47 protein-coding genes and 1 pseudogene are annotated in these 51611 nt (G+C 45.0%); 36 read left to right on the top strand and 12 right to left on the bottom strand.

Features of this window, described 5'->3' with window-relative positions; genetic code table 11:
• From R7O13_RS22130 to R7O13_RS22115, 4 genes and pseudogenes are all read left to right on the top strand, one after another.
• A pseudogene (locus tag R7O13_RS22130) lies at positions 1-96 on the top strand (elongation factor Tu); the annotation flags it as partial.
• Positions 97-427: 331 nt separating this feature from the next.
• Positions 428-616: a (2Fe-2S)-binding protein gene (locus R7O13_RS22125; protein ID WP_005381360.1), complete on the top strand. Its 189-nt coding sequence runs from the start codon at positions 428-430 to the stop codon at positions 614-616.
• A gap of 93 nt (positions 617-709) precedes the next feature.
• Positions 710-1186 (top strand): bacterioferritin, encoded by a 477-nt coding sequence (bfr, locus tag R7O13_RS22120; protein WP_318304714.1) that lies wholly within the window; start codon positions 710-712, stop codon positions 1184-1186.
• Positions 1187-1392: 206 nt separating this feature from the next.
• Entirely contained in the window at positions 1393-2670 is a 1278-nt protein-coding gene (locus R7O13_RS22115; protein WP_017633521.1) for a malic enzyme-like NAD(P)-binding protein, read from the top strand.
• A 113-nt stretch (positions 2671-2783) separates the two neighbouring features.
• Here R7O13_RS22115 and metJ read toward each other — a convergent pair whose 3' ends face one another.
• Positions 2784-3104, bottom strand: coding sequence for a met regulon transcriptional regulator MetJ (metJ, locus tag R7O13_RS22110; protein ID WP_005381353.1), 321 nt, complete (start codon positions 3102-3104; stop codon positions 2784-2786).
• Between the two features lie 225 nt (positions 3105-3329).
• Here metJ and R7O13_RS22105 point away from each other — a divergent pair, with 225 nt between their 5' ends.
• From R7O13_RS22105 to metF, 3 genes are all read left to right on the top strand, one after another.
• A complete protein-coding gene (locus R7O13_RS22105) occupies positions 3330-4490 on the top strand; it encodes an O-succinylhomoserine (thiol)-lyase (protein ID WP_318304713.1) in 1161 nt (386 codons plus the stop codon).
• 15 nt (positions 4491-4505) lie between these two features.
• Positions 4506-6914: a bifunctional aspartate kinase/homoserine dehydrogenase II gene (locus R7O13_RS22100; RefSeq protein WP_017821740.1), complete on the top strand. Its 2409-nt coding sequence runs from the start codon at positions 4506-4508 to the stop codon at positions 6912-6914.
• A gap of 262 nt (positions 6915-7176) precedes the next feature.
• Positions 7177-8079 (top strand): methylenetetrahydrofolate reductase, encoded by a 903-nt coding sequence (gene metF / locus R7O13_RS22095; protein ID WP_005381345.1) that lies wholly within the window; start codon positions 7177-7179, stop codon positions 8077-8079.
• Positions 8080-8149: 70 nt separating this feature from the next.
• On the opposite strand, the gene R7O13_RS22090 is transcribed toward metF, so the two are convergent.
• The 3 genes from R7O13_RS22090 to argE form a co-directional block, all read right to left on the bottom strand.
• Positions 8150-8689 carry a PadR family transcriptional regulator gene (locus tag R7O13_RS22090; RefSeq protein WP_005382791.1) on the bottom strand — a complete coding sequence of 180 codons (540 nt, stop codon included), beginning with the start codon at positions 8687-8689 and terminating at the stop codon, positions 8150-8152.
• Between the two features lie 425 nt (positions 8690-9114).
• Entirely contained in the window at positions 9115-11748 is a 2634-nt protein-coding gene (gene ppc, locus R7O13_RS22085) for a phosphoenolpyruvate carboxylase (RefSeq protein WP_005381336.1), read from the bottom strand.
• A gap of 272 nt (positions 11749-12020) precedes the next feature.
• Complete coding sequence (argE, locus tag R7O13_RS22080; protein ID WP_005381335.1) at positions 12021-13157, bottom strand: acetylornithine deacetylase; 1137 nt, start codon at positions 13155-13157, stop codon at positions 12021-12023.
• A gap of 144 nt (positions 13158-13301) precedes the next feature.
• Between argE and argC the strand changes: the two genes are divergently transcribed.
• The 4 genes from argC (at position 13302) to argH (ending at position 18535) form a co-directional block, all read left to right on the top strand.
• A complete protein-coding gene (gene argC / locus R7O13_RS22075; protein WP_017633525.1) occupies positions 13302-14306 on the top strand; it encodes an N-acetyl-gamma-glutamyl-phosphate reductase in 1005 nt (334 codons plus the stop codon).
• 21 nt (positions 14307-14327) lie between these two features.
• Positions 14328-15119: an acetylglutamate kinase gene (argB, locus tag R7O13_RS22070; protein ID WP_005381333.1), complete on the top strand. Its 792-nt coding sequence runs from the start codon at positions 14328-14330 to the stop codon at positions 15117-15119.
• Between the two features lie 84 nt (positions 15120-15203).
• The gene (locus R7O13_RS22065) at positions 15204-16418 is read left to right on the top strand and encodes an argininosuccinate synthase (protein WP_005381332.1); all 1215 of its coding nucleotides are present in this window, start codon (positions 15204-15206) and stop codon (positions 16416-16418) included.
• Between the two features lie 242 nt (positions 16419-16660).
• Complete coding sequence (gene argH / locus R7O13_RS22060) at positions 16661-18535, top strand: argininosuccinate lyase (RefSeq protein WP_005381331.1); 1875 nt, start codon at positions 16661-16663, stop codon at positions 18533-18535.
• 194 nt (positions 18536-18729) lie between these two features.
• On the opposite strand, the gene R7O13_RS22055 is transcribed toward argH, so the two are convergent.
• The 3 genes from R7O13_RS22055 to R7O13_RS22045 form a co-directional block, all read right to left on the bottom strand.
• Positions 18730-19011 carry a DUF3624 domain-containing protein gene (locus R7O13_RS22055; protein ID WP_017821737.1) on the bottom strand — a complete coding sequence of 94 codons (282 nt, stop codon included), beginning with the start codon at positions 19009-19011 and terminating at the stop codon, positions 18730-18732.
• Positions 19012-19384: 373 nt separating this feature from the next.
• Positions 19385-20857: a dihydrolipoyl dehydrogenase gene (locus R7O13_RS22050; RefSeq protein WP_318304709.1), complete on the bottom strand. Its 1473-nt coding sequence runs from the start codon at positions 20855-20857 to the stop codon at positions 19385-19387.
• 191 nt (positions 20858-21048) lie between these two features.
• Positions 21049-21777, bottom strand: coding sequence for a redoxin family protein (locus R7O13_RS22045; RefSeq protein WP_005382781.1), 729 nt, complete (start codon positions 21775-21777; stop codon positions 21049-21051).
• Between the two features lie 169 nt (positions 21778-21946).
• On the opposite strand from R7O13_RS22045, the gene oxyR reads away from it, so the two are divergent.
• Positions 21947-22858, top strand: coding sequence for a DNA-binding transcriptional regulator OxyR (gene oxyR / locus R7O13_RS22040; RefSeq protein WP_005381326.1), 912 nt, complete (start codon positions 21947-21949; stop codon positions 22856-22858).
• Positions 22859-22910: 52 nt separating this feature from the next.
• Here the strand turns inward: oxyR and R7O13_RS22035 are convergent, their stop codons facing one another.
• Positions 22911-25472 carry a penicillin-binding protein 1A gene (locus R7O13_RS22035; protein WP_005381325.1) on the bottom strand — a complete coding sequence of 854 codons (2562 nt, stop codon included), beginning with the start codon at positions 25470-25472 and terminating at the stop codon, positions 22911-22913.
• A gap of 144 nt (positions 25473-25616) precedes the next feature.
• On the opposite strand from R7O13_RS22035, the gene pilM reads away from it, so the two are divergent.
• The 14 genes from pilM to rplI all read left to right on the top strand — a co-directional run bounded on the left by pilM (position 25617) and on the right by rplI (position 36805).
• Entirely contained in the window at positions 25617-26633 is a 1017-nt protein-coding gene (gene pilM / locus R7O13_RS22030; RefSeq protein WP_017821733.1) for a type IV pilus biogenesis protein PilM, read from the top strand.
• On the top strand, positions 26617-27192 hold the full coding sequence (locus R7O13_RS22025; protein ID WP_005381323.1) for a PilN domain-containing protein: 576 nt from the start codon (positions 26617-26619) through the stop codon (positions 27190-27192). Before pilM ends, R7O13_RS22025 begins: the two co-directional genes overlap by 17 nt.
• The gene (locus R7O13_RS22020) at positions 27185-27778 is read left to right on the top strand and encodes a type 4a pilus biogenesis protein PilO (RefSeq protein ID WP_064354357.1); all 594 of its coding nucleotides are present in this window, start codon (positions 27185-27187) and stop codon (positions 27776-27778) included. Before R7O13_RS22025 ends, R7O13_RS22020 begins: the two co-directional genes overlap by 8 nt.
• Complete coding sequence (locus R7O13_RS22015) at positions 27768-28283, top strand: pilus assembly protein PilP (RefSeq protein WP_005382766.1); 516 nt, start codon at positions 27768-27770, stop codon at positions 28281-28283. Before R7O13_RS22020 ends, R7O13_RS22015 begins: the two co-directional genes overlap by 11 nt.
• Positions 28284-28308: 25 nt before the next feature.
• A complete protein-coding gene (locus tag R7O13_RS22010) occupies positions 28309-30054 on the top strand; it encodes a type IV pilus secretin PilQ (protein WP_005382765.1) in 1746 nt (581 codons plus the stop codon).
• 187 nt (positions 30055-30241) lie between these two features.
• On the top strand, positions 30242-30760 hold the full coding sequence (aroK, locus tag R7O13_RS22005; RefSeq protein WP_005381319.1) for a shikimate kinase AroK: 519 nt from the start codon (positions 30242-30244) through the stop codon (positions 30758-30760).
• 32 nt (positions 30761-30792) lie between these two features.
• Positions 30793-31893 carry a 3-dehydroquinate synthase gene (gene aroB, locus R7O13_RS22000; RefSeq protein WP_005382764.1) on the top strand — a complete coding sequence of 367 codons (1101 nt, stop codon included), beginning with the start codon at positions 30793-30795 and terminating at the stop codon, positions 31891-31893.
• 52 nt (positions 31894-31945) lie between these two features.
• Entirely contained in the window at positions 31946-33457 is a 1512-nt protein-coding gene (locus R7O13_RS21995) for an SPOR domain-containing protein (RefSeq protein WP_213973551.1), read from the top strand.
• A gap of 69 nt (positions 33458-33526) precedes the next feature.
• Positions 33527-34366 (top strand): Dam family site-specific DNA-(adenine-N6)-methyltransferase, encoded by an 840-nt coding sequence (locus tag R7O13_RS21990; protein ID WP_005382762.1) that lies wholly within the window; start codon positions 33527-33529, stop codon positions 34364-34366.
• 92 nt (positions 34367-34458) lie between these two features.
• Positions 34459-35130, top strand: coding sequence for a ribulose-phosphate 3-epimerase (gene rpe, locus R7O13_RS21985; RefSeq protein ID WP_005381300.1), 672 nt, complete (start codon positions 34459-34461; stop codon positions 35128-35130).
• A gap of 244 nt (positions 35131-35374) precedes the next feature.
• The gene (gene rpsF, locus R7O13_RS21980) at positions 35375-35764 is read left to right on the top strand and encodes a 30S ribosomal protein S6 (protein WP_005381299.1); all 390 of its coding nucleotides are present in this window, start codon (positions 35375-35377) and stop codon (positions 35762-35764) included.
• 8 nt (positions 35765-35772) lie between these two features.
• Complete coding sequence (priB, locus tag R7O13_RS21975; protein ID WP_005381298.1) at positions 35773-36075, top strand: primosomal replication protein N; 303 nt, start codon at positions 35773-35775, stop codon at positions 36073-36075.
• Between the two features lie 16 nt (positions 36076-36091).
• The gene (rpsR, locus tag R7O13_RS21970) at positions 36092-36319 is read left to right on the top strand and encodes a 30S ribosomal protein S18 (protein WP_000090472.1); all 228 of its coding nucleotides are present in this window, start codon (positions 36092-36094) and stop codon (positions 36317-36319) included.
• A gap of 33 nt (positions 36320-36352) precedes the next feature.
• A complete protein-coding gene (rplI, locus tag R7O13_RS21965) occupies positions 36353-36805 on the top strand; it encodes a 50S ribosomal protein L9 (protein WP_005381278.1) in 453 nt (150 codons plus the stop codon).
• A gap of 77 nt (positions 36806-36882) precedes the next feature.
• Here rplI and R7O13_RS21960 read toward each other — a convergent pair whose 3' ends face one another.
• Complete coding sequence (locus R7O13_RS21960; RefSeq protein WP_005381276.1) at positions 36883-37647, bottom strand: DUF481 domain-containing protein; 765 nt, start codon at positions 37645-37647, stop codon at positions 36883-36885.
• Positions 37648-37868: 221 nt separating this feature from the next.
• On the opposite strand from R7O13_RS21960, the gene R7O13_RS21955 reads away from it, so the two are divergent.
• Positions 37869-39269, top strand: a complete 1401-nt coding sequence (locus R7O13_RS21955; protein WP_318304707.1) for a replicative DNA helicase — start codon at positions 37869-37871, stop codon at positions 39267-39269.
• A 13-nt stretch (positions 39270-39282) separates the two neighbouring features.
• Complete coding sequence (gene alr / locus R7O13_RS21950) at positions 39283-40359, top strand: alanine racemase (protein ID WP_031777284.1); 1077 nt, start codon at positions 39283-39285, stop codon at positions 40357-40359.
• A gap of 38 nt (positions 40360-40397) precedes the next feature.
• On the opposite strand, the gene R7O13_RS21945 is transcribed toward alr, so the two are convergent.
• The gene (locus tag R7O13_RS21945; RefSeq protein ID WP_042523680.1) at positions 40398-40817 is read right to left on the bottom strand and encodes a secondary thiamine-phosphate synthase enzyme YjbQ; all 420 of its coding nucleotides are present in this window, start codon (positions 40815-40817) and stop codon (positions 40398-40400) included.
• 306 nt (positions 40818-41123) lie between these two features.
• Here R7O13_RS21945 and pgi point away from each other — a divergent pair, with 306 nt between their 5' ends.
• Positions 41124-42776 carry a glucose-6-phosphate isomerase gene (pgi, locus tag R7O13_RS21940; protein ID WP_005381270.1) on the top strand — a complete coding sequence of 551 codons (1653 nt, stop codon included), beginning with the start codon at positions 41124-41126 and terminating at the stop codon, positions 42774-42776.
• 98 nt (positions 42777-42874) lie between these two features.
• Here the strand turns inward: pgi and R7O13_RS21935 are convergent, their stop codons facing one another.
• Positions 42875-43336, bottom strand: coding sequence for a chemotaxis protein CheX (locus R7O13_RS21935; RefSeq protein ID WP_005381269.1), 462 nt, complete (start codon positions 43334-43336; stop codon positions 42875-42877).
• A gap of 9 nt (positions 43337-43345) precedes the next feature.
• A complete protein-coding gene (gene zur / locus R7O13_RS21930; RefSeq protein ID WP_005381268.1) occupies positions 43346-43810 on the bottom strand; it encodes a zinc uptake transcriptional repressor Zur in 465 nt (154 codons plus the stop codon).
• A gap of 321 nt (positions 43811-44131) precedes the next feature.
• Between zur and dusA the strand changes: the two genes are divergently transcribed.
• The 7 genes from dusA to R7O13_RS21895 all read left to right on the top strand — a co-directional run bounded on the left by dusA (position 44132) and on the right by R7O13_RS21895 (position 51134).
• A complete protein-coding gene (dusA, locus tag R7O13_RS21925) occupies positions 44132-45112 on the top strand; it encodes a tRNA dihydrouridine(20/20a) synthase DusA (protein ID WP_318304706.1) in 981 nt (326 codons plus the stop codon).
• Between the two features lie 163 nt (positions 45113-45275).
• Positions 45276-45491: an envelope stress response protein PspG gene (gene pspG, locus R7O13_RS21920; protein WP_005381266.1), complete on the top strand. Its 216-nt coding sequence runs from the start codon at positions 45276-45278 to the stop codon at positions 45489-45491.
• A 98-nt stretch (positions 45492-45589) separates the two neighbouring features.
• On the top strand, positions 45590-46249 hold the full coding sequence (locus R7O13_RS21915; protein ID WP_170892558.1) for a TIGR04219 family outer membrane beta-barrel protein: 660 nt from the start codon (positions 45590-45592) through the stop codon (positions 46247-46249).
• Positions 46250-46406: 157 nt separating this feature from the next.
• A complete protein-coding gene (locus R7O13_RS21910; protein WP_005381264.1) occupies positions 46407-46637 on the top strand; it encodes a hypothetical protein in 231 nt (76 codons plus the stop codon).
• 117 nt (positions 46638-46754) lie between these two features.
• The gene (locus R7O13_RS21905) at positions 46755-48626 is read left to right on the top strand and encodes an assimilatory sulfite reductase (NADPH) flavoprotein subunit (RefSeq protein ID WP_042523682.1); all 1872 of its coding nucleotides are present in this window, start codon (positions 46755-46757) and stop codon (positions 48624-48626) included.
• Complete coding sequence (cysI, locus tag R7O13_RS21900; protein ID WP_318304701.1) at positions 48626-50362, top strand: assimilatory sulfite reductase (NADPH) hemoprotein subunit; 1737 nt, start codon at positions 48626-48628, stop codon at positions 50360-50362. The genes R7O13_RS21905 and cysI overlap by 1 nt, the downstream gene beginning before the upstream one ends.
• A complete protein-coding gene (locus tag R7O13_RS21895) occupies positions 50355-51134 on the top strand; it encodes a phosphoadenylyl-sulfate reductase (RefSeq protein ID WP_005382748.1) in 780 nt (259 codons plus the stop codon). Before cysI ends, R7O13_RS21895 begins: the two co-directional genes overlap by 8 nt.
• The last annotated feature ends 477 nt before the right edge of the window (positions 51135-51611 follow it).

Below are 51611 nucleotides of genomic sequence, written 5' to 3'. Positions count from 1 at the left end.
ATCGCACCAATCGCAATGGACGAAGGTCTACGTTTCGCGATCCGTGAAGGTGGCCGTACAGTAGGTGCTGGTGTTGTAGCTAAGATCTTCGACTAATTCATAACGAATTAAACGAAATCTTGCACTGTTCTTCTTTTTGAAGAAAGCGCATCGAAAAGGGAAGCTTAGGCTTCCCTTTTTCATTTCTAGATTACATTTAGTTATAAGTGTTGAAATAAAAGACGTCACTTTTTCGATTTAAAAACAGAGTTTTACCGGCTTTGTTTCTTAACGCTTTTACTCACCCCTCTTAACCCTTTGATCTTTTCCTGCAGCGGTAAAATCGTTATAACCAAATATTCTGAGCGGACACCATAATGCGACTGGTAACAAGAACTATTCTTGTTTATATTGTTTGTCACAGATTAGTTTTATAGGTTTTTTGAGTATGTACGTTTGTCTTTGCCATGGTGTCTCCGACAAAAAAATTAGGAAGTTGGCGATAGATGAAGGCGTAACAGATATTAAAGGAATCAAAAAGTGCACGGCATTGGGCAGCCAATGTGGTAAGTGCATCAGACAGGCCAAGGAAATTTTAGCGGAAACTAGTTACACGGAATTTAAACAAGCCAGCTAATTGCTGTAAGTATGCAGTAATTATTTGCCTTACATTTTGACACCTTCTCATTTGCTTCTACATTTAAATGAAGCCAAAGAGGAGGGTTTTGTCATGAAAGGCGATCCAATCATCATTCAACATCTCAATAAAGTGCTCGGTAACGAGCTCGTCGCTATTAATCAGTATTTTCTTCACGCCCGAATGTATAAAGACTGGGGCTTAAAGCACCTAGCAGACAAGGAATATCACGAATCTATCGATGAGATGAAACATGCCGATCATCTAATTGAGCGTATTTTGTTCCTTGAAGGCCTACCGAACCTACAAGATTTAGGTAAGTTGATGATTGGTGAAGATACCAAGGAAATGCTCGAGTGTGATTTAAAGCTTGAAGTGGCGGCTATTCCAGATTTAAAAGATGCGATTGCCTACGCTGAAGACATTCGAGATTATGTGTCTCGAGATCTCTTCCAAGATATTCTTGAAGATGAAGAAGAACATGTTGATTGGCTAGAGACGCAACTTGGCTTGATTGAAATGTCTGGTATTGAGAATTATCTCCAAGCGCAATACGTGGACGAAGAGTAACGATACTTTCTGAGTTTGCATACTCCAATAATAGTAAGAAGAAAGAGCACCTGACTCGAAAATCAGGTGCTTAACCCCGTTATCTGGTCTAATCTCTTTTATTATCGGCTTTTTAAGGATATTGCTCGCAATCTTGCCTATGAAGTTTGATTTCTATCCGATAGAATTTATGCCCCCTTACCTAAAAATAAAAAAGAGAAACGTCCATGTCTGAAGACAACCACCAAGCAGCCACTCCAGAAGAAGAACATCGCCAAAAAGCATTGGATTACCATGCTTATCCAACTCCAGGAAAGATTGCTGTCGAACTTACAAAGCCTGCGGAAACGGCGGGTGATCTTGCCCTTGCTTACAGCCCTGGTGTTGCAGAGCCAGTGCGTGAAATCGCACAAAACCCGGATAACGTGTACAAGTACACTGCAAAAGGGAACATGGTTGCTGTTATTTCTAACGGTACCGCTATTCTAGGTCTAGGTAACCTAGGTCCACTTGCATCTAAGCCAGTGATGGAAGGTAAAGCGTTACTGTTTAAGCGTTTCGCAGGTCTTGACTCTATTGATATTGAAGTTAAGCACCGCACGATCGATGAATTTGTTGATACTGTTGCGAGCATTGCAGACACTTTTGGCGGTATCAACCTTGAAGATATTAAAGCACCAGACTGTTTTGAGATTGAAAAGCGTCTGATTGAGCGTTGTGATGTACCAGTATTCCACGATGATCAACATGGTACTGCTATTGTAACGGCAGCGGGTATGCTGAATGCAATCGAACTTCAAGGTAAGAAACTTGAAGATTCAACAATTGTTTGTCTTGGCGCTGGCGCTGCCGCTGTAGCGTGTATGGAGCTTCTGATCAAATGCGGTGCAATGCGCGAAAAAATCTACATGCTAGATCGCAAAGGTGTGATTCACACTCGTCGTGATGACCTTAATGAATATAAGCAGTTATTTGCGAACAATACAGATAAGCGCACACTAGAAGACGTAATTGAAGGTGCAGATCTGTTCCTAGGTGTATCTGGTCCAAACCTGTTGCCAGCGGAAGCGTTGAAGTTGATGGCTGATAAGCCAATCGTATTCGCATGTTCTAACCCGGATCCTGAAATCAAGCCGGAAATTGCTCACGCAGTTCGTGATGACTTGATCATGGGTACTGGCCGTAGTGATTATCCTAACCAAGTTAACAACGTATTGTGTTTCCCATTCATTTTCCGTGGTGCTCTTGATGTGCGTGCAAGTGAAATCAATGATGAAATGAAACTTGCAGCCGTTGAGGCGATTCGCGAGCTAGCAAAAGAGCCTGTACCTGAAGCTGTATTGAAGGCTGCCGGTGTTGATAAGCTAGAGTTTGGTGCGGACTATATTATTCCAAAACCAATGGATTCACGTTTGCTACCACGTGTTGCAAAAGCGGTTGCTCAGGCGGCGGTTAATTCAGGTGTAGCTCGTATCGAGATGCCTGAAAACTACATGGCAGAGTAATATATCTTTCAGATGTGATACACAAAAAATGGGACGCTATTGCGTCCCATTTTTTATGTCATCCATTTGGCTCGAGGCAAGAGTTATTACCTGAAACCTTTTATCAGGCTTTTTTATTCTTCGTCGAATGACTCAAATTCGATGCCCATTTCCGTCATCAGCGCTTTTACTTCTGTTGGAATATCATCAGGACGGTCTTTACGAAGGTCTTCATCTGTCGGAAGTGGCTGACCTGTGTACGCGTGCAAAAATGCCTCGCATAGCAATTCGCTATTGGTTGCATGGCGTAAGTTATTGATCTGACGGCGAGTACGCTCATCAGTTAGCACCTTTAAAACTTTTAGCGGGATAGAGACGGTAATTTTTTTTACTTGTTCGCTTTTTTTGCCGTGCTCTGCATATGGGCTAATGTATTCGCCATTCCAGTCAGCCATTGCACACCTTCATTTATGTAATCGGTTAAAAATAATTTAGGTGCTGATTTTAGCTGCATTTACCGCCATAAGCAAAGACATATAGACGTCTAGAAGTGTTGACGTCTCATTTTTTGACGAGTAAAGTGAACATAACAGCAAAGGAAGCGTGTTGATCACTTTATGTTACTCATTAGATATAGCGCATTCCTATTTAGAAGTCATTACCCGTGAAAGGATACACCCATGAGCACTCGCAAACCTGCGACCATTGCAGTACGCACTGGTATTGAATCAGACAGCCAATATCATGCTGTCGTTCCACCTATTTATCTTTCCACTAACTATGGTTTTCCTGCTTTTGGTGAAGTGCCCAAGTATGATTACACACGATCTGGTAATCCAAACCGCGGACTGTTGGAAAGTGCGCTATCTGAACTTGAGTCTGGAAAAGGAGCGGTTGTTACTAACTGCGGTACGTCGGCATTAAATTTATGGGTTTCCGCTTTTCTCGGCCCAGATGATCTCATTATTGCTCCTCACGATTGTTATGGCGGCACCTATCGTCTTTTTAATACTCGAGCTAGCAAAGGCGATTTTAAGGTTCAGTTTGTCGATCAATCAGACGAACAGGCTTTAGATGCTGCATTGGCACAAAAACCAAAACTCATTTTGCTAGAAACTCCGTCAAACCCTCTGGTTCGCGTAGTGGATATTGCAGCTACCTGTGAAAAAGCGAAACAAGTCGGCGCGTTAGTTGCGGTGGACAATACCTTTTTGACACCCGTGTACCAAAAACCTTTAGAGCTAGGTGCGGATTTTGTTATCCACTCCACAACAAAGTACATCAACGGTCATTCGGACGTAATTGGTGGGGTAATCATCACCAACACAGAAGCGCATGCAGAAGAGCTTGCATGGTGGGGCAATTGTATTGGTGCAACGGGCACACCTTTCGATAGTTACATGACACTGCGAGGTATTCGTACGCTTGGTGCTCGTATGAAAGTACATGAAGAGAGCTCACAGCAGGTACTGGCTTACCTACAGAAACAAGCGTTAGTTAAAACTATCTATCATCCAAGCCTGCCGGAACATCCAGGTCATGGCATCGCTAAAAAGCAGCAAACGGGCTTTGGCTCTATGTTGAGTTTTGAGTTTGCTGGTTCGTTTGAGCAGTTAAAGGTGTTTGTGAAAGAGCTCCAACTGTTTTCATTAGCTGAATCATTAGGTGGTGTAGAAAGTTTGATTTGCCACCCGGCATCCATGACGCACCGTGCAATGGGTGAGGAGGCGCTGGCGGAGGCTGGGGTCTCTCATCAACTATTGCGTTTGTCTGTCGGTTTGGAAGATGCACAAGACCTCATCACAGATTTAGAACAAGCGTTCGCTAAAGCTACCCAGTAATAGGAGACGATAACAATGACTGTACAACGTCAGCTGCATAAGTTTGGTGGCAGTAGCTTAGCAAACCCAGAATGCTACTTACGCGTTGTGGGTATTCTCAAGGAGTATTCGACAGAAAATGATCTTGTGGTCGTCTCTGCTGCAGGAAAAACCACTAACCGCTTGATTGAGTTTTTGGAAGGGTTAAGTAAAGATGGCCGAATTGCGCATGAAGCGCTTCAAAGCTTGAGACAGTTCCAAACTGAGCTAATAGAAAGCTTGTTGGAGAGTGAAGCAAAAGAAGAGCTGTTAGCTTTATTACATGATGAGTTCAGTACTCTCTCGGAGCTGACTGCACCACTCACTAATGCGCAAAAAGCCGCGGTACTGGGGCACGGAGAAGTATGGTCTGCTCGCCTATTGGCCGCGTTATTATCTCAACGTTCTATCCCTGCGGTTGCACAAGATGCACGAGCGTTTTTACGTGCAGAAGCGGGAACTCAACCAGAGGTTGATCGCGCTCGTTCATACCCTTTAATTAAAGAGATCCTCGCGCAGCATAACCATAAACGAGTGGTAATTACTGGCTTTATGGCTCAGAACGAGGCAGGAGAAACCATTCTACTTGGTCGTAACGGCTCTGACTATTCTGCAACGGTCATAGGCGCGCTTGCTGAAGTCAGTACTGTCACGATTTGGAGTGATGTTGCTGGTGTCTATAGTGCCGATCCACGTTTGGTGTCTGATGCTTGTTTATTACCGTTACTTCGATTGGATGAAGCCAGTGAACTTGCTCGCTTAGCTGCCCCAGTGCTACACAGTCGTACGCTTCAGCCTGTGGCGCAAAGTACCATGGACCTTAATCTCAAGTGTAGCTATCTGCCAGAGTCGGGTTCTACTCGTATTGAGCGTGTATTGGCATCTGGTCGTGGCGCTAAAATTATTACTTCACTGGATGATGTTTTATTGGTGCAGTTGTCTTTCATGCATGGGCACGACTTCGAAAAAACACAGAGTGATGTATTACAAGCGTTGCAGCGCGCGCAATTAGAGCCATTGGCATTTGAAGCTCAATCCGATCAGCATACGCTACGCTTGGCTTACACCGCAGAAATCGCCGGTGGTGCATTGAAACACTTGCAAGAGCTTGCGGTAGAGGCAGAAATTAAGCTAAAAGAAGGTTACTCGCTCTTAGCTGCGGTAGGTGCAGGCGTTACGAAAAACGCCAATCATTGCTTTGGCTTTTATCAAAAGCTAAAGCACTCTCCGGTAGAATTTATCTCTGAAACAGACTCAGGGCTGAGCCTAGTCGCTGTTTTGCGCCGTACTGATACCGAGGCGTTGGTTCAAACGATTCATAGCCAGTTGTTCCAAGCGCAAAAACGCGTGGCAGTGGCTTTATGTGGCAAGGGTAATATTGGTTCTAGTTGGTTAAATTTATTTGCGACGCAAAAAAGTGAGCTCGAAAAACGTCATGGTATGAGCTTTGATCTTGTCGCGGTTGTGGATAGCCAAACCTATTGGTTCGATGAGCAAGGTATTGAGGCGGTGAGTGTTGCTGAACGATTTGATGATGAAAGCATAGCAAACAATGGGGATTGGCTGGCACGTTTGGGAGCGCTTAAAAGCTACGATGAAGCCGTCGTGCTTGATGTTACCGCGAGTAAAGATTTGGCTCAGCGCTACGCAGAAATCGCACAGCAAGGCATTCATTTGATTTCCGCCAACAAAGTGGCCGGTTCCGCAGATAGTCAGTACTACCATCAGGTTCAAGATGCATTCGCTAAAATTGGTCGTCATTGGCTATACAACGCAACGGTTGGTGCTGGGTTACCGATAAACCATACCGTGCGAGATCTTCGTGAAAGTGGGGATGAAATCGTCGCTCTATCGGGGATTTTCTCGGGGACGTTATCATGGCTGTTCCAACAGTTTGATGGTTCTGTGCCATTTAATGATTTAGTCGATCTTGCTTGGCAGCAAGGGTTAACCGAACCTGACCCTCGTTCTGATTTAGATGGCTCCGATGTAATGCGTAAGTTAGTCATCTTGGCTCGAGAATCGGGCCTAGATATAGAACCAGACAGCGTTAAAGTTGAGTCTTTGGTGCCAGAAGAATTAAGAGAACTGAGCTTAGATGATTTCTTCGATAATGGAGCATTGTTGAGTGAAATACTTCAAGAGCGTCTGACAAAAGCACAGAGAAACGATCAAGTGCTTCGCTATGTGGCGCGTTTAGAAAAAAATGGTAAAGCAACGGTGGGAGTCGAAGCGTTATCTCGTGAGCACGCGCTCGCCAACTTATTGCCATGCGATAACATTTTTGCCATAGAGAGCAAGTGGTACAAAGATAACCCTCTGGTCATTCGAGGACCAGGCGCAGGCAGAGAAGTGACAGCCGGCGCTATTCAATCCGACCTCAACCGATTGGCTGGTTTATTTTAAAGTTGCGATTGACCTAAAAACCCTGGAATTAATCCAGGGTTTTTTATTCCCCTATCAGTGCCATACTGAAGTCATAACCCGTGCAAAATGGCGAGATGATGCTCAAGTAGAAACTTGAACTATCTTCATTATTAACTTGAGAAAAATTCATAATTACAAGGTTGACATTAAATCGTATTCAATACATTCTGTAGACATATAGACGTCTAAACGTCGATTTTAAGGATTTGTTTTCGTGGCGGAGTGCCGCAGGGAGAGTAAGATGGGATATACGCACGCAGGCCATATCGACGCCTTGAACCAGAATATTGCTGAGTTATCAGATAACATCAATGTATCGTTTGAGTTTTTTCCGCCAAGCAGCGCTAAGATGGAAGAAACACTTTGGAATTCAGTGCACCGTCTTAAAACGCTTCAACCTAAATTTGTTTCTGTGACTTACGGTGCGAACTCCGGCGAGCGTGACAGAACACACTCCATCATTAAAGAAATTAAAGCAACAACCGGATTGGTTGCCGCTCCCCATCTCACTTGTATTGATGCGACTCGTGAAGAGTTGATTAATATTGCCGATGATTATTGGAACAATGGTATTGAAAATATCGTCGCTTTGCGTGGTGATATTCCTCCAGGTGGCGGTGCGCCTGATATGTATGCCTCGGATTTGGTTGAGCTGCTGAAATCACGCCACGATTTCGATATCTCCGTTGCTGCATTCCCTGAGGTTCACCCTGAAGCTAAAAGCGCTCAGTCTGACTTATTGAACCTAAAACGTAAGGTAGATGCAGGTGCAAACCGTGCTATTACTCAGTTCTTTTTTGACGTTGAGTCTTACCTGCGATTCCGTGACCGTTGTGTCGCAGCAGGAATTGACGTAGAAATTGTGCCAGGAATTTTGCCTGTATCGAACTTTAAGCAAGCTTCTCGCTTTGCGGCACAGAACAACGTGAAAGTACCAGGATGGATGAGCAAACAATTCGATGGTTTGGATGATGATCCGGTGACTCGCCAGCTTGTAGGAGCTAGCCAAGCTATTGATATGGTGCGTGTACTGAGTCGTGAAGGGGTTAAGGACTTTCACTTCTACACACTAAACCGTGCAGAGATGACTTACGCGTTATGCCATACGTTGGGTGTTCGTCCTCGCGCAGTAGTCGGTGCGTAAATCTGGTTTCAAAAAGATAAAAGGCTTGCCAAGTGGCAAGCCTTTTTCGTTTTATCAAAGCAAAAGGAGTTTAACCAATCACTTCAAGTTCAGTTAGAACTTCTTCTGCCCAAGTGATCCAAGTTTCACGTAACAGAAGGTTACGGCGAAGCGTTAGACGTTCTAGGCGAGCTTGTTTATCTAAAGTTGACGGCGTTGCGTAGTAAGCCGCTTCAATTTCTTTGTAGTGAGAAACCAGTTTGCGAGACTCTTCAACTAGCTCGGCGAGTTGGTCACGGAATGGAGCTGCAGGTTGAACGGCACATGCCATCAATTTCGCTGAAAACTCATCACGAACTGTTGGGTGTGCAGTTGGTTGATCAAACCACTCTCCTAAAGCGCTGCGACCAGCGTCTGTAATGGAGTAAACCTTGCGGTCTGGTTTGCCTTCTTGGGGTTCTAATACGCAAGTAACCAGTTCTTTCTCAGCCATTTTGTTGAGTTCACGGTACACCTGTTGGTGGCTTGCTTTCCAGAAGTAACCGATGCTAGCAGAGAATTCTTTAGTGATATCGTAACCGGTTGCGTCGCGAGTGCTAAGAACAGTTAAGATTACGTGTGGTAATGACATGTCTTCAATCCAAATGGTCAATAAACTTGTAAACAAGCTACTTATACTTTCAGCTGCGCTCTTACTGGCACTTGAGTTTTTTAATGTATAAGTAGCACCAACAATGTTGGTCCTGTCACCTTAAAGCCGTTTATCACCTAGAGAGATGGGGAGTCCCATCAAGGCTGGAGCAGGTATGATTGGATTTATGAGCTCTCAGCAGGCAAGTAGTATATAAATAATAAGCATGAAGTGGAATAGTAGGACAAAATCACCCTAAAAAACTAACATAATAATCAATAGTGTTAACTTGTGGTTTTTTATTCTTTTGTTTTGGTATTTTTTGGGTCTCTAGTGGTTTATTTGACTGCTTTTGTTTTGGTGCGATTATCCTGTGATAAAAAAAAGCTGAGCATTTGCCCAGCTTTTTATTAAAAATGAAACGATTAGCCTGTGTTGCGCATACCTGCAGCAATACCAGCAATCGTCACCATCAACGCTTCTTCCAAGTTTGCAGAAGCTTCTTCGGTTTGACGCGTGCGGTATAGCAGCTCTGCTTGTAGCATATTCAATGGCTCAACGTAGATATTGCGTAAGCGAATCGACTCGAGTCCCCAAGGGTCATGCTGCATCAAGTTTTCATTGTTCTCTACATTCAGTACCGCTTTGATGTCTTCTTGAAGCTGAGCACGAAGTTTTTCACCGAGTGGACGGAGCGACTCATCCACCAATCGCTCATCGTAGTAGCGAGAGATATCAATATTACACTTCGAGTACACCATCTCTAGCATGCCGAGACGAGTAGAGAAAAACGGCCATTCGCGGCACATCTCTTCGAGCAATGCTTGGTGGCCTTTATCGATCGAGTATTGAATCGCTTCACCTGCGCCTAGCCATGCAGGAAGTACCAAACGGTTTTGACTCCATGAGAAGATCCACGGGATTGCACGTAAGCTTTCTACTCCGCCCTTAGGGTTGCGTTTTGCAGGACGAGAACCAAGTGGCAACTTGCCGAGTTCGAGTTCTGGTGTTGCTTGGCGGAAGTAAGGCACGAAATCTGGCTCGCCACGAACCACATTTCGGTAAGACTCACAGCTTACTTCTGATAGCACTTCCATCAAGTCGCGCCATTCTTGTTTTGGCTCTGGTGGCGGTAACAAGTTGGCTTCCAGAATCGCACTTGCGTATAGGTTAAAGCTGTTTACTGCGACATCTGGGAGTCCCAGTTTAAAGCGGATCATCTCGCCTTGCTCTGTTACACGTAAACCGCCTTTCAAGCTTTTTGGTGGTTGCGACAAAAGCGCAGCATGCGCAGGTGCGCCACCGCGACCGACTGTGCCCCCACGACCATGGAATAAAGTTAGCTCAACGCCTTCTTCTTCAGCTACTTTAACTAACGATTCCATCGCATGATACTGAGCCCAACCTGCAGACATAACACCTGCATCTTTCGCTGAGTCAGAGTAACCAATCATGACCATCTGGTGGTTTTGGATAAAACCACGGTAAAGGTCAATCCCCATAAGCTGCTTGATGACCGATTCTGCGTTGTTCAAATCGTCTAGCGTTTCGAACAGAGGACACACATCCATGCGGTAAGGGCAACCAGCTTCTTGTAGCAGTAGATGAACGGCTAGTACGTCAGAGGCGGTACGTGCCATTGAAATAACGTAAGCGCCAAACGCTTCACGCGGTTGTGCTGCAACAATCTTACAGGTATCCAAAACCTCTTTGACGGGTTCAGACGGTTCCCAATCACGAGGGAGAAGCGGACGTTTAGATGCCAGCTCGTTAGTTAGAAAAGCAATCTTATCTTGCTCACTCCATTGTTCGTAATCACCAATACCTAAGTAGCGAGTTAGTTCAGACAAGACGTCTGAGTGACGCGTGCTCTCTTGGCGGATATCAAGACGTACAAGATGGATACCAAATGCTTTTACGCGGCGTAGTGTATCCAGTAGTGAGCCGTTGGCTATTACACCCATGCCACATTCGTTTAGTGACTGGTAGCAGGCATACAGCGGTTCCCAAAGTTGCTCGACTTTTTGCAGTGGTGCTTTAACGGCCAGTTTTTGACCGTGGATCTTAGCATCGAGAATATCTTTGGTTTCATTGAGCAGAGTGCGTAATTGCTTCAGGATCGCACGGTATGGTTCGTGCTGATCTTCGCCAGCAAGTTCACGGACTTGATCGTTAGAAACTGTCATAGACAGCTCGCTGATCAACTCGTTGATGTCATTGAGATAAAGATCGGCGGCTTTCCAACGAGACAATAGTAAGACTTCACGCGTAACGTTGTGAGTAACAAACGGGTTACCGTCACGGTCACCGCCCATCCAAGAGGAGAAGTGCACTGGGCGAGCATCAATGGGTAAACCTTCTCCAAGGTAAGATTTTAGACGGTCATTCATCTCACGTAGGAAGTCCGGTACTGCTTCCCATAGCGAGTTTTCAACGACCGCAAAGCCCCACTTTGCTTCATCCAACGGAGTAGGGCGTTGTTGTCGAATCACGTCTGAATGCCAGCCTTGGGCAATCAGTTGCTCTAGGCGGCGTTCGGTTTTTCTGCGCTCTTTAGAAGAAAGATCGCTTAGCTCCAACTTTGATAAGCACTCGTTTATCTTGACCAGTTTGTTGATCATCGTACGGCGCGTAATTTCTGTTGGGTGAGCCGTCAATACCAATTCAATATTTAGATCACGAACCGCTTGGGCAGTGTCCAGTTTGCTCACATCGTTTTGTACCAGTTTAGAAAACAGCGAGTTAATCGCGTCTGGTTCACAAATGTGCTCTTCACAATGGCGTGAAATCGTGTGGTATTGCTCAGCGATATTGGTGAGGTTTAGAAATTGGTTAAACGCGCGAGTAACGGGCGTTAGCTGCTCATCAGGTAGATGTTTGATTTCTTCGATCAAGCTGTCCCTGTCTGCTTGATTCCCTGCTTGAGCTGATTTGGATAATTTACGAATGGTTTCCACTTTCTCGAAGATTTCTTCGCCATGGGCATCGCGAATGGTGTTACCCAATAAGTGGCCTAACATGCGCACATTACTTTTGAGTGCGGCGTATTTCTCGTTCATTGTCGTCCTGCCTCGTAAAAAAACTACATCCATTGTCCTTGTTAAGACTCCAATCTAGCGAAAAGCACCAGTTATAGTCAAATAAAGCAGACTAAGTTTGCAATTATTCCGCTGTCTCCTGATTTAGAGCAAATTTACGGCAGCCATAGAGTAAGAAGTGAAAATTAATTACAAAATAACAAGTTAAATAAGTGTTAAGACTAGCGCTAAATTGTGAAGATAAAAAGATGCAGCTCAATCGAGCTGCACAGACTTTCGAGCTTAAACGCGTATTAACAGCAGTACTTGACCATCGCCTTTGAAAGCACATCAATTGTGGGGTCGATAAAGTCGAAGGATAGAAACTCATCCGGTTGATGGGCTTGGTCGATTGACCCAGGGCCGAGCACCAAGGTTGGACACAACTGCTGTAGAAATGGTGCTTCAGTACAGTAGTTCACGGTTTCTGAACTGGTTTGGCAGATCTCTTCAACACCACCAATAAATGGGTGGTCATGTTGGCATTCGTAACCCGGAATAGGCTCATGCAATGGAATAATCTCCAGTCTCCCAGGCCATTTCGCTTCGACTTCTTTTAATGCTCCGCGCAACATGTTCTCTAAACCATCAAGGCTAATGCCGGGAAGAGGACGCACGTCGTAATGCAGTTCGCAGCAACCACAAATACGGTTAGCGCTGTCACCACCGTGAATGTGTCCAAGATTTAGGGTTGGGCTTGGAATGGCAAAACCCGGATGGTGATATTCTTTAATCAATTTGTCACGCAGTTGCATCATGGCGAACATGACTTCATGCATGATCTCAATAGCGTTAACGCCAAGCGCTGGGTCCGATGAGTGACCGGACTTGCCTGTTACGCGAATGGCATTTGCCACATGCCCTTTATGACCTCGAATTGGTACAAGGCTGGTGGGTTCACCAATGATGCAGTAATCCGGCTTAAATGGGGCGTTTGCTGTGAAATGTCGCGCGCCCAACATGGTGGTCTCTTCGTCACAAGTGGCTAATACGTAGAGTGGTTTGCTCTGCTTGCTCCAATCGACTTTCTTCACTGCTTCATAAATAAAGGCGAAAAAGCCTTTCATGTCTGCTGTGCCTAAACCGTAGAAGCGGTTGTCTTTTTCCGTCAGTTTATGCGGATCAAAATTCCATCGCCCTTGATCGAATGGCACGGTATCACTATGGCCAGCAAGTAAAAGGCCACCTTCTCCCTCTCCCATACGTGCGATCATATTGTGCTTGCCTGGCTCGACTTCGATCACTTCAACGCTAAAACCCAGATCTTTAAACCAAGATGCGAGTTTTTCGATGACTTTTGCATTGCCCTGATCCCAGCTCGGATCTGTGGAGCTGATAGAAGAGGTGCTGATGAGTCCTTCATAGACCTCTAGAAAAGTTGGTAATTGCATGGATTCTTCAAATCTCCTGTTGACAGACAGACCACAAAAATGTAAAACACATATTAAATCATATTTAATGAATAAAAAATCAAAATAAAGCAGAAATTAAATATGAATAGTCATTTGAGCCTTTAAGTATATGGATGTTACACAATGCTAAAAACCACGATTATTGGAGCCAGCGGTTACACCGGCGCAGAGTTAGCGTTAATGGTTAATAAACACCCACAACTCACGCTATCAGGTTTATACGTTTCCGCCAACAGTGTTGATGCGGGAAAGAGCATCGCGCAGCTGCACGGTAAGCTAGCGGGCATCATTGATATGCCAGTTTTACCACTAACGGATCCACTGCAAATCGCTCAAGAATCGGACGTGGTGTTTTTGGCAACGGCTCACGAAGTCAGCCATGATTTAGCCCCAACTTTCTTGGAGGCAGGCTGTCAGGTATTCGATTTATCGGGTGCATTCCGTGTGAAAAGTGAAGGCTTTTACGACACTTTTTATGGCTTCGCACATCAACATAACAACTGGCTAGATAAAGCAGCATACGGCTTAGCAGAATGGAACCAAGAATCAATAAAAACCACTCCTTTGATTGCAGTAGCAGGTTGCTACCCAACCGCTTCACAGCTTGCAATCAAACCTTTATTAGAACATGCGTTGCTCGATACCAACCAATGGCCAGTGATCAACGCAACCAGTGGTGTATCTGGTGCAGGGCGTAAAGCCTCCATGGTTAACAGCTTCTGTGAAGTGAGCTTGCAACCTTATGGTGTATTTAACCATCGTCACCAGCCAGAGATTGCTCAGCACTTGGGTTGCGATGTGATTTTTACTCCGCACCTCGGCAACTTTAAACGCGGCATTCTTGCCACTATCACCATGAAGCTTGCGCAAGGTGTGACAGAAGCACAAGTGGCACAGGCGTTTGAACAAGCTTATCAAGGCAAGCCTGCGGTGCGTCTTAAAGGCGACGGTATTCCACGTATTCAGGATGTCGAAAATACCCCTTTCTGTGATATCGGCTGGAAGGTACAAGGCGAACACATCATTGTGATTTCAGCTATCGACAACCTACTTAAAGGTGCATCGAGTCAAGCGATGCAATGTCTCAATATTCATTACGGTTACCCAGAACTGACAGCGTTGCTGTAGTCGTTGAAAGAGGGAAATGCGATGACGCAAACCAATCAAGCTCCTTTAGTCATTAAGCTAGGTGGTGCAGCTCTATCATGCACTCAAACCTTAAGCCAACTTTTTGGTGCCATTGCGGCTTACCAAAAATCGGCACAGCGACAAATCGCCATCGTTCATGGCGGTGGCTACCTAGTTGATGAGTTGATGGCAAAGCTTCAGCTTGAAACCGTTAAGAAAAACGGTTTACGCGTAACGCCTTACGATCAAATTCCTGTGATTGCAGGCGCGCTTGCAGGCACTGCGAATAAGTTACTTCAAGGTCAAGCGATTGCGGACGGTCTTAACGCTGTGGGCCTTAGCCTTGCGGATGGTGGTTTGTGTCTTGTTGAAGAACTTGACCCAGAACTCGGCGCGGTAGGCAAAGCATCACCGGGTGACTCAGCACTATTACAAGCGGTGCTAAACACAGGTGCACTGCCGATCATCAGTTCAATTGGTTTAACCAAAGATGGCCAGATGATGAATGTGAATGCTGATCAAGCAGCAGTCGCGGTTGCGGGCGCATTAGATGCGGAGTTGGTCCTGTTATCAGACGTGAGTGGTGTATTAGATGGAAAAGGCCATTTGATCAAAACCCTGTCAGAGCAGCAAGCTAACTCGTTGATCGATGGACATGTGATCACCGATGGCATGATCGTCAAAGTTAAAGCCGCTTTGGAGGCCGCCAATGATCTTGGCCGTCCAATTGAAGTCGCGACCTGGCGTTACCCAGAAAAATTAGCACAGTTATTCGCTGGTGAAAGTATTGGTACTCAATTCTTGCCTCAATAAGCATCAGCAAAAGAATTCAATATTAGGAAGTCGCAGTTGGCACTGACCGCCGAGCGCAGCGCCAGTTAAGTTTGGAGAAAAAACATGAGCAAAGTGAACGTAAATAAAGTGGTAGTCGCATACTCAGGCGGTCTAGATACTTCAGTAATCATCCCGTGGCTAAAAGAGAACTACGACTGTGAAGTAGTGGCTTTCGTTGCCGATGTTGGTCAAGGTGCCGAAGAGCTAGAAGGCATTGAAGCGAAAGCAAAAGCCTCTGGTGCTTCTGAGTGCTACATCGCTGACTTGAAAGAAGAAATGGTCGCAGACTACATTTACCCAACGCTAAAAACCGGCGCGTACTACGAAGGTAAGTACCTGCTAGGTACATCAATGGCGCGTCCAATCATTGCCAAAGCGCAGGTTGAAGTGGCACGTAAAGTGGGCGCGGACGCTCTGTGTCATGGCTGTACAGGTAAAGGTAACGACCAAGTACGTTTTGAAGGCGCATTCGCAGCACTAGCACCGGACTTACAAGTGATTGCACCTTGGCGTGAGTGGGACCTAGTGAGCCGTGAAGAGTGTTTGGATTACCTAGCTGAGCGTAATATTCCTTGCTCTGCGTCTCTTACTAAGATCTATTCACGTGATGCAAACGCATGGCACATTTCGACGGAAGGCGGCGTTTTAGAAGATACGTGGAACGCACCAAACGAAGACTGCTGGGTGTGGACTGTCGACCCAGAGCAAGCGCCAAATGAAGCGGAATACGTCACGCTGAAAGTAGAAAAAGGTGAAGTGGTCGAAGTTGATGGTGAAGTGATGACACCATACAACGCACTGGTTTACCTAAACGAGAAGGGCGCTAAGCACGGTGTTGGCCGTATCGATATCGTGGAAAACCGTCTTGTTGGGATGAAGTCTCGTGGTTGTTATGAAACACCGGGAGGCACCATCATGATGGAAGCGCTGCGTGCTGTAGAGCAGCTTGTGCTAGACAAATCATCATTCGAATTCCGTGAGGAGCTAGGTCTAAAAGCGTCTCACCTTGTATACGATGGCCGTTGGTTTACGCCACTATGTAAATCGATCCTTGCCGCTTCAGAAGAGCTAGCGCAAGACGTTAACGGTGAAGTGGTTGTTAAGCTCTACAAAGGTCAAGCGACAGTGACGCAAAAACGTTCTGACAACAGCTTGTATTCAGAAGAGTTCGCGACTTTTGGTGAAGATGAAGTTTACGACCAAAGCCATGCAGGTGGGTTTATCCGTCTTTACTCGCTATCAAGCCGTATTCGTGCATTGAACAGCCAGAAGAAATAATCCCTTAACATCCATCTTGGATTGAATAAAGACCCGCCATTTATAGGCGGGTCTTTTGGTTTCTAAAAGCGGGTATCTAAATTTTGTTTGAATATATATGTAAAAATATTGAATTTATACTTTATTTTTTATCGAAATTGCCGTAACGTTGACCCATAAGAAAAAGTGAGCAAATGACCATCAAATTGGTTACTACTCATTCGAGAACGTTAGAGTAAGCAATAGTCATCAGGAGAGACGCAATGGCATTATGGGGCGGAAGATTTACCCAAGCGGCAGACACCAGATTTAAAGAGTTCAATGATTCGTTGCGTTTTGACTACCGATTGGCTGAGCAAGACATCGTAGGTTCAATCGCATGGTCTAAAGCTCTGCTTTCTGTTGATGTGCTATCGGCAGAAGAACAGCAAAAACTGGAACTTGCTTTAAATGAGCTGAAGTTAGAAGTGATGGAAGACCCTCACCAAATTCTTCGCTCTGATGCAGAAGATATCCACTCTTGGGTTGAACAGCAGCTAATCAGTAAAGTGGGAGATTTAGGTAAAAAACTCCACACTGGGCGTTCTCGGAATGACCAAGTCGCCACAGACTTGAAACTTTGGTGTCGTCAGCAAGGTCAGCAATTATTGATTGCTTTAGATCGCCTACAAGCACAAATGGTCCATGTTGCTAAACAGCACCAAGGCACCGTATTGCCAGGCTATACTCATCTTCAGCGTGCTCAACCTGTAACCTTTGCTCACTGGTGCTTGGCTTATGTTGAAATGTTCGAGCGTGACTACTCTCGTCTGAATGATGCCTTACAGCGTCTCGACACTTGTCCACTTGGCTCGGGTGCTTTAGCGGGAACGGCTTATCCGATTGATCGCGAACAATTAGCACATAATCTCGGTTTCCACCGTGCTACGCGTAATTCACTCGATTCGGTTTCAGATCGTGATCATGTGATGGAACTGATGTCGGTGGCGTCGATTTCTATGCTTCACCTTTCTCGTCTTGCAGAAGATATGATCTTCTACAATTCAGGCGAGTCAAACTTCATTGAGTTAGCGGACACGGTGACATCTGGTTCGTCATTAATGCCACAGAAGAAAAACCCAGATGCACTTGAGTTGATCCGTGGTAAGACAGGGCGTGTCTATGGCGCATTATCGAGCATGATGATGACAGTTAAAGCCTTGCCATTGGCGTACAACAAAGACATGCAGGAAGATAAAGAAGGGTTGTTTGACGCTTTAGATACATGGAACGACTGCATGGAAATGGCAGCTCTGTGTTTTGACGGTATTAAAGTGAATGGCGAGCGCACACTAGAAGCGGCGAAACAAGGTTACGCAAACTCGACAGAGTTAGCTGATTACCTAGTGGCGAAAGGCATCCCATTCCGTGAAGCTCACCACATCGTCGGTGTCGCGGTCGTTGGTGCTATTGCTAAAGGTTGTGCGCTAGAAGAGCTGTCTATCGAAGAGTTAAAAGCCTTCTCAGAGGTCATTGAAGCGGATGTGTATGACATTCTGACTATCGATTCGTGTTTGGAAAAGCGTTGTGCTTTGGGTGGTGTTTCGCCTCACCAGGTCGCTTACGCGGTAGAACAAGCGGATAAGCGCCTGAGCCAGCGTGACAGCTCGGCGGTGAAAGTGCGTCCTGCACGTTTGACGGACATTGAAACGTTGGAAGGTATGGTTGCTTACTGGGCGAACCTTGGTGAGAATCTTCCGCGCTCTCGTAATGAGCTCGTGAGAGATATTGGCTCTTTCGCGGTGGCTGAGCATCATGGTGAAGTGACGGGTTGCGCTTCTCTATATGTGTATGACTCAGGGTTGGCTGAAATACGCTCTCTTGGTATCGAAGCGGGCTGGCAAGGCCAAGGGCAGGGCAGTGCGATTGTGAACTATTTGGTTGAGAAAGCGCGCCAGATGGCGATCAAGAAAGTCTTTGTTCTAACGCGAACGCCTGAGTTCTTTATGAAGCAAAGCTTTTTACCGACATCGAAGTCATTACTGCCGGAGAAAGTTCTGAAAGATTGCGATCAGTGCCCACGTCAACATGCATGTGATGAGGTAGCGCTTGAGATCAATTTAATGGAGCAAGTGATCCAAAAAACGCATGTGGCATGAACTGAAGTTGTGGAGTGATTTTATTAGCATTCAATGACATAGTCATTTTCCTGCTTACTTACATCAGTATTCGCTAAAAAAATCGAAAAAATTTGGAACCTTTGAGAGGAAGCCCGGTCTATTAAAGTACCACTGCTTTTTCTTAGAAGAATCTAAGAGAGCCCCAGAACTGACATTGGTTTTGGGGCTTTTTTCTATCTGTCACTTTTCTCTTTTTTATTCGTCTTTTTTTGTCCCCGTCGACGCTGCCAAGGCAAGATGACAAAACGCATCCATAAGTGTAAAAACAACAAAACGTTGAAAGCGAAGCCGGCAAAGATCAAAGCGATCGACTCGATGCTTTGTGGATCATCTTTGAGCGTAAACCACCATACAATCCAACACAGTACAGAAAGTACCGTCAATTGATCCAAGCATCGTTGGCAACGTCCAAGTTTTTTCCAAAACCAATGTTCTTCGCAGCGGCGACAAGTCATAGTGTTTTCCAAACCATTAGTGTTGCTTCAGATTATATATCTAACTATATGGTGGAAAGCGTTTCTTGTACCGGACTTAGAGCGCTATGACACAACCAAAAATGGAAAGTTAGCTTTGTAAAAGCTTTGTGGCACGTAATTGATGTATGGTGCTCTGTCAGTCTTTAACAGGAAATATAATGATGTCGACAGAGTTGAAACTTGCGCTAAGTATCGCTGGTGGGTTCTTTATGATCGGTGTTGTCGCGATTTGTATGGTCAGTCGCTATGCAATGATGGCAGCGTAAGAGAGATTTTATTGCGCCGAAGTAGCAAAGCAAAGCCTCGTTGATGACGAGGCTTTGCTTTATATTTAGATAGAAGCCTGAAAGCGTTAGCAGCCAGGGCCGCAGTCAAGACAATGTTTCACCATTTCTGGCCCTAAGTGTAGTTTTGCATTCAAATCACGTAGAGCGGTGCGGACGCCTTCTTCAATCACTGGGTGATAGAAGGGCATATCTAACATCTCAGAAATCGTCATCCTATTTTGGTGCGCCCATGCTAAAAGGTGAGCAAGATGCTCTGCATTCGGGCCCATCATTTCTGCACCTAAAAAACGTCCAGTGCCTTGCTCTCCGTAGACATGCAGAATGCCTTTATTACGAAGCATGACGCGCGAACGTCCTTGATTTTCAAACGAGACTTCACCGGTTGCGAAACATCCACATGTGCCTAGACGTGTTTCTAGTTGTTTATATGTTTCGCCAACCATAGCAATTTGAGGGTCGGAGAACACGGCTGAAATTGGTGAGCGACGCAGACCCGCACGAATATCTGGGAAACGGCCTGCGTTGTCTCCAGCAATACGGCCTTGGTCAGCGGCTTCGTGCAGCAGTGGAATTTGGTTACTTGCATCACCTGCGATGAAGATGCTCTCTACCGAAGTTTGCAATGTATAGTGATCCGCCGTTGGTACGCCACGTTCATCGAGCGCCACATTGGTGTTCTCGATCGTCAGCTTATCTACGTTTGGACGACGACCCGTTGCAGCCAATACGTAATCGACAACGAAAGTTTCTAATTCGCCATCATGGTTGATGAATTGGATTTCGACCTTGTCTTCGCCGTCATTGTCTGACGAAGCAATGCGTTTCATGCTTTCGACTTTTACATCTGCATCAAGGTAGAACTCTTCCTTAAAGGCTTTATCTGCATACGCCATCACCTCTGGGTCTGTCAGTGGGCCCACTTGTCCTCCAATGCCAAAGAGCTTCACGTTTACTCCTAGGCGGTGTAAAGCCTGACCCAATTCAAGGCCGATGACTCCTGGGCCAAATACTGCCACGGACTCTGGTAAGTCATCCCAGTCAAATACATCATCGTTAATCACTAGGCGATCACCCAGTTCATTCCAAGCTGCCGGATATGCTGGACGAGATCCTGTCGCAATAACAATGCGCTGTGCGGTGACCTGAGTATGATCATCTATGATGAGAGTGTGGTCATCGGCAAACTTCGCGTAGCCCGATAGTTTGTCTTCAGCGGGAATATCATCGACACTTTCAAGCACAAAGCCAACAAAACGATCGCGTTCGCGCTTTACACGATCCATAACTTCTCGTCCGTTAATTAGTACTTCACCTTGCGGGTGTATCCCAAATCCAGGTGCTTTTTCGATTTGATGAACACTTTCTGCTGCCGCAATTAACAGCTTAGACGGCATGCATCCGACACGAGCACAGGTTGTTCCGTAGGGACCGCCCTCAATCATTACCACGCTGTTGGTATGAGCTTTTGCTGCTCGATAAGCACCAAGACCAGCCGTCCCGCCACCAATAATCGCTACGTCGACATTAACTTGTTTCATCGTGAACTCTCGCTTTTGTTTTAAGCCAAGCTAGCTACATTGAGCTTGGAGAGTGAATTGGATAGTTGAATCTGGATAAGTAGTCACCTTATTGGCAGATAACTACTTATCTAGACTAGTAGAAGAAGTGGTTTAGGGTTGGCCTCCGAGCCAAAAGGCACCGGAGACCGAGGGTGTAGGCTATGGACAGCTTAGCCTAGATACGCTTCTAGCTCTTCGCTACCGCCGATGTGCTTGCCACCGATAAAGACTTGTGGAACAGTCGTGCGACCAGATATAGCTCGTAGACTAACTGTTGTTGCGTCTTTACCCAGAATCACTTCTTCATATTGAAGACCGTGGTCAATCAGATTTTGTTTCGCTTTCATACAGAAAGGGCAGCCTGGTTTAGTGAACACCGTGATGGATTCTTGCGTTTTGTAGTCAGGCGCTATGTAGTTCAGCATCGTATCTGCGTCTGACACCTTGAATGGGTCGCCTGGTTCGTTTGGCTCAATGAACATTTTTTCCACTACGCCATCTTTTACTAGCATGCTGTAACGCCATGAACGTTTGCCAAAGCCGATGTCGTTTTTATCCACTAACATACCCATGCCATCGGTGAATTCACCATTACCATCCGGGATGAAGGTAATGTTTTCTGCTTCTTGGTCTTGTTTCCATGCATTCATCACGAACGTATCATTGACCGAGACACAAATAATCTCATCCACTCCGTGCTCTTTAAATACAGGGAACAATTCGTTGTAACGAGGTAGATGGCTTGATGAACAGGTTGGAGTAAATGCACCCGGTAAGCTAAATACGATAACGGTCTTACCTTTAAATAGCTCATCGGTCGTTACATTCACCCAAGAGTCACCTTGACGAACTGGAAAAGTAACTTGAGGGACTTGTTGACCTTCTTTAGATACAAACATAATGATTTCCTTTAACTATTTTAAATTATGCGTATAGAGCTTAGCGTTTTTCGTCGCTCTGTTTCGTTTTGTTGAGCCCATTATTGTAAAAATCCTTTGATAGCTCTAATCGTTTGGTGTTATGGTTTTGATAGGTATTAGCTATTGTTAAAGAAGCGAAGCGTGAATTATGAATATTCGAGATTTTGAGTACTTAGTTGCACTTGCGGAACATAAGCACTTTCGCAAAGCGGCAGAGGCATGTTTTGTTAGCCAGCCAACATTGAGTGGGCAAATTCGTAAACTAGAGGATGAACTCGGGACCACGCTTTTAGAGCGAAGCAGCCGACGTGTTTTGTTTACCGATTCAGGGTTACAGCTGGTGGAGCAGGCTAAACGCATCTTAAGTGAAGTGAAAACCTTCAGAGATATGGCAAGTGGTCAAAGCGGAGCCATGACTGGACCGATGCATATTGGTTTCATCCCGACGGTTGGGCCTTATCTACTACCCAAAATTCTGCCGCAGATAAAAGAAGCATTTCCTGAGTTGGAACTATTTCTGCACGAAGCTCAAACACATCAATTAGTGCGTCAATTGGAAGAAGGCAAACTAGATTGCTTAGTTTTAGCTTCGGTTGATGAAACTGCGCCATTTAAAGAGATCGAAGTGTATCAAGAGCCATTAAGTGTCGCAGTGCCATGTGACCACGAGTGGGCCTCTCTCGACCATGTTGATATGTTGGAGCTGAATGGTAAAACCGTTTTAGCGTTGGGAGACGGCCACTGTCTGCGAGATCAAGCGTTAGGTTTTTGTTTTGCCGCTGGTGCAAAAGACGATGAGCGTTTTAAAGCCACCAGCTTGGAGACGTTACGCAACATGGTTGCTGCCGGTGCGGGGATTACGTTATTGCCTCAGCTTTCTATCCCTAATGAGAAGCAAAAAGATGGCGTATGCTACGTACCAGCTGTTAACCCAACCCCCTCGCGTAATATCGTGCTCGTATACCGTCCGGGCTCACCATTACGAGCTAGGTTTGAAGCTTTAGCAGCGAAGATTAAAGAGGTGTTGGCTTCTTATCCATCATTGAATGCTGCAGCATAAAAAGCAGAAATAAAAAGGGAGAGCTTGATGCTCTCCCTTGTGCTTTTGTGATTTAGAACAGTTCTTCTGCGCCAGAACCTGAAGAATAAATACTATCTTCTAAACGGTCGCCAGCGTATTCGGTAGGCTCCGTGCCTTTTTCAAAGTATTCGAACATTGATGTGCTATCTACCTTGTGCGTTAGCATACCGCTGTTGCGATCAATACGAACTCGAATAATATCCTCTGGAATATTTTTACCTTGCTCCGGCGTCCCTTCTAGCGCAACACGCATGAAGTCAATCCAAGCAGGCTCTGCGGTTTTCGCACCCGACTCGGCACCAGAAATTTGGCCTTGCCCTAGGTTGCTGTTAACAGTGGTGCGGCCAAGTGCACGTGAGTGATCATCAAAGCCAACCCAAGCTATCGCAACGACACCAGGTCCATAGCCATTGTACCAAGCATCCTTGGAATCATTCGTTGTACCCGTTTTACCCCCGATATCACGACGACCAAGTTTTTGCGCGCGCCAGCCTGTACCATTCCAACCTGTGCCTTCACGCCAGTTACCGCCACCCCAAATGTTGCTGTACATCATCTCACGCATTAAGAATGCATTCTGTTCAGAGATAACTTGCGGTGCATATTGAGGTTCATCATTTTCAAGGGCATTGTCTGTTGCAAGGCCGTCAATTGCGACGTCTTGTTCGCCAAATTCATCAGCGTAGCGATTTTCTGGCTGCTCGCTCATTTGCGGGCAATCCTTATGACAAACACTCTTTGGATTGGCTTTAAACAGTACTTCACCGAATGCATCTTCCACGCGTTCTACATAGAATGGTTCAACGTAATAACCACCGTTCGCAAACACAGAGTAACCTTGTGCCACTTTCATTGGTGTTAAGCTGCCAGCTCCGAGTGCGATGGTCTCAGAGCGTGGTACTTGGTTAATATCAAAACCGAAACGAGTAAGGTACTGACGTGTCTCCTCGAGGCCAACTTCACGGAGTGTACGCACTGCCATGACGTTTTTTGATTGAGCTAAGCCGAGGCGAAGACGCGTTGGACCACCATAAGTCGGTGGTGAGTTTTTTGGTCGCCAAGCTGAACCAGAACCTGCATCCCACTTGTTAATCGGCGCATCGTTAATCAAAGTGGCTAGAGTCAGCCCTTTGTCAATTGCTGCCGAGTAGATGAAAGGCTTGATACTTGAACCAACCTGACGCACTGACATGGTTGCACGGTTAAACTTGCTGTGAACAAAGTTGAAACCACCAACCAGCGACAATATCGCGCCATTTTCTGGGTTCATCGCAACAAACGCGGTGTTTGCTGTCGGCACTTGGCTCAGTTTCCAGCTCAGTGTTGTGTTGTCATCTTCATCGGTTTCACTTACTTCGCGAACCCAAACTTGTTGACCTGTCGCTAGCACATCATGCGCTGACTTTGGTGTTGAGCCTTGGCGGTTATCAGTAATGTACTTACGCGCCCAGTGCATTCCAGTCCAAGGGATGGTTTGCTCTTCATGGTTCTTAACCCATACTTGTGCCGTCTTATCATCGACTTTCGTCACAACCGCAGGGTAAAGGTCACCATAAGTTGGCTGTTTCTTCAGGTGCTTTTCTATTTGCTCATTGTCCCAGGCCGCTTCCCCTTCTTTCCAAAGCACACTTTCTGCACCACGGTAGCCATGACGTTCATCGTATGACAAGAGGTTATTTACCGCAGACGTATTTGCAGCATCTTGCAGTTTAGAATCCACAGTCATGTAGATATTCAAGCCAGAGGTATAAGCTTCTTCTTCACCGTATTCTTTTACTGCCCATGCACGAGCCAACTCTGCTACGTAAGGTGCGGAAAGCTCAATCTCAGCGCTATGATAACGCGCCACAATAGGCTCATTGCGTGCTTCGTCATACTGCTCTTGTGTAATGTATTTCTCATCAAGCATTCGCATTAATACAACGTTACGGCGTTTTGTTGCGCGCTCAAGAGAGTAAATTGGGTTCATGGTTGATGGCGCTTTTGGCATACCAGCGAGTGTTGCAATCTCACTTAACGTCAATTCATCAAGGCTCTTACCAAAATACACTTGAGCGGCAGCACCAAAGCCATATGAGCGGTAACCAAGGAAGATTTTATTGACATAAAGCTCCATGATTTCTTGCTTACTTAAAAGCTGCTCAATATGGATAGCAATAAAAATCTCTTTAATCTTACGCATGATCTTCTTCTCATTAGATAAGAAGAAGTTACGAGCTAGCTGTTGCGTAATCGTACTTGCACCCTGTTTAGCCGAGCCTGAAACCGCAACAACAACCGCTGCACGAGTGATGCCGATAGGGTCGATACCAGGGTGCTCATAGAAACGACTATCTTCGGTTGCGATGAGCGCGTGAATTAAGTCTTGAGGAATTTCGTCATAAGTAACAGGAATACGACGCTTTTCACCGAACTGTGCGATCAGCTTCCCGTCTTGACTAAACACCTTCATAGGTGTTTGTAATTCAACGTCTTTTAGAGTTGCAACATCTGGCAATTCAGGCTTCACGTACTGATAGAAGCCAAATATTGTGGTGACTCCAAGAATTATGCAAATCAATGTTAAAAATAATAAACGCTTTATGAACTTCACCGGAGAATCCCTGATTGGTTGAGGCTGTGTAACGGCAAACCCTTGTACTCTTAGGTCAAAAATTTAGCACATAAGAGATATTAACTCTTATTTGGATGCTAATAACAACCTTTGCACGAAGAAATTTCGGAGCGAGAGTAAGAGATGGATAAGCTAATCGTTACCGGCATCGATATAGGCCATAACAGCCTCAAAGCCGTAGTACTTAAACCCACAGGCAACAATTACGCTCTGTTGGGTTACAAAGAAATATTACTAAAGGAAGGTATTGTCGCTGAAAATAACACCATAAATCATCAAGAAATTGTAAAGACCCTCAAGCAGATAAAAAAAGAACTGCCTTTTGGTGCTAAAAAAGTTGCGATCTCAGTTCCTGATAACTCGGTAATTAGCAAGAAACTGCAAATAGAACAAAATCTTGAAGAGAGTGAAGTTGAGTTTGCAGTGATACAAGCCTTTTCTCATCAATCGCCATTCCCTGTCGAAGAGCTGAGTTTAGACTTCGTTCGTCTTCGCGCTGAGGGCGGGCAGAGTGGCAGTGATAGCTATCAAGTGTTTGCGACAAGAAAAGATGTGGTAGAAGGCCGAGTCGATGCATTACAAAAGTCCGGACTAAAACCTGTTTTAGTGGACGTGCATTCGCAAAGCCTTGGTCATATCTGGAAGCTCACCGCCGATCGCTTTCCTGACAAAAACAAATACTGCTTACTCGATATTGGCACCTTATCGAGCTCCTTCACCATGTTTACCGAACAAGGTGAACTGTTTCACAAAGAGTTTGCTTACGGCACACGCGGAGCAAACAGCGCTTCTCCAGTCGATTTTCTGTCCGATGATGCTCAGGAGAAAACAGAGCTGTTTAACCGTCAAATCATAGAGCGAGTAAAGCGCCAGATGCAGCTCTATACCTCAATCAATGGCTCACAAAACATCAAGGGTATCTGGTTATCAGGGGAAGGGGCCTCCACTCCCATGCTCGCAGAGGAGTTGTCTCAACAATTGTCGTTAGAGTGTGAATTGCTAAATCCGCTAGGGCTATTTGAGATGAAGGTGTCTAAGCGTAAGCGTCGTGCTGTGGATTGGCAGCATTTCTCAACAGCAGCCGGACTGGCCGTTCGTGGCATTCATTGGCTAGGAGGCGCCCGTGCTTTATCGCATTAATTTACTTCCTTGGCGAGAGAATCAAAGAGAAGAGCACCGACGTCGTTTCATCAGTTTGGTCGCATTAGGCATGTTGGTCGCTGTTGGCATCCAGTGGGGTATTGGAAAGTTTTTTGAGTACCAACAAGATCAACAACAGGAGCGGCTCGATTACCTCACTCACTACATTGCCGAACTCGACCAGCGTATTGAAGCAATGAAAATTGCAGAGCAAGAGCACAGCAAAATCCTCGAACGTCTAAAGGTCGTTGAAGGTTTACAAAACGGACGAAACAAAACGACCGAGTTCATGAACTTAATGCCTGCCGTTATCCCTGAAGGTGTATATGTCGACAAGATCAAAATGAATGATCTGGAAATTGAGATCTCTGGGATCTCAGATAGCACTCCAAAACTTGCCACGATGCTAGACAACATGGAGCGCTCGGCCAAGTTGAACGACGTAGAAATGCATTCCATCGTTCACGGCAAAGCCCGTTTTGGGAAAGAGTTTCAAACATTCAAAGTGTCTTTCATGTTCAAAGTAACGGAGAAGAAATTGGAGGCTCAACGTGGTTGATTGGCAGGATCTCGAAATCGATGAAATGGCCGAGTGGCCATTGTTGCCCCAGATTATAGTAATCGCGCTTCTGATCATGGTGATTCAAGGCTTAGGTTATTGGTTTTACCTTAAACCGAAAGACGAACAGTTGAATCACTTGATCCAGCAGGAGCAGACACTCAAGGTGGCATTGAAGATCAAAGCGAACAAAGTGGCAGCGTTGCCTCAGCTTCAATCTCAATTGGATGAACTTACCACTCGTTACGAGTTATTACTACAGCAACTGCCTGCGCAAAAAGAGCTGGCTACAATGCTCGCTTCAGTGAATGAGCTTGGCATCGACAATAAGCTGACTTTCACCCGAATCGACTGGGGCGAAAAACAATCAGAGCACTTCCTTTATCGTCTCCCTTTAAACATAGAGTTAACGGGCGACTTTCATGACATCGGCCATTTTTCTCAGGCGATAGCGACGCTACCTCGAATCATCACGTTTAAAGATGTGACTTGGCAACGTGTCAGCCAAGAGAGCGAAACCCTGCACTTTCGGGTGCGTGCTAATACCTATCAGTTTAAGCCGGAGGAGACGAAAAATGACAAGTAAGTCTTTGTTGCTGGTACTGATGGGTTCTCTATTGATGGGCTGCCAGGCGAATGATGAATCATTGACGGATTTTATTCGAGGAGTGGAAACACAGGCGCGTCGAGAGGTCGAGAAGCTTAAGCCCGCAGACAAGTATGTTGCAGTCACGTACGCACCGGAAGTACAGCGTGCACCCTTTGAATTACCCAAAGAAGCCACTATCGCGACTCAGCCAGTTGCAAGAAAAGATTGTTGGCAACCGCCCTCAAGAAGGCGAACTGGTAAATTAGAAAAATTCCCATTAAGCCAATTACGTTTGAAAGGTGTCATGGGCATGGATAACACGGTTTCTGGCCTTGTTCAGGCTCCCAATGGCACCGTCTATAAAGTTAAGCCGGGTCAATACCTCGGACGCAATAATGGCAAAGTGACCCATGTCAGCCACTCCTACTTGTTGATTAATGAAACGTTGCCCGACGGCTTAGGATGTTGGCAAAAACGTAAAGTTAAGTTGGCTTTGAGATAGCCCCATTTATTTTTGATATTGAGTAATGAAAATGAGACAAGGATTAACACGTACACCAAGGATACTTACTGGGCTCTTCTCCTTATGGTTGTTTGTATTTTTAGCCCCTTTAGCGGCAGCTGAAGAAGTTTCGTCCAATGCCCTAAAAAGTATCGACTTTCGAACTAATAAAGATAAAGACGCCGTGATTGTCGTCGAATTGGCGTCACCGGCCGCGATTGTAGATATCAAGCGTGTACAGGAAGGGTTAAGTATCGATTTGCTTAACACTTCAGTAAAAGACGAGCAATTGTATCTCCTAGACGTGAAAGATTTTTCGACTGTGGTTGAGAGCGTAGAAGTGTTTCGCGACACCTCGACGACGCGCTTGGTTGCGCACATCAATGAAGAATACATGCATGATTACCGTTTAACGGGGCGTTTTTTGGAAATCAAAGTAGCGAAGATCAAACCCAATGAGAAAGCCCCAGATAAAAGCATTTTAGAAAGAGAAGGTAAGCTTATTTCGATTAACTTCCAAGATATTCCTGTGCGAAACGTCTTGCAGCTTATTGCTGATTACAACCAATTCAATTTGGTTGTCTCCGACTCTGTAGAAGGCAACCTCACGCTTCGTCTTGATGGTGTCCCTTGGCAGCAAGTGCTGGATATTATTTTGCAAGTTAAGGGGTTAGATAAGCGTGTTGATGGCAACGTGATTTTAGTTGCTCCGACTGATGAGTTGGACTTGCGTGAGAAGCAGCAGTTAGAAAAACAAAAACTTACGGAAGAAATGGGAGAGCTTTCATCTGAAATCATCAAAGTTAATTTTGCTAAAGCATCAGACATTGCGGAGATGATCAATGGAGAAGGAAATATCAGCATGCTGTCAGAGCGCGGCAGTATGACCATTGATGAGCGAACTAACTCGTTATTGATTAGAGAGTTACCTGAAAACATCGAGGTGATTCGAGAAATTATTGAGTCTTTGGATATTCCAGTTAAACAGGTTCAAATTGAGGCGCGTATTGTGACCATCAATGAAGGTAACATGGACGAGTTAGGGATTCGTTGGGGTTTTACGTCTATTAATGGCAGTAATACAGTGGGCGGTTCTATTGAGAACAACCTCGCCACGATCGGTCTCTATAATGGAGAAGGGGGTGATGACGGTGGTGACGGTGATGGAGTAGGGATCGATGACTTCCTAAATGTAAACTTAGCTGCAACCAGCCCGAATGCGACCAGCATTGCTTTTCAGGTCGCAAAGTTAGGTTCAGACACCTTGTTGGATCTTGAGCTTTCTGCTCTGCAACAAGAGTCTAAAGCTGAGATTATCTCGAGCCCACGTTTGATCACTACCAATAAGAAGCCTGCCTATATTGAACAAGGTACAGAGATTCCTTATCTTGAGTCATCATCAAGTGGTGCAACGACGGTGACGTTCAAAAAGGCGGTATTAAGTTTGAAAGTGACCCCGCAAATCACACCGGATAACCGCTTAGTGTTGGATTTAAGTGTCACGCAAGATAGACCTGGACAAGTCGTGAAGACAGGCACTGGTGAAGCTGTTGCGATTGATACTCAACGTATCGGGACGCAAGTGTTAGTGAATAACGGTGAAACGGTCGTTCTTGGTGGTATTTTTCAGCACAGCATTACTAACTCGGTGGACAAAGTGCCTTTGTTGGGCGACCTGCCGCTATTAGGTGCTCTTTTTCGTCGAAGTTATGAGAATGTTGGCAAAAGTGAGCTGTTAATTTTCGTCACGCCTAAGGTGGTGATTCAGTAGTTCTGTCTCGGGAAAAACTGATTAAATCAAAAATAAAGTTGCAATAGTGGCACCATGCTTGGATAATTTCGGGTCTTATCACGAATTATCTGTGAGGAACTGGTGCCACAAGCCTTGTAGAACAGCAGTTTAGCTGTGTTTTCTTGTGGCGATCTTATTGAATCAATGTTGTAAATTACTGCTAAACATGGCTGAGAAACGTAATATTTTCCTTGTTGGCCCAATGGGCGCCGGCAAAAGTACAATTGGTAGACATCTAGCACAGCAACTGCATATGGAGTTTGTTGACTCCGATACAGTGATCGAAGAACGCACTGGTGCAGACATCTCTTGGGTTTTTGATGTAGAAGGTGAAGAAGGCTTCCGCAAGCGTGAAGAAGCGGTACTTGAAGACCTAACACAAGAGCAAGGCATCGTGCTTGCGACTGGCGGTGGCTCTGTTAAGAGCAAAGAAAACCGCAATCGTCTTTCGGCACGTGGTGTTGTTGTTTACTTAGAAACGACGATTGAAAAGCAACTTGCGCGTACAAACCGCGACAAGAAGCGTCCTTTACTTCAAACGGATAACCCTCGCGAAGTACTGGAGCAATTAGCTGAAGAACGTAATCCTTTATATGAAGAAGTAGCGGATTACACTGTTCGCACTGACGATCAAAGCGCAAAAGTGGTAGCCAACCAGATCGTAAAAATGCTAGAAGAGAGATAAGTCTTTATCTTTTTTTTAATTGGAGCAAACCGATGGAACGGATTACGGTCAACCTAGCTGAGCGTAGCTACCCAATCTCTATTGGCGCCGGGTTATTTGAGGACCCGGCGTACCTCTCTCAAGTTCTCTCAAACAAAAATGCAAAACAAAAAGTTGTTGTGATCAGTAATGTCACAGTGGCGCCTTTGTATGCAGACAAAATTTTAAAGCAACTCGAGCAGCTCGGTTGTAGTGCATCCTTGTTAGAATTGCCTGACGGTGAACAGTACAAAAACTTGGATGTATTTAATCAAGTAATGAACTTCTTACTGGAAGGGAGTTATGCTCGTGATGTTGTGATCATCGCGTTAGGTGGTGGTGTTATTGGCGACCTTGTGGGTTTTGCGTCTGCCTGTTACCAGCGTGGGGTCGACTTTGTTCAAATACCGACCACATTACTATCCCAAGTGGACTCTTCGGTTGGTGGAAAAACCGCGGTGAACCATCCGTTGGGTAAGAACATGATAGGTGCGTTTTACCAACCTAAAGCCGTGATCATTGATACCAACTGCCTGTCGACGTTGCCTGAACGTGAGTTCGCTGCGGGTATCGCCGAAGTCATTAAGTACGGCATTATTTACGATGCAGATTTTTTTGTATGGTTAGAAGACAATCTTGAGCGCTTGTATGCGTTGGATGAAGAAGCACTAACTTATGCGATCGCACGTTGCTGTGAAATAAAAGCGGAAGTGGTGGCTCAGGATGAGAAAGAGTCGGGCATCCGTGCTTTGCTTAACTTAGGTCACACCTTTGGTCATGCGATTGAAGCGGAACTTGGCTATGGCAATTGGCTGCATGGTGAAGCGGTATCTTCCGGCACTGTTATGGCGGCCAAAACGTCGCATCTACGTGGTCTGATCTCGGAAGAGCAATTTGAGCGTATTGTTGCGATTTTGCGTCGTGCAAAACTGCCTGTGCATACTCCAGACAGTATGAATTTCGATGACTTCATCAAGCACATGATGCGAGATAAGAAAGTCCTCTCTGGTCAATTACGATTGGTTTTGCCTACAGGCATTGGCACTGCCGAGGTAATTGCTGATACGACACAAGACGTACTCAAACAGGCAATAGACTTCGGTCGCGATATTTAACCTTGTAATGGCGCCTTTGGGCGTCATTCTTGTAGTGTATTAAGGTTATTAGATGAGTGTTGCTCACGTACTGGAATTAGATTCTCAAATCGAGTTGCTTGATAGATTAGGTCTACTGACTAACTTTGGTTCCAATCTCATTGCGATTAATGGTCATGATGGGTACGGGAAATCTTGGTTAGCGCAGCGATACCTTGAAGTGGGTGCCAGTAACAAGAATCAATGTTTGTTACTTTGTCATTCTAATCAAGACGATGTGCAGCATCGCGTCCTTATTTTGAGTCAACTGGTTTCAGACGCATTGTTTAATCAGCAAGAGCCTTTACTTGATAGCCTTGAAAGGCTTTTAGGTGATGAGCCGTGTGACATTGCAATTGTTGTCGATGATGCGCATTTATTGAGTGAGACACTTATCTCTGAGCTTTGGATGCTGGTCTTAGAGGCGCACCATAAGCCAAATTGGACCATCAATGTCTTACTGTTTACACAGTCTGGACGTTTAGAAGGTTTGCTAGCACGTCTCAGTTATGGACAAGAGATAAAGCCTGTTGAGCTTGATATTGATATGTTGTCCGAAGTGGAAGCTCGTCGTTTCTTTGAGTCACTTGTTGCGCGCTACGTCGATGATGAGTCTGAGAAACGGGTTCGAGATGCATTTAAAAAAGTCGACCCAGTACCGGGTGACATTATGGCGTTAGGAGAGATGAAAGTGGAAAAAAGGATCATTATCCGCTCGATTGTCGGTTCACCCCTGAATATTGCGTTGGTGGTATTAGTCTTACTGTTGCTTGCTGCTGGTGGCTATTGGTGGATGCTTAGTCAACCAAGTCCTGATGATAAAGCGCAGCAAATTGCTGGCAGTTTAGAGCAAACGGTTATTCCAACTTTTGAAGAGTCAGGAGTCAGTGCAGCGCAGTCTTCACTGCAACCTGTAACCGATGGCTCTAGCAGTCTTGATAAGTCTGGTGCGGTTGATGATTCTGATTCATTACCGCCAGCAGTGACAGAAGAAGTAGCGAGCGTAGGCAGTGATGACAATCAACAAAGAGTGGTGATTGAGTCGAATGTGGTCGATGCATTGCTTGAAGGTAAAGCTGATTCAGCAGACACAAAAGCGATTGATGATGTCGTCGGTACTGAGAAGACAGAAACCGCCGATGAAACTAGCTCCCCTTTGATTAAAGTCGTAAAACCGAATCAAGATATGACGCAAGCACCTGCTCAGTCAGAAGAGGGTGAGGCAAACCAACCTGTTGTGAAATTTTCATTTGCTCGTGAAGAACTAAAAGCGCTATCGCCAAGAGCTTATACTTTACAACTCGCAGCTATGACCTCAATGGAAGATGTACAATCCTTTCTCAATGAGCATCAACTGAATAATCAAGTGCGAATTTATCCTACCGTTCGTAATGACACCGAGTGGTATATCATCACATATCAAGATTATCCGACAATTCAAATGGCTCGTGATGCCGTCGCAAGCTTGCCAGATTCGGTTAAGTCGGTGAGTCCTTGGGCAAAATCACTCCGTCAGGTTCACCGTGAAATTGAACGAGTGAAATAAACCTGAGCTTCCCTGAAAAATATGTTACATTCCGCAGCCTTAATTTTTGGTCGATAGATAGAGCAGTAGATGAAAAAGCAACGAGCCTTTCTTAAATGGGCAGGAGGAAAATACGGACTGGTTGAAGACATCCAACGTCATTTGCCGCCGGCTCGAAAGCTAGTTGAACCTTTTGTTGGTGCGGGCTCAGTGTTTCTGAATACCGATTATGACCATTATCTACTTGCAGATATCAATCCAGATTTGATCAATCTGTACAACCTGCTGAAAGAACGCCCTGAAGAGTATATCTCTGAAGCGAAGCGTTGGTTTGTCGCTGAGAACAACCGCAAAGAAGCCTACCTACACATTCGCGCTGAGTTTAATAAAACCGATGACGTGATGTACCGCTCTTTAGCATTTTTGTACATGAACCGCTTTGGTTTTAATGGCCTATGCCGTTACAACAAAAAAGGTGGCTTCAATGTACCGTTTGGCTCTTACAAAAAGCCGTATTTCCCTGAGGCGGAATTGGAGTTTTTTGCAGAAAAAGCCAAAAAAGCTACGTTCGTTTGTGAAGGTTATCCTGAAACATTTCGTCGTGCGCGCAAAGGGAGCGTCGTGTATTGCGATCCACCTTATGCGCCGCTTTCAAATACGGCAAATTTCACCTCATACGCAGGTAATGGTTTCACGTTGGACGACCAAGCTGCATTAGCCGACATTGCTGAAAGAACAGCGACTGAACGTGGCATTCCTGTGTTGATTTCTAACCACGACACTACCTTGACACGTCGGTTGTATCACGGTGCGGATCTTAATGTGGTAAAAGTAAAGCGTACCATTAGCCGTAATGGTAACGGTCGTAATAAAGTTGATGAGCTACTTGCGCTTTTTCATGCCCCAGACATGGATAAATCAAGCTCTTAATTCTCACACTATTATATCTAAATAGTGGATCTCCCCACTGGCTTCGGTAGAATTGCGCGCAGATTGTTTGCTCATTACTACTGAGGTCAGGTATGAAAGATTTTCTTATTGCTCCATCCATTTTATCGGCAGATTTTGCTCGTCTCGGTGAAGATGTAGAAAAAGTACTCGCAGCGGGTGCGGATGTGGTGCATTTCGACGTTATGGATAACCACTATGTACCAAACCTGACTTTTGGTGCGCCTGTGTGTAAAGCACTACGCGATTATGGCATCACAGCGCCAATCGATGTTCACCTAATGGTGAAACCCGTTGACCGTATTATTCCTGATTTCGCAAAAGCGGGTGCGTCGATGATTACGTTCCATGTAGAAGCTTCTGATCATGTAGACCGTACACTGCAGTTAATTAAAGAGCACGGCTGTCAGGCTGGTGTGGTACTAAACCCAGCAACGCCACTTGCAAGTCTTGAGTTTATTATGGATAAAGTCGACATGATTCTACTGATGTCGGTAAACCCTGGTTTTGGTGGTCAATCATTCATTCCTCATACACTAGATAAACTGCGTGCCGTTCGTAAGATGATTGACGAGTCTGGTCGTGATATCCGCTTAGAAATCGATGGCGGTGTGAAGGTTGACAACATTCGTGAAATTGCAGAAGCGGGCGCAGACATGTTTGTTGCAGGCTCGGCGATTTTCGGTGAGCCAGATTACAAACAAGTGATCGATCAAATGCGCGCTGAACTAGCTGAAGTTAAATAAGCACCGATAATCCAGCGCAATAACACGCTGATTTTAAAGGCTGCCAGCTTGTTGGCAGCCTTTGTGTTTTCTAGTATTAGAAGAAATTAAATATCCGCTGCGATGAGCAAATAATCACTTGCCTATTTTACGCCCTTTCTGTACTATTCGTGCTCCTTAAACTCAGTCAATTATCTTTAGTTCCTTGCTTCCTCTGGACGACTGAGCCATTTGTGGAAGCTGAATAATCCGTAAGGAGCAACCAATGCGTCATTACGAAATCGTATTCATGGTGCACCCAGATCAAAGCGAGCAAGTTGCTGGCATGATCGAGCGTTACACTGGTTCAATCACTGAAGCTGGCGGTAAAATCCACCGTCTAGAAGACTGGGGCCGTCGTCAACTGGCTTACCCAATCAACAAGCTTCACAAAGCTCACTACGTTCTTATGAACGTTGAAGCTGACCAAGCTGTAATTGATGAGCTAGAAACTGCTTTCCGTTTCAACGATGCAGTTCTACGTAACATGATCATGCGTACTAAAGCAGCGATCACTGAGCAATCTATCATGCTTAAGCAAAAAGAAGAGCGTGCTCCACGTCGTGAAGAGCGTTCTGAAGCTAAGCCTGAAGCTAAGTCAGAAGCTGCTGAGTAAGTTTTCTTATGGCCAATCGAATGGAGCTGAGCGGCACCATTGCCAAACCGCCCATTCGTAGTAAAAGCCCTGGTGGCATTGAACACTGTCGGTTTTGGCTGGAGCATCGCTCTACTATTATCGAAGCTGACTTACCTCGACAAGTTTATTGTCGTATGCCGGTAGTCGTCAGCGGGCTTGGGTCACAAGCACTAACTCAGAATTTAGTTCAAGGCAGTAACATTAAGGTAAGTGGTTTTGTCACTTATCAAACCGGCCGAAATGGCGTGGGAAAATTAGTGTTACACGCCGACAACATTACTCAAATTTAAGATCAGGAGATAGCCCATGGCTCGTTTCTTCCGTCGTCGTAAATTCTGCCGTTTCACTGCAGAAGGCGTACAAGAGATTGATTACAAAGACGTAGCAACTCTTAAAAACTACATCACTGAAGCTGGTAAAATCGTACCTAGCCGTATCACTGGTACAAGCGCTAAGTACCAGCGTCAACTAGCACGTGCTATCAAGCGTTCACGCTACCTAGCTCTACTACCGTACACTGACAAGCATCAGTAATCGGTTCATTTTATTAAGAAAGAGGATTAAGCAATGCAAGTTATTCTACTTGATAAAATTGGTAACCTAGGTGGTCTTGGCGATACTGCAAACGTTAAATCTGGCTACGCTCGTAACTTCCTTATCCCACAAGGTAAAGCAGTTATGGCAACTAAAGCTAACGTTGAAATGTTTGAAGCTCGTCGTGCTGAACTAGAAGCTAAAGTTGCTGAGCAACTAGCTGCTGCAGAAGCTCGCGCAGAGAAAGTTAACGCTCTAGAAGCTGTAGTTATCGCTTCTAAAGCTGGTGACGAAGGCAAACTATTCGGTTCTATCGGTACTCGTGACATCGCTGACGCTATCACAGCTGCAGGCGTTGAAGTTGCTAAGAGCGAAGTTCGCCTTCCTGAAGGTGCTCTACGTACAACTGGTGAGTTCGAGATCAGCGTTCAACTTCACTCTGAAGTTTTCGCAACTGTGAACCTACAAGTTGTTGCTGCTGAGTAATTCAGTATCAAGACGAAATACTAAAAAGCACCTCCTTGGAGGTGCTTTTTTTATTTCTAAAACTGAGAGAAAAAGGGTTAAAAAGCGAAAAGTAAATTAACGGAAAATACGCTGTCTGCTTTGCTTAAGCCTTCAGGCACTTTATCGTGATACTGACGAGAGTGCGCCAGTTTCAGTGCAATATCTTCAGTAATATCATTGGTTACACTGAGTTCACTATCAGTACGTGTGTTACTTCTACCTGTTACCAACGTAATATCAGCTGCGAAACTTAAATTATCCAACGCATGCCAAGTTGTGTTGATATTTCCTCGAAAAATGCCTTCTCTAACGATATCGGGAAAGACAATATCGTCGTCATCTATTTCGTCTAAGTTTGGCTCTTGATAGCGAAAACCAGGGCCTACTTCTACCTCTAAAATGAAGTTCTCAGTGTAGGAGAACTGGTAACCCAAACCACCTGACAACGTATAGTCTTTAAAATAAGCACTGTAGCGAGAATCCACTCCTTTAAAGCTGCCATACAAATACGTCTTAGGGCCTAACTTGTAGTCACTCTGTAGGGAATAGGTGGATGAGCGTTTGTCTTCTTCACCGTCTTTGTACAAGTTGTAGTACTTCCATTCACCATTAGAGCGGTGTCGACCTGACGTATATTCAGCACTCAAACGAGCATTCAGGGAACGAGAGTCCGTGTTACCTGTGTGAGCTTGATAGCCGAACTCCACCTCGGTTTTTAGTGGGTCGGGTACATCAATATTTTGCTCTGGCTGTACTGATTCGTCAGCATACGATGCACTAGCGCACAGTAGGCTAAAGCTAAGTAACCAGTATCGGGACACATCAACCTCGAACGTAATCAAAAAGGAGGGGCATGATACTGATACAGATATTTGGTTGGGTCAATGGTAGGTTAATTTTTATTAGAGCTAGGCGGAAGAACCAGGCTATTACCCGGGTGGTTCACATGATGATTTCTTAACAAGTAATTGTCGCTTCGGGGAAGCATCTCAGCTAGGTTAAGGTTATAATCGTGGGTCAATAGTAGTTATCGAGCAAAGTCATGGCGGAAAACAGAAATCGCAAACCTTCAGACAGTCAGGTCGACGCAATCAAAGTGCCACCTCACTCACTAGAAGCCGAGCAATCAGTAATTGGTGGTCTTTTACTGGATAATGAACGTTGGGACACCGTTGCCGAACGTGTTGTGAGCAGTGATTTCTATAGTCGTCCACACCGCCTGATTTTTGAAGGTGTAAAAACCATTCTTGAAGCGGGTAAACCTCTCGATCTTATTACTTTATCGGAATATCTAGAGCGTCACGAGTTGTTAGAAGATGTAGGCGGTTTTGCTTACCTCGCTGACTTGGCGAAGAATACGCCAAGTGCAGCTAACATCAATGCGTATGCTGATATTGTCGCTGAGCGCGCGATTGTTCGTGGCCTTATTGGTGTCGCGAATGAAATTGCGGACGCGGGCTATGACCCTCAAGGTCGCAGTTCTGAAGATTTAATAGACATGGCGGAGAGTAAAGTTTTTGCTATCGCCGAGTCTCGAACTAGTGAAAACGAAGGACCACAAAACGTCGACAACATCCTTGAAAAGACGTTAGAACGTATCGAGTTGTTGTATAAAACGCCACAAGATGGTGTTACCGGGGTCGATACCGGTTTCACCGATCTCAATAAGAAAACCGCAGGTTTGCAAGGCTCTGATTTGGTGATTGTCGCAGCGCGTCCATCGATGGGTAAAACGACCTTTGCAATGAACTTGTGTGAAAATGCGGCCATGCAACAAGAAAAGCCCGTACTTATTTTCTCGTTAGAGATGCCAGCTGAACAGTTGATGATGCGTATGTTGGCCTCTTTGTCTCGTGTTGACCAAACCAAGATCCGTACGGGTCAGCTAGATGACGAAGATTGGGCGCGTATTTCTTCTACTATGGGTATCCTGATGCAGAAGAAAAATATGTACATTGATGATAGCTCTGGTCTAACTCCGACCGAAGTGCGTTCGCGCGCTCGCCGTATCGCTCGTGAACATGGCGGTCTGTCGATGATCATGGTTGACTACCTTCAGTTGATGCGCGTGCCTTCGTTAGCCGATAACCGTACTCTTGAGATTGCTGAGATCTCTCGCTCTCTTAAGGCGCTGGCAAAAGAGCTAAATGTGCCTGTTGTGGCACTGTCGCAGCTAAACCGTTCCCTAGAGCAACGTGCGGATAAACGACCAGTAAACTCGGACTTGCGTGAATCCGGTTCCATCGAGCAGGATGCCGACTTGATCATGTTCATCTACCGTGATGAGGTTTATCACCCAGATAGTCCGTACAAAGGTACGGCCGAAATCATTATTGGTAAACAGCGTAACGGTCCTATAGGCTCTGTTCGCCTCACTTTCCAAGGTCAACATTCGCGTTTCGACAACTACGCGGGTCCTGCATTCGATATTGATGATGAGTAATTCCATGAGCTATATGAAAGCGGCCAAGGCGTGCATTGATTTGTCTGCGTTGCAGCACAACTTACAGCGCGTAAAAGCTCAAGCGCCACAAAGTAAAGTGATGGCTGTCGTCAAGGCCAATGGTTATGGTCACGGATTACGTCATGTCGCAAAACATGCTAACCATGCGGATGCGTTTGGCGTGGCTCGCATTGAAGAAGCATTGCAACTGCGCGCTTGTGGAGTAGTAAAGCCGATTCTATTGCTAGAAGGTTTTTACTCTCCTGGTGATTTACCTGTTCTTGTGACGAACAACATCCAAACCGTGGTGCACTGTGAAGAGCAGCTTATCGCCTTGGAGCAAGCAGACCTTGAAACTCCGGTTGTCGTGTGGCTGAAGATTGACAGTGGCATGCACCGCCTTGGGGTTCGTCCTGAACAATATGACGAGTTTGTAACGCGGCTGAAGGAGTGTCCAAATGTAGCGAAACCGTTGCGTTACATGAGCCACTTTGGCTGTGCAGATGAGCTGGATAGCGATATTACCCCACAACAGATTGAGCTGTTTAAATCGTTGACTTCTGGTTGCCAAGGGGAACGTTCACTGGCGGCATCTGCGGGGTTATTGGCATGGCCTCAAAGCCATTTAGATTGGGTTCGTCCGGGTATTATCATGTATGGTGTGTCGCCATTCGATGACAAAACGGCGCAAGATCTTGGGTATCAACCTGTTATGACACTTAAATCCCACCTTATTGCGGTACGTGAAGTGAAGAAGGGCGAAAGTGTTGGCTACGGTGGTATTTGGACCAGTGAGCGAGATACAAAAGTTGGGGTCATCGCTGTAGGGTATGGCGACGGTTACCCAAGAAGTGCTCCAAACGGTACGCCGGTGTGGGTTAATGGCCGTAAAGTACCTATTGCAGGTCGAGTTTCCATGGATATGCTGACGGTCGATTTGGGACCAGACGCAACGGATAAAGTCAGCGACGAAGCGATTCTTTGGGGGAAAGAACTCCCAGTAGAAGAAGTGGCGGGTCACATTGGTACGATTGCGTATGAACTCGTGACTAAGCTAACGCCTCGCGTCGAGATGGAATACTCAAAATAAACAACGAAAGGCTAACCCAAGGTTAGCCTTTGTTTTATCTACTCACCGTTAATCGTAGCAATAACGCGGCGGCCGCCACCAAAGTCTCGATGCTCACCCAAGTAAATACCTTGCCATGTTCCTAAAGCTAATCGACCATTTTGGATTGGTACCGTCACACTACTGCCAAGCAGTGATGCTTTAATATGTGCCGGCATGTCGTCGTCACCTTCATAGGTGTGCTGATAATAAGGAGCACGCTCTGGCACAAACTTATTGAAGTGCGCTTCCATGTCCATACGCACGGTTGGATCAGCATTCTCATTTAAGGTCAAACTGGCGGAGGTGTGCTGAATAAATAAGTGTAATAAACCTACTGAAAGTTCGTTTATTTGTGGTAATTGTTGTTCAATTTCATCAGTTATCAGGTGAAAACCGCGGCATCTCGCTTTTAATTGCAGTGTTTTTTGTGCCCACATACGTGTTCCTTTGGAAATTTATAAATTGGCGTCTATCCTATTCCAATTAGAGCCTGTCATTAGTAAATGATATGATTCTTGTCATCGTAAATGAATTGTTCAATTTCAGGGCAGGGAACGTGACCTAACTCAATGTGAGTGTAAAAGCTCTCGGTCATAATTGGCGCCTGAAAAAAAATTACAAAGACTTGTTTTGTGGCAATTTGCCCAAACATCTAATTTATATTCTATTTGCTAAATCGGGGATTCCACAGTTTTCGCTAGACTGTAAGGAATGGAACCTACTGTAACATCGGGATAAAGACCATGTTGAAAAATATCAATCCAACGCAAACACAAGCTTGGAAAGCGCTAACGGCGCATTTCGAATCTGCACAAGATATGGATCTTAAAGAGCTGTTTGCTCAAGACGCAGCGCGTTTCGACAAATACTCTGCACGTTTCGGCTCAGACATCCTAGTCGATTACTCAAAGAACCTCATCAATGAGGAAACTCTGAAGCACCTGTTTGCTCTTGCGAAAGAGACCGAGCTGAAATCTGCAATTGAAGCGATGTTCAGTGGTGAAGCGATCAACCAAACAGAAGGTCGCGCTGTTCTTCACACTGCACTACGTAACCGTGCTAATACTCCAGTTATGGTAGATGGCGAAGACGTAATGCCAGCAGTGAACGCGGTTCTAGAAAAAATGAAATCATTCACTGAGCGCGTTATCGGCGGTGAATGGAAAGGTTACACAGGCAAAGCAATTACCGATATTGTGAACATCGGTATCGGCGGTTCTGACCTTGGCCCTTACATGGTGACGGAAGCTCTAGCGCCATACAAAAATCATCTAAACCTTCACTTCGTATCTAACGTTGATGGTACACACATCGTTGAAACGTTGAAGAAAGTTAACCCAGAAACGACGTTATTCTTGATCGCGTCTAAGACGTTTACAACGCAAGAAACCATGACTAACGCGCACACTGCTCGTGATTGGTTCCTAGAATCTGCGGGTGATCAGGCTCATGTGGCTAAACACTTTGCTGCGCTTTCAACAAACGCGACAGCCGTGTCTGAATTTGGTATCGATACAGCGAACATGTTTGAATTCTGGGACTGGGTTGGTGGCCGTTACTCACTATGGTCTGCGATCGGTCTATCAATTGCACTAGCAGTAGGTTTCGACAACTTTGTTGAGTTGCTTGATGGTGCTCACGAGATGGACAAGCACTTCGTATCAACAGATCTAGAAAGCAATATTCCAGTGATTCTTGCTTTGATTGGTATTTGGTACAACAACTTCCACGGTGCGGAGTCAGAAGCTATCCTACCTTACGATCAATACATGCACCGTTTTGCAGCATACTTCCAGCAAGGCAACATGGAATCAAACGGTAAATACGTTGACCGTGACGGCAATGCTGTAACTTACCAAACTGGCCCAATCATTTGGGGTGAACCAGGTACCAACGGTCAGCACGCGTTCTACCAGCTAATTCACCAAGGTACTAAGCTTATCCCATGTGACTTCATTGCACCTGCAATTAGCCACAACCCAGCTAGCGATCATCACCAAAAACTGATGTCTAACTTCTTCGCGCAAACTGAAGCTCTAGCGTTTGGTAAAAATGAAGAAACCGTGAAAGAAGAGTTGGTGAAAGTTGGTAAGAATGCTGAAGAAGTGGCAGCGATTGCGCCATTCAAAGTGTTTGAAGGTAACCGTCCAACAAACTCTATTCTAGTGAAGCAAATCACGCCTCGTACGCTAGGTAACTTGATCGCAATGTACGAACACAAAATTTTCGTACAAGGTGTTATCTGGAATATCTTCAGCTTTGACCAGTGGGGCGTGGAGCTAGGTAAACAACTGGCTAACCAAATCCTACCTGAGCTTGCAGATGAGTCTCAAATCAGCTCGCATGACAGCTCAACAAACGGTCTAATCAACGCATTTAAAGCGTTCAAAGCTTAATGTTTGAATAGATAAAGAAAAGGTCAGCAAATGCTGACCTTTTTATTGCCTGAGGCAAAAACAAAATAGGTTGGCCAGTGCCAACCTATTTTTCTCTTTTATTCGAAGCAAATTTCGATAAAGGCATTTCCCCATTGGGAAGAGAAAGGCATGATAATAATTGAGCCTTCACACTTGTGGCGAATCGTATGACCTCGGCCCGAAACCACAACCGGTGTTGCCATATCAAAGTCAAAACCACTTTCTGCCAGAATGCGTTTCGCACCACCAGTAACCATGTTGGTGATCTCACCCACCATATCGGTCACTTCTTCATTGAGCCCATTTGGACGTTCACCAAGCATGTTCTGCATGATTTCTAGGGCGAGTGCTTCATCAAAGGTGATCGACATTGAACCACGAGTTTGTGGGCCTACCATACCAATCAGACCAGAAACGTCACCTCGTGCGATCTCATCTTTTTTGATTCGCGGTTTTTGTGGCTTCAGCTCAAGAGAAGCCATAGTTTTTAGCACGTTCATTAAAGAAGCTAAAAACGGGTTTACAAATTCAGCGCGCATAACGTTCTTCTATACTTTTTCTTTCGTCTCGGAGGAACAGGCCTGGCATTCACCATGAGTTTCAATAACTTGGTTGGTCAGTTTGAATCCATGCTTCTCGGCGTTTTCGGCTAACAAGGATATCAGCGTCTCATCTTCGAGTTCAACGACATCACCACATTTATCGCAAATTAGTAATTGGAAAAAGTGCTGCTGAGTATTGAAAGAACAACAAGTAATAAAGCTATTTGTCGATTCCACTCGGTGGATGAAGCCTTGCTCTAGGAGAAAATCTAATGCTCGATAAACAGTGGGCGGCTTAGCCTGAGGCTCACTCTCTTTTAGTTGCTCCAATAGCTCATACGCACTTGAGGCGCGGCGATTAGAACAAATGAGTTCAAATACGCGTCGGCGTTGCGGAGTCAGTCGTACTCCACGCTCTGCGCAGATACTTTCAATTTGTTCAATGATTGTTGGGTTCAAACCTTTCACCATAACTATCGGACGTGCTCTATGATAAATCATTTCTATACGAAGTTCGTTTAGAAATGCTTCATTTTACCCACTATCAGAACGAAAATCATGAATTAAAGCAAGTCGGTGGTGGTGTGAAGGCGGAATAATCATCACAGAATGAATCAACGAATGACACATTCGTATTACTTCTGCGTATTCCTAAGCACTTGGCTAGTCCGCCAACCAAATCATTCTCGCTGAAACTAGCACCCAGAGGTGCTTGGGTATACAATACCCGACTTATTTTTTGAGCGTACTGCTGCGCTCGACCTTGGCAACATAAAAACGGGTGTTTATATCATGACTCATTCTTGCAGGCTCTCCGTAGCACCAATGTTAGATTGGACTGATCGTCATTGTCGCTACTTCCATCGCTTAATGACCAAAGAAACCCTGCTGTACACTGAAATGGTGACGACAGGTGCGATCATTCATGGAAAAGGAGATTTCCTGGCTTATAACGAAGAAGAGCATCCGTTAGCCCTTCAACTTGGTGGTTCAAACCCAGCAGATTTGGCTACGTGTGCCAAGCTAGCGCAAGAGCGTGGCTACGATGAGATTAACCTAAATGTGGGGTGTCCATCTGACCGCGTACAAAATGGTCGCTTCGGTGCTTGCCTAATGGCTGAACCGCAGTTAGTTGCGGATTGTGTCGCAGCAATGAAAGACGTGGTCGATATCCCTGTAACAGTCAAGACTCGCATTGGTATTGATGATCAAGATTCTTACGAGTTCCTAACGGATTTCGTTTCTATTGTTTCAGAAAAGGGTGGCTGTGAGCAGTTCACTATCCATGCTCGTAAAGCTTGGTTAAGTGGTTTAAGCCCAAAAGAAAACCGTGAGATCCCACCATTGGATTACCCACGCGCTTACCAATTGAAGCAAGACTTCTCACACCTAACGATTGCGATTAACGGTGGCGTGAAATCATTAGAAGAAGCAGAAGCACATCTTCAGCATCTTGACGGTGTGATGATTGGTCGTGAAGCATACCAAAGCCCATATCTACTGGCATCGGTAGACCAAGAGTTGTTTAGCTCTAATGCTCCAGTGAAGAAACGCAGCGAAATTGTTGAAGAGATGTACCCATACATTGAAGCGCAATTAGCGAAAGGTGCGTATCTTGGTCACATTACCCGTCACATGTTAGGTTTGTTCCAAAGCATGCCCGGTGCTCGTCAATGGCGTCGTCATATCAGTGAAAATGCGCACAAACCAGGTTCTGGTCTAGAAGTATTGCAAGACGCGCTAGCTAAGATTCCAAAAGAATTGAATGTGTAAAATTCGCCAGTGAATGGCTAAAATTACCAACTAAAGAATGATAAAGCCAGAGTGCAGAAATGCCTCTGGCTTTGTTTTTTATTAAAAATCATAATCTTAACTTCGTTTCTGTAAGTTGGTATGGAAACTGCTCTGTTTATTGAAAACAAATGGAGAAGTGATTATGTTGGAGCTAATCTTTATTTTAGTCTTTGCGGCGACCTTGTTGGTTACGGGTATCACAATGATGACCGTATTCGCAGCAACTGGTATTGCGTTAGTTGTGATGTTTTTACTGGGAATGGTTGGAGCGGTACTCAAACTATTACCATGGTTAATCGTGATTGCATTGGGTATTTGGTTCTTCAAGAATTACGTTGCTCAGCCCCGCTATAAATAATGAGTAACATCATTTAGTTGATGGAGAGGCGTGAGAATATGGTATATTTCCTCTCACGTCCTCTACGTGAATATCAGCTATCTCGGAGTAAATACTACATGACAAATAAAGCGAACATCGCTTTAACGGCATTATCGTTGGCAGTATCTTTTCCTGTTTTTGCAGAGTACTCTGTATCGACAAAAGTCGGTGCAGAGGTATGGGCTGCCGACACTAAAGTTAATGAAGTGGGACGAGATAGCAGTACCGCAGGCACTTTTTACGCGGCGATTGAACATGATGTAAAATACGTCCCTAATGCGCGCCTTCGTTACTCAAGTGTTGATGCGGATTACATGGGGTTCGATAAGCTCGATTTAACCTTGTATTACCACGTTCTAGAGCATGATTTATTGCACTTTGATGCGGGTCTCACGTTCAGTAATTTAAGTGACACTAAATACATTGATGCTGGCTCAAGCAGGCGTGTAGAAGAATTTGATGAGCTGATTTGGGCTTGGTATGGTTACGCAGAAATTCAAGTTCCGGATACAAACTTTGATGTGATTGGTGAGATAAACTTTGGTGACAACAAAGGTATCAAAAGCACCGATTTCATGGCAGGTGTTCAATACAATGTACCGCTCGAAAAAGCTCGACTGGCTTTTCGTGGAGGTTACCGTGTGATTGATTTAGAGTCCGATAAATTCATGTCGGATCTAGGGAAAGAGTTTATTTTTGCTAACGGCTTCTTTGTGAGTGCGGAATACGCGTTCTAAACTCAGCCATGTTAGATATTCGATTTACTTAAAACGTCGCTTTATAAGCGGCGTTTTTTTATATCACTTCATTATATCTAATCGAAATTTCTCCCTATTTGGCTGACTTAGACCATGCTTACCTAGGAGCAATGTGAAAGTTAAAACAGGGATAGCGATGACAATAAATGAACTAAGACATCTATTCCGTGAAAATCAGCTTATCGAAGCGATTATTGAGCCTGCAATCCAAGAGGGTGGTTGGGTTGTAGAGTTCAGACATGCGCGCGGTGGTTTTGTTTTTCTAACGGACAGTCACGGCGAAGAATGTCTTTATGAAGATTTGGATACTGCGTCAAAATCGGCAATGGCAGTAGGCTTTCAACAAGTCCGCATTGAAGATCGATGAGCAAAAAGTAAGCCGTTCTTACTTCCAAAAAGTTATAAAACATTCACTTCTATTCTTTCTTGTTATTAAGGAGAGTGGGTACTCTATCGTCACGCAATGAATAGGGATGTCGTGATAATGTCTTTTCAAAAGAATGAGTATTCTCACAAGAATGTGTCTGAAGATAATAATGGGCAAGGAGGAAATCCTCCAATCGCAAGCCCTCTGAATGACCAACAAATTAGCTCACTCCAACAAACTGTCTCTGAGTTGTCTTCACAGCAACTTGCTTGGGTCAGTGGGTATTTTTGGGGATTAGCTCAAAATCAACCAAACACAGCGGTAACGCCAATTGCACAAGCAACGGCAGCCGTATCAGCGAAGCCAGCAGGTAAGTTGAGTATTATTTTTGCTTCCCAAACGGGCAATGCTAAAGGTGTTGCTGAAGCTCTGGAACAGGAAGCAAAAGCAGAAGGAATTGCAGTCGAACTTTTTGATGCAAGCGATTACAAAGGTAAAAACTTAGCCAAAGAAACGCATGTCATTATTGTGGCATCGACTAACGGCGAAGGCGAAGCGCCTGATAATGCCATTGAGCTACATGAGTTTTTGCAATCGAAGAAGGCTCCTAAGCTGCCAAACCTGCAATATGGTGTTATTGCACTGGGAGATTCTAGCTACGAATTCTTCTGTCAGACCGGTAAAGACTTCGACACTTACCTATCAAAGCTAGGCGCGACTCCATTTATCGAGCGTCTTGATTGCGATGTGGATTATGAAGCCCCTGCAACTGAATGGCGTAAGAATGCGTTAGACAAGGTAAAAGATACACTGTCTTCTGGCTCTGAAGCGGATGTGGTTCAACTTCCTGTGGGTCAAGCTGCGACTGCGCACTCTCCTTACAATAAACAAAGTCCGTACACTGCGACGTTACTGACCAGTCAAAAAATCACGGGCCGTGACTCTGGAAAAGACGTTCGTCATATAGAAATCGACTTAGAAGGCTCGGGCTTAACGTATCAGCCTGGTGATGCACTAGGTGTGTGGTTTGAAAATAGCTCGGAACTTGCAAATGCCATTCTTGGTAAGGTCGGTTTGTCTGGGGTTGAGACTGTTGACGTTGATGGTGAAAGCTTGTCAATCCACAGTGCTCTTGTGAGTAAATATGAAATCACAACATCTAACCCACAGCTCATCACAAAGTTTGCCGAGTTATCCGGTAGCAAGAAGCTACAAAAGTTAGTTGAAGATAAAGATAAGCTTCGCGAGTACTCTGCAAATACTCAAATCGTTGATGTACTGGCAGAAAAGAAAACCAAGTTAACCGCAGATGAGTTGATTGGTTTGCTTCGTCGCCTTACTCCACGCCTTTACTCTATTGCATCAAGCCAAGAAGAGGTCGATGAAGAAGTACACCTAACGGTTGCTTTGGTTGAGTACGAACAAAACGACGAAAAACGATATGGTGGAGCGTCTAGTTTCTTAGCACAGCGTCTCGAAGAGGGAGATGAAGTTAAAGTATTTGTTGAGCATAACAACAACTTTAAACTGCCGGAAGATGATAGCACTCCAATTATCATGGTTGGTCCTGGCACAGGGATCGCACCATTCCGTAGCTTTATTCAGGAACGTGAAAACCGCGATTCTGAAGGCAAAAACTGGTTGTTCTTTGGTGATCGCACGTTCACTCAAGACTTCTTGTACCAAGTGGAATGGCAAAAGTATCTCAAGTCAGGAGTACTAAGCCGATTGGATGTTGCCTTTAGTCGTGACCAAGTAGAAAAGGTTTACGTACAACATCGCATCTTAGAAAACGCAGCTCAAGTGTGGCAGTGGATCCAAGAAGGCGCTTATATCTATGTCTGCGGTGATGCAACGCGTATGGCAAAAGATGTGCACGACGCATTGGTTATCGTTGCTGAACAAGAAGGCAAGATGCCGCGTGACGATGCAGAACAATTTATTAATGACCTACGTAAAGCGAAACGTTATCAGAGGGATGTGTACTAATGACTTTTTCTACGGACAATAATAAGCAGGTTGTATTAGGTGAAGAGTTAGGGCCGCTATCTGATAACGAGCGCCTGAAGCGAGAAAGCAACTTATTACGTGGCACTATTGAGCAAGATTTACAGGACCGTATTACTGGTGGCTTTACTGCCGACAACTTCCAGTTAATTCGTTTCCACGGTATGTATCAACAAGACGATCGTGATATCCGTAATGAACGCACAAAGCAAAAACTGGAACCATTACATAATGTGATGCTTCGTGCTCGTATGCCTGGAGGCATCATCACGCCAACGCAATGGTTAGCGATCGACAAGTTCGCAACGGAGCACTCTTTATATGGAAGTATTCGTCTGACGACTCGCCAAACGTTCCAGTTTCATGGGGTATTAAAACCGAATATTAAGTTGATGCATCAAACGCTCAACAGTATTGGTATTGATTCGATTGCAACCGCGGGTGATGTAAACCGTAACGTGTTGTGTACCACTAATCCAGTGGAGTCAGAGTTACACCAAGAAGCTTACGAATGGGCGAAGAAGATCAGTGAGCATCTATTACCAAAGACGCGCGCTTATGCAGAGATTTGGCTAGACGGTGAAAAAGTAGAAAGCACGGAAGAAGACGAACCGATTCTAGGCAAGAACTACTTACCACGTAAGTTTAAAACCACAGTGGTTATCCCACCGCAAAATGACGTAGATGTACACGCTAACGATCTCAACTTCGTAGCGATTGCAGATAACGGCAAGCTGGTTGGTTTTAACGTCCTGGTCGGCGGCGGCTTAGCGATGACGCATGGCGATACATCAACTTATCCGCGCCGCGCTGACGATTTTGGTTTTATTCCGCTGGACAAGACACTTGATGTTGCCGCAGCTGTAGTAACAACTCAGCGCGACTGGGGTAACCGTTCAAACCGTAAGAACGCAAAAACCAAATACACATTGGATCGTGTAGGTAGCGATGTCTTTAAAGCGGAAGTCGAGAAACGTGCTGGTGTTAAGTTTGAGCAAAGCCGTCCATATGAATTCACAGAACGTGGTGACCGTATTGGCTGGGTAGAGGGAATTGATGGTAAATATCATTTAGCGCTTTTCATCGAAAACGGTCGCTTATTAGACTTTCCAGGTAAACCACTTAAGACGGGTGTTGCTGAAATTGCCAAAATCCACAAAGGCGATTTCCGCATGACAGCAAACCAAAACCTAATTGTTGCGGGTGTACCTAAAAAAGAAAAAGCGAAGATTGAAAAGATCGCTCGTGAACATGGCTTAATGGACGACGGCGTAAGTGAACAGCGTAAGAACTCAATGGCGTGTGTTGCTTTTCCAACTTGTCCGCTAGCGATGGCAGAAGCTGAACGTTTCCTTCCTCAGTTTGTTACTGATGTGGAGGGGATTCTGGAGAAGCACAACCTACCAGAAAATGACAACATCATTTTGCGTGTAACTGGGTGTCCAAATGGTTGTGGTCGCGCAATGTTGGCTGAAATTGGTCTAGTTGGCAAAGCGCCGGGTCGTTACAACTTGCACCTAGGTGGTAACCGTGCCGGTACTCGAGTACCAAAAATGTATAAAGAGAACATCACGGATAAGCAAATCTTAGAAGAGATTGATCTGCTGGTGGCTAGATGGTCGAAAGAGCGTGAAGAAGGCGAAGCCTTTGGCGATTTCACTATTCGTGCTGGCATTATCCAAGAAGTGCTCGTATCAAAGAGGGACTTTCATGCTTGATTCTGTAGCATCCAAGCTTGAGCTCACAGAGTTACTGACATTAACAAAGACGGAGCAAATCCTCCGTCTTGCTCAAATTAATGTCGAGCTCGAAAAGCTTTCAGCACAAGAGAGAGTTGCGTGGGCTTTAGATAATCTAGAAGGCGAGTTCGCGGTTTCTTCTAGTTTTGGTATTCAAGCCGCGGTTATGCTTCATTTAGTTACTCGCGCCAAAGCGGACATCCCCGTCATTCTAACCGATACTGGTTACCTGTTTGCTGAGACGTACCGATTTATCGATGAGCTGACAGATGCTCTCAACCTAAATTTAAAAGTTTATCGAGCCAAAGAAAGTGCGAATTGGCAAGAAGCTCGATATGGAAAATTATGGGAGCAGGGTGTAGAGGGAATTGAAAAATACAACAAGCTCAATAAAGTTGAGCCGATGCGTCGAGCGTTAAAAGAGCTTAATGTTGGAACGTGGTTCTCTGGACTGCGTCGAGAGCAAAGTAAATCTCGTGCAGGTTTACCGATTCTATCAATTCAGAACGGTGTGTTTAAATTCCTACCAGTAATTGATTGGACTAATAAAGACGTTCATTACTACTTAGAACAACACGGCCTTAAATACCACCCATTGTGGGATGAAGGTTACCTTTCAGTTGGTGATACACATACCACTCGTAAATGGGAGCCGGGAATGTCAGAGGAAGAAACTCGATTCTTTGGCTTAAAGCGAGAATGTGGCCTACACGAAGATGATGGCTCTGAACAAGATGGGTCTGGCATATAGCCATAATGCTCTTTAAATAGAGTTTAGGTTAAGTTTAATAAAGATAGCTGCAATAAAGCAGCTTTCTTTATTTATAGTACTTGAAAAACACGCCTCAAAGAACAACTCTGTGGATAAGTTGTGTGAGAGTTTGGGGTAAAGTTGAATAAATAAAGGTTTGATCGAAAACTCATCGTTTAACTATTATTTTTGCAATTTTTGAAAAATAACACTTGCCAATGTGAGCGCGATCTCTATAATGCCTCCTCGTCGACAGGGCAAGGCCTCACAAGGGTTTAAGCGAAGTTGATAAGGCTGAAAAGAAAAACGAAATAATTTGAAGAAAGTGTTTGACACAATAAATTATCTCGCTAGAATGGCCGCCTCTTCCGAAGTGATGTCAATCACAAAGAAGAGTTGTTCTTTAACAATATAGACCTATCAATCTGTGTGGGCACTCGTTGATGATAATCCAATTAGATACTTCGGTATCAAATT

Source organism: Vibrio sp. Y176 (genome assembly GCF_033438945.1).
This window is presented reverse-complemented; position numbering and strand designations above follow the sequence as displayed.

Excerpts from the sequence above, each read along its gene's own strand:
- R7O13_RS22090 (WP_005382791.1), bottom strand. The coding sequence starts at position 8,689 with ATGTCATTACCACACGTAATCTTAACTGTTCTTAGCACTCGCGACGCA.
- ppc (WP_005381336.1), bottom strand. The coding sequence starts at position 11,748 with ATGAACGAGAAATACGCCGCACTCAAAAGTAATGTGCGCATGTTAGGC.
- R7O13_RS21905 (WP_042523682.1), top strand. The coding sequence starts at position 46,755 with ATGTCTTTTCAAAAGAATGAGTATTCTCACAAGAATGTGTCTGAAGAT.
- metF (WP_005381345.1), top strand. The coding sequence starts at position 7,177 with ATGGGATATACGCACGCAGGCCATATCGACGCCTTGAACCAGAATATT.
- R7O13_RS22100 (WP_017821740.1), top strand. The coding sequence starts at position 4,506 with ATGACTGTACAACGTCAGCTGCATAAGTTTGGTGGCAGTAGCTTAGCA.
- R7O13_RS21915 (WP_170892558.1), top strand. The coding sequence starts at position 45,590 with ATGACAAATAAAGCGAACATCGCTTTAACGGCATTATCGTTGGCAGTA.
- R7O13_RS22050 (WP_318304709.1), bottom strand. The coding sequence starts at position 20,857 with ATGAAACAAGTTAATGTCGACGTAGCGATTATTGGTGGCGGGACGGCT.
- R7O13_RS22125 (WP_005381360.1), top strand. The coding sequence starts at position 428 with ATGTACGTTTGTCTTTGCCATGGTGTCTCCGACAAAAAAATTAGGAAG.
- R7O13_RS21895 (WP_005382748.1), top strand. The coding sequence starts at position 50,355 with ATGCTTGATTCTGTAGCATCCAAGCTTGAGCTCACAGAGTTACTGACA.
- rplI (WP_005381278.1), top strand. The coding sequence starts at position 36,353 with ATGCAAGTTATTCTACTTGATAAAATTGGTAACCTAGGTGGTCTTGGC.
- rpsF (WP_005381299.1), top strand. The coding sequence starts at position 35,375 with ATGCGTCATTACGAAATCGTATTCATGGTGCACCCAGATCAAAGCGAG.
- R7O13_RS22010 (WP_005382765.1), top strand. The coding sequence starts at position 28,309 with ATGAAAATGAGACAAGGATTAACACGTACACCAAGGATACTTACTGGG.
- pspG (WP_005381266.1), top strand. The coding sequence starts at position 45,276 with ATGTTGGAGCTAATCTTTATTTTAGTCTTTGCGGCGACCTTGTTGGTT.
- oxyR (WP_005381326.1), top strand. The coding sequence starts at position 21,947 with ATGAATATTCGAGATTTTGAGTACTTAGTTGCACTTGCGGAACATAAG.
- R7O13_RS22065 (WP_005381332.1), top strand. The coding sequence starts at position 15,204 with ATGAGCAAAGTGAACGTAAATAAAGTGGTAGTCGCATACTCAGGCGGT.
- R7O13_RS21910 (WP_005381264.1), top strand. The coding sequence starts at position 46,407 with ATGACAATAAATGAACTAAGACATCTATTCCGTGAAAATCAGCTTATC.
- metJ (WP_005381353.1), bottom strand. The coding sequence starts at position 3,104 with ATGGCTGACTGGAATGGCGAATACATTAGCCCATATGCAGAGCACGGC.
- R7O13_RS22105 (WP_318304713.1), top strand. The coding sequence starts at position 3,330 with ATGAGCACTCGCAAACCTGCGACCATTGCAGTACGCACTGGTATTGAA.
- priB (WP_005381298.1), top strand. The coding sequence starts at position 35,773 with ATGGCCAATCGAATGGAGCTGAGCGGCACCATTGCCAAACCGCCCATT.
- zur (WP_005381268.1), bottom strand. The coding sequence starts at position 43,810 with ATGGTGAAAGGTTTGAACCCAACAATCATTGAACAAATTGAAAGTATC.
- bfr (WP_318304714.1), top strand. The coding sequence starts at position 710 with ATGAAAGGCGATCCAATCATCATTCAACATCTCAATAAAGTGCTCGGT.
- R7O13_RS21995 (WP_213973551.1), top strand. The coding sequence starts at position 31,946 with ATGAGTGTTGCTCACGTACTGGAATTAGATTCTCAAATCGAGTTGCTT.
- R7O13_RS22015 (WP_005382766.1), top strand. The coding sequence starts at position 27,768 with ATGACAAGTAAGTCTTTGTTGCTGGTACTGATGGGTTCTCTATTGATG.
- R7O13_RS21990 (WP_005382762.1), top strand. The coding sequence starts at position 33,527 with ATGAAAAAGCAACGAGCCTTTCTTAAATGGGCAGGAGGAAAATACGGA.
- rpsR (WP_000090472.1), top strand. The coding sequence starts at position 36,092 with ATGGCTCGTTTCTTCCGTCGTCGTAAATTCTGCCGTTTCACTGCAGAA.
- argB (WP_005381333.1), top strand. The coding sequence starts at position 14,328 with ATGACGCAAACCAATCAAGCTCCTTTAGTCATTAAGCTAGGTGGTGCA.
- R7O13_RS21955 (WP_318304707.1), top strand. The coding sequence starts at position 37,869 with ATGGCGGAAAACAGAAATCGCAAACCTTCAGACAGTCAGGTCGACGCA.
- argH (WP_005381331.1), top strand. The coding sequence starts at position 16,661 with ATGGCATTATGGGGCGGAAGATTTACCCAAGCGGCAGACACCAGATTT.
- R7O13_RS22055 (WP_017821737.1), bottom strand. The coding sequence starts at position 19,011 with ATGACTTGTCGCCGCTGCGAAGAACATTGGTTTTGGAAAAAACTTGGA.
- argE (WP_005381335.1), bottom strand. The coding sequence starts at position 13,157 with ATGCAATTACCAACTTTTCTAGAGGTCTATGAAGGACTCATCAGCACC.
- aroB (WP_005382764.1), top strand. The coding sequence starts at position 30,793 with ATGGAACGGATTACGGTCAACCTAGCTGAGCGTAGCTACCCAATCTCT.
- rpe (WP_005381300.1), top strand. The coding sequence starts at position 34,459 with ATGAAAGATTTTCTTATTGCTCCATCCATTTTATCGGCAGATTTTGCT.
- alr (WP_031777284.1), top strand. The coding sequence starts at position 39,283 with ATGAAAGCGGCCAAGGCGTGCATTGATTTGTCTGCGTTGCAGCACAAC.
- aroK (WP_005381319.1), top strand. The coding sequence starts at position 30,242 with ATGGCTGAGAAACGTAATATTTTCCTTGTTGGCCCAATGGGCGCCGGC.
- R7O13_RS22115 (WP_017633521.1), top strand. The coding sequence starts at position 1,393 with ATGTCTGAAGACAACCACCAAGCAGCCACTCCAGAAGAAGAACATCGC.
- cysI (WP_318304701.1), top strand. The coding sequence starts at position 48,626 with ATGACTTTTTCTACGGACAATAATAAGCAGGTTGTATTAGGTGAAGAG.
- dusA (WP_318304706.1), top strand. The coding sequence starts at position 44,132 with ATGACTCATTCTTGCAGGCTCTCCGTAGCACCAATGTTAGATTGGACT.
- R7O13_RS21945 (WP_042523680.1), bottom strand. The coding sequence starts at position 40,817 with ATGTGGGCACAAAAAACACTGCAATTAAAAGCGAGATGCCGCGGTTTT.
- pilM (WP_017821733.1), top strand. The coding sequence starts at position 25,617 with ATGGATAAGCTAATCGTTACCGGCATCGATATAGGCCATAACAGCCTC.
- argC (WP_017633525.1), top strand. The coding sequence starts at position 13,302 with ATGCTAAAAACCACGATTATTGGAGCCAGCGGTTACACCGGCGCAGAG.
- pgi (WP_005381270.1), top strand. The coding sequence starts at position 41,124 with ATGTTGAAAAATATCAATCCAACGCAAACACAAGCTTGGAAAGCGCTA.
- R7O13_RS22045 (WP_005382781.1), bottom strand. The coding sequence starts at position 21,777 with ATGTTTGTATCTAAAGAAGGTCAACAAGTCCCTCAAGTTACTTTTCCA.
- R7O13_RS21935 (WP_005381269.1), bottom strand. The coding sequence starts at position 43,336 with ATGCGCGCTGAATTTGTAAACCCGTTTTTAGCTTCTTTAATGAACGTG.